This window comes from Lacticaseibacillus parakribbianus (assembly GCF_025490915.1).
In the GTDB taxonomy this organism is placed as follows: Bacteria; Bacillota; Bacilli; order Lactobacillales; family Lactobacillaceae; genus Lacticaseibacillus; species Lacticaseibacillus parakribbianus.
Genome location: NZ_JANQBA010000002.1, coordinates 1 through 57,671 on the forward strand (window position 1 = coordinate 1; position 57,671 = coordinate 57,671).

Genomic DNA, 57,671 nt, shown 5'->3' on the forward strand with positions numbered 1-57,671 from the left:
AGCACAACAAACCGTTCCGGAGGCCCGGAAGGTGTGCTGGCTCAGGCGGCGTAACCCGTTTTAGAGCCAAAGCACGACCGCCTGCTCAGGCGTGTGGATGTCACCGCACGGCGCAGTCCTGAGTTAGGAGGGTAAGACCCCAGCCCCGCGGCGCGTCCGCAGGTTCTGGGACGGCGGCACCGCGTGGCAGTTGCAGCTGCCAGCTGGTGCCGGACAGGTGCGGGACCTGGTTTTGGCCCCAGCGCGGCGCTGCAGCGTCGCGGTGGGACAGGAACCGAGCCACCCAACGCCTTGTAGATACCCACGTGACCACAATGCCCAGATCCGCCGCCGGGGTACTTCCCGCCGGCGGATTTGGTGCGTCCTTTTGGCCGTTGGCAACCGCGCGGCTAAAAAAATATTTATCCCGTGAAACTAAATGGGCAATTCTGGCCACTAACTGGGCGAAAGGAGGGTCGCACATGCCACTGAATGACCTTGAACTGAAGCTCGCCAGGCGAGCTGTGCGTGGCGACCGCACCGCCCTGCTGCAACTGCTGGACGGCCGTAGCGCCTACCTGTACCGCACCGCCTACCTGTACGTCGGCAACGAGCAAGACGCCTTGGAGGTGTTGCAGGAGGCGACGACACAGGCGGTGAGCGCCGTGCGTCAGTTGCGCGAGCCCCAACTGTTTTTCACCTGGTACACCCGCATCCTGATTCGCCAGGCCCAAAGCGTCTACGCGCTGCGGGCCAGCGAGGAACCCACGGCAGACGCCGGCGAGCCGCTGGCGGCGCCGCCCGTCAACACCACCGAGCACCTCGACCTGCTGGCCGCCTTCGCCCAACTGAAGGCGGAATACCGCCAAGCGCTGCAATTATTCTATTACCAAGACCTGCCGACACGAGAAATCGGGCGGCTCCTCAACGTCCCGGAGGCCACCATCAAGACGCGCTTGCGCCGCGGCCGCCTCGCACTGCGCAACATTTTAGGAGGAGATTACTTTGGATGAACAACGAGACCGTCAGCTGCTGCACGACGAGTTCGACCAGATTCCGGTGCCAGAGGCGCTGGTTCACGACGCCCTGGCGCAAGGGGTGAAAAAGGCGCCGCGCCAACACCGCGTTCGCAACGGGCTGCTTGCCGCAGCCGCCGCCTTGGCGCTGACCACCGCCGGTCTGGCCGCCTTCGTACCCCAAGTCGGCCAGGCCTTCGACAACGTCGGCTGGTTGGCCGCTTTTTACCTGCGCAACGGCAACGACGTGAACGCCACCGCCTTTCACGTCAACGGCGTGGCCAAGAGCCTCAACCAAACCGCAACCTCGCACGGCATCACGGTTCACTTGGTTGAAGCCTACTACGCCGGTAAAATCATCAGCGTCACCGGCGAAATCACCGGCATGACCGAGCGCCAGATTAACATGAACGGCGAGCACGAGCTGTCTTACTACGCCGCAAGCACGGCCAAGCAGCACTTCTTCAACGACACCTACGACTTCCAGGAAACCAAATCCGGCTACCGCTTCCGGCTGCTGTACCACGCCACCGCCAACACCGCGCCGACTTCAGTCACCCTGCCGATTCGCATCCAGGAGCTCGGCGGCGTCTTCGGCCGCTGGAATTTCGACCTGAAGATGAGCCAACCGGCACCGGTCGTGACCAAGCTGGCTGGCGCAACCTACGACTTCGGGGTGCCCGGTCTCACTGTGGCGCCTGTGGCCTTGATCAAGTACGCCCACGGCGCCGAGTTGCAGTACCGTGCCACTGGCGACTCGCGATACGAGCACGGTGAGACGGGCGAAATCGGCATCATGAGCATTCAAGACGCGCAGGGGCACTCGCTGATCGACATGAGCGACGGGATGACGCTTGGTGGCCCCGACGGCAGCCTCACCGATTTGGCCCTGACCAAGCTGCCGGTGCGGGGCCAAGCCTACCGCGTGCAGGTGGACTACTTCGTCAAGGGTGAAAAAAGCGCCCGTGAGGTGACCAAGTCCATCGTGCTGTGGCCGTAGAACACGCCACCCAAAAATCGCGCCGCCCGCTGACTGCGGGGGCGCGATTTTTGGGTGTTACTTTGCCCTGGGCCGGGGGTGCAGGATCTTGTGGTCCGTGAAGTACATCTCGCGCGGCTCGTGGATGAACAGCGGCACGGTTTCCTCCACCACGCTGCTGAACTCCAGGCCGTACCAGTCGGCGGGGCTGGTGGTGACGTTTTGCAGCCACAGGCGGCCGCCGATCAGGTAGCGGCGCCAGGCCGGGATGTTCTCGGTCGGCATCCCCTGCGGCCGCTCGCGGATGATGACGAACTTGAAGTCACCGACTTGACGGTCCTCAAGCGTCGTGTAGTGCGGCCGCTGCGGGTCGATCACCCCGGCCGTCAGCAGGTCGTTGACGATTTGGCGAATGTACAAGTTGACGTGCTGCGACGTCCGGAAGCCGAGGTACAGCTGCACCGAAATCACGTTGCGGGTGTGCATCATGTCGACGGTGTAGCGCATGTCGTAGGGCTTGTCCGTTTCGTTGACCGTGACGAACCAGTAGACGCTCGCGCGTTTGGGCTGCTTGTCCAAAATCGAGTACAGCGTGGTGCGTTTGAGTCGGTAGTCGGCCTTGACCTTGGTCATGTACACCAGGTTGGTGGTGAACAGCGGCTCGCGGTCGTCCTTGGACAGCGTGACCAGCTGCGAGACGTAATCGTTCAGGTGGACGTACTCGCTTTCGCCTTGGTAACGCTCGCGCGACTTGTTGCCGAAAAACCAGATGACCATCAACGCCAAAATCAGCAGCATGATGACCAGCGTGATGTAGCCGCCGTGCATGAACTTAACGAGGCTAGCGACCAGAAACATCGCCTCAAGTACCCCGAAGAAGCCGGTGACAAGCCCAGCGCGAAGCCGCCCGATGCGGCCCGACAGGTACTCGAACAACAAGAAGGTGGTCATCAGCATCGTGACGGTGATGGCCAGGCCGTAAGCGGCCTCCATCGCCTTAGAGGTGCGGAAGTACCAGACCACGCTCATCGTCACCAGGCACAAGAACCAGTTGACCCCGCCGATGTAGATCTGGCTTTTGGCCGTCGAGGGGTGGGTGATGTGCATCCGCGGCAGGAACTTCAGGCTGATTGCCTCGTGAACCAGCGTGTAGGAGCCGGTGATCAACGCCTGCGACGCGATGATCGCCGCGAAGGTCGCCAAGATAATGGCAAAAGGCCGCAGCTCGTGCGGTAGCATTTCGTAAAACGGGTTGATGGTGGTCAGATTCGCGTAGGCCGCGTCCTTGTAGTGGCTGATTAGCCACGCCCCTTGGCCGAAGTAGTTGAGCATCAGCATCACGTAGACGAACGGCCAGGTCAGGTAGATGTTGTACTTGCCGACGTGACCCATGTCCGAGTACAGCGCCTCGGCCCCGGTCGTCGCCAGGAAAATGCTACCGAGCAGGAAAAGCCCGACTTTGTTGGCCGGCGAGAACAGAATCGCCACGGCGTAACGCGGCGACAAGGCGCGAAGCACTTCGAGGTGGCCGCTCATGTGCGCCACCCCGGCGACCCCCAGAAACAGGAACCACACGAGCATCACCGGGCCAAAGGCGTTGCCCAGCTTGGCGGTGCCGAAGCGCTGAATCAAAAACAGCGCGAGCAGCACGGTGCTTGTGATCACCAGCACCACCAGCTGCGAGTCGGAGAACTGAAGCGGCCCGAAGTTTTGGCCCTTGAGTCCCTCCACCGCGCTGGTGACGGTGACCGCCGGCGTCAGCGTCCCGTCGGCCAACAGCGCGGCGCCACCGATCAGGGCCGGCACCGCCAACCACGCCCCGTGGTTGCGAACCAGCGCGTAAAGCGCAAAGATCCCGCCCTCACCGTTGTTGTCGGCTCGCATCGCGAGGATCACGTACTTGATGGTGGTCAAAAGCATCAGCGTCCAAAAAATCAAAGAGATCGCGCCGATGATGTACTCCGGCGTCAGCGCCGACACCTTGCCGGCGTCGGCGATCACGGCGTTCATCACGTACAGGGGCGAGGTCCCGATGTCCCCGTAGACGATGCCTAAGGTGACCAGCATCCCGATGGCGCTGATGTGTTTTTTCTTCGGTGACATAGTTTCCTCCTGTTGTTAACAAGACGTCATGATAGACGCTTGAACCGGGTGCGTCAAGCGGTCCCGGCCCCTTGTCAGGCCAGGGTGGGCGACCGGGCAGCGCGGCCGGCCACGCTTGCGCCGCCTTCGCCCCAACGCCAGGCCAGTGGTCCCCACACCGACCGCCGTGAAGCCAAAACGGCGGTCTCCCCAAGGGGGAGACCGTCGCCTCACTTCGCGTACTCGACCGTTCGCTTCTCGCGAATGACGGTCACCTTGATGTGGCCTGGGTACTCGAGCTCTTTTTCAATCCGGTTGCGGATGTCTCGCGCCAAGACCACCGACTCCTCGTCGGACAGGGCCTCGGGCTTGACGATCACCCGCACCTCACGCCCCGCCTGAATGGCGAAGCTGTGGTCGACGCCTTGGTAGCTGTTGGCGATGGCCTCGAGCTTCTCTAGGCGGTGCAGGTAGTTCTCCAGCGTCTCGGAACGGGCACCGGGCCGCGCCGCCGAAATGGCGTCGGCCGCGGCGACCAGCACCGCGATGACACTGGTTGGGGCCACGTCGCCGTGGTGCGACGCAATCGTGTTGACCACGATTTTCGGCTCCTTGTACTTGGTGGCCAGCTCGACCCCAATCTCCACGTGGGAGCCGTCGACTTCCCGGTCGATGGCCTTCCCGATGTCGTGCAGTAATCCTGCGCGTCTCGCCATGATCACGTCTTCGCCTAACTCGGCCGCCATCACCCCGGCCAGCTTGGCCACCTGAATCGAGTGATCCAGGACGTTTTGGCCGTAGCTGGTCCGGAAGTGCAGCCGGCCCAACTTCTTGATCAAATCCGGGTGCATGTTGTGAATGCCGACGTCAAAAATGGCCTGCTCCCCGATTTCGCGGATGCGCTCGTCCATTTCCTTGCGTGCCTTGTCGACCATTTCCTCAATCCGCGCCGGGTGGATGCGGCCGTCTTGAATCAGCTTCTCCAAGGCGATCCGCGCGATTTCCCGCCGGATCGGGTCGAAGCCAGACAAAACCACCGCTTCCGGCGTGTCATCGATAATCAAATCGATCCCCGTCAGCGTCTCCAACGTGCGAATGTTGCGCCCTTCCCGGCCGATGATTCGACCCTTCATGTCGTCATTCGGCAGGTTGACCACCGTGACCGTTGTTTCCGCCACGATGTCCGAGGCACTGCGCTGGATGGCGTCTGCGATCAGCGTCTTCGCCTCCCGGTCAGCCGTCTCCTTGGCCTCGTCTTCGCTTTCCTTGATCAGTTTTGCGCGTTCATGCGCAAGCTCAGTCTTTGTTTCGGTGAGGATTCGCTCTCGCGCCTGACTCTTGGTCATTTCGGCGATGCGCTCGAGCTCTGTGTGTTGCTGCGTGATCGCGGCTTCGATGTCCTTTTCCCGGGCATCCAGCCGCGTTTGCCGTTCGTTCAGGTTTCCCTCTCGGTCCGACAGGCTCTGTTCCTTGCGGTCAAGCGTGTCGTCGCGGCGATCCAGTGTCTCCTCGCGCTGCAAGAGGCGGTGTTCCGATTGTTGAACCTCGGAGCGTCGGTCCTTGAGCTCTTGTTCGACCTGGCTTTGGTAGCGGTGGGCTTCATCGCGTGCTTCAACCAGTTTTTCTTTCTTCAGGGTCGCGGCTTCTTTGTTGGCGGTCTCGAGGATCCCGGCCGCACTGGTGTGGGCCTGGTCGACCGCCTTGTTGTGACGGTTGGTTTGAATCTTGATCCCGAGGAGTACTCCCACGGCTAAGGCGATGACGGCGAGGATTAACGAGACCAGCATTTCTGCGCTCATCTTTTCACCTCCGCATCATCTCATCATGTGGTACCATGCATTGATGCTGTGTTATTTAGTTCATTATGACACTCTCTGATTGTAGCGGTTTGATGAACAAGTGTCAACTTGCGATGCGGTGTCAAGACGGCTGCGATTGGCCGGCCCCAGGCGCCAGCGCCTAGCAACACCGCCTCGCCGGGTTCGCCTGGGCCACCCTGGGCCACAAAAAAACGGCCAAGTCGGCCGTTATGGGTGGTGCTACTTGTCGTCTTCGGAGTAACCCTTGTCGTCGTCTTTGGCGGCGTCTTCGGTTTCTTCCTTCTTGGCTGCAGGCTTGGCTGCGGCCGGCTTGCCGGCATCGTTGATGGTGCGGATGGCCGAGCGGTTGAAGGTCAAAAAGACCCCGTCGACGTCGAGATCGACGGTTTGGTCGGCCTCGTTAATGCTGTCGACCACGGCGTGAAGGCCGCCGATGGTCACGACCTTGTCACCCTTCTTCATGGCGTTGAGCATTGCCTGACGCTTTTGCTGCTGCTTTTTTTGTGGCCGCATCATGCCGAAGTACATGAAGCCAAACATCAGCACCAGCACGATGATCATTGAAAAAGAACTTCTCAAATTAAGGCACCTCGTTTTCTGTTTTAGTTCACTCTACACTGTACCAAATTCAAGGCGGTTTAACCACCGCCTGCGGTCAGAAATTCCGTGCGTTAGGCTTGTTGTAGCCGTACTGCTCGAAGTAGTCGCGGCGAAAGTCCAGCAGCGAATCGCTGGCGATCGCGTCTCGCACCTGCTGCATCAGGTGCAACAGGAAGTACAGGTTGTGGTAAGACATCAGCCGCTCGCCCAGCGCCTCGTCGGCCTTGATCAGGTGGCGCAGGTAGGCCCGGGTGAAGTTCTTGCAGGTGTAGCAGTCGCAATCCGGGTCCAGCGGCGTGAAGTCACGGGCGTACTGGGCGTTTTTGACCACCAGGCGACCGTGGCTGGTCATCGCCGTCCCCTTGCGTGCGATGCGGGTCGGCAGGACGCAGTCGAACATGTCGATGCCGCGAATCACCCCGTCGATCAAGGCGTCGGGCGAGCCGACCCCCATCAGGTAGCGCGGCTTGGTGTCCGGCAGAAGCGGCACGGTGAAGTCCAGGACGTGGTTCATCTCCTCCTTGGACTCGCCGACGGACAGGCCGCCGATGGAATAACCCGGGAAATCCAGGCTGACCAGGTCACGGGCGCTTTGCTCGCGCAGGTCGCGGAAGCCGGCGCCTTGGACGATGCCGAACAGCCCCTGGCGAGCGGGGTTTTGATGCGCCTTCAGGCCGCGTTCCGCCCAGCGGCTGGTTCGCGCCACGCTTTTGGCCACGTACTCGTAGCTTTCAAAAAACGGCGGGCACTCGTCGAAGCTCATCATGATGTCCGGCCCCAGCGCGTTTTCGATGCCGATCGCCTTTTCCGGCGACAGGAACATCTTCGCCCCGTTCAGGTGGTTGCGAAAGTGAACCCCTTCCTCGGTGATGTTTCTCATGTGAGCCAGCGAGAAGACCTGAAAGCCGCCGGAGTCGGTCAAAATCCCCTTGTGCCAGTTCATGAACTGGTGCAACCCGCCGGCCGCTTGAACCAGGTCCTCGCCCGGCCGCAGCCACAGGTGGTAGGTGTTGGCCAAGATGATGGTGGCCCCCATCGCCTCCAGCTCGTTGGGCGCGATGGTCTTGACCGTCGCCTGGGTCCCCACCGGCATGAACATCGGCGTCGGGAAGGTGCCGTGCGGCGTGATCAGCTCGCCGAGCCTGGCACCGGTGTGCTTATCGACATGCAGCAGGCGGTACTTGATAGCAGGTTCCATGGGGCCTCCTTGGGGTTACTTGTGAATGAACATCGCGTCGCCGAAGCTGAAGAAGCGGTACCGCTCCTTGATGGCGTGTTCGTAGGCGTTCAAAATGTTCTCGCGGCCGGTGAACGACGCGACCAGCATCACCAGCGTCGACTTGGGCAGGTGGAAGTTCGTGATGAAGGTGTCGACGGCTCGCCACTGGTAGCCCGGCTTGATGAAAATGTCGGTCCAGCCGGAGTCGGCCTGCAGCTTCCCATCGAACTTGGTGCCGATGGTCTCAAGGGTGCGAATCGAGGTCGTACCGGTCGCGACGATGCGGCCGCCGTGAGCCCGGACGTCGTTGAGCGTGTCGGCCGCCTCCTGGGAGAAGCGGTAGAACTCGCTGTGCATCTTGTGGTCCTCGATGTTGGTCACCGACACCGGCCGGAACGTCCCGAGCCCGACGTGCAGCGTCAGGTAAACCAGCCGAACCCCCTTAGCCTGAGCCGCCGCCAGCAGCTCCTTGGTCCAGTGCAGCCCGGCGGTCGGCGCCGCGGCGGAGCCGACCTCCTTGGCGTAGACGGTCTGGTACATCTCGGGGTCGTCGAGCTTCTCCTTGATGTAAGGCGGCAGCGGCGTTTCGCCCAGCTGATCGAGAATCTCCATGAAGATGCCCTGGTAGTGGAACTCGATGATGCGACCACCGTGTTCCAGCTCGGACACGACGGTGGCGGTCAAAAGGCCGTCGCCAAAATCGATCACGGTCCCCACCGGCGCCTTTTTGGCCGGCTTCATCAGGGTCTCCCACTGATCGCCCGTCGTGTTGCGCAACAGCAGCACTTCCATGTGAGCCCCGGTGTCCGGCTTGACGCCGTACAGCCGCGCCGGCATCACGCGGGTGTCGTTCATCACCACGGCATCGCCCGGGTTCAGGTAATCCAAGATGTCGTAGAAGTGCTTGTCCTCAAGCGCCCCGGTTTCGGCGTTCATCACAAGCATGCGGCTGGCGTCGCGCTTCTCAAGCGGCGTCTGGGCAATCAGTTCCTGGGGCAGGTCGTAGTCGAAGTCTTCAGTCGTTAACATGTTTTCCTTCCAATCATTGAATGGGGTACGGTTGTTCGAGGTGGGCGAAGCCGGCCGGGGTGACCATGCGCCCCCGCGGCGTCCGCTTCAAAAAGCCGATCTGCAGCAAATACGGTTCGTACATTTCCTCGATGGTGGCCGTTTCCTCGCCGATGTTGGCGGCAATCGTGGCCAGCCCGACCGGACCGCCTTGGTAGTCGCGAATCATCATCATCAACAGCTTGCGGTCGATTGAATCCAGGCCCTTTTGATCGACCTGCAGCTGATCCAGCGCGTGGTCGACAATCGGCACGGACACCGCCTGCCCGGCGACGTCGGCGAAGTCGCGGATGCGCCGCAGCAGCCGGTTGGCGATCCGCGGGGTGCCGCGCGACCGCCGCGCGATTTCAAGCGCGGAGTCCGCCGGCAGCGTCAGGTTGAAGATGTCGGCCGACCGCAGCACGATCTGCTGTAGCTCCTCTGCGGTGTAATACGCCATGTGCTCGGTGATGCCGAAGCGGTCGCGCAACGGCGCCGACAGCATCCCCGCCCGGGTCGTCGCGCCGATCAGCGTGAACGGCGGCAGCGGAAAATGCACGGGATGGGCGGTCGGCCCCTGCCCGACCACGATATCGATGTAAAAGTCCTCCATCGCAGAGTACAGCATCTCCTCGACGATCTTGGGCAGCCGGTGAATCTCATCGATGAACAAGACGTCGCCGGGCTGCAGCTCATTGAGCAAGGCGACCAGGTCGCCGGGCTTTTCGATCGCCGGGCCGGAGGTGGTGCGAATCTGGACGCTCAGCTCGTTGGCGATCACCAGGGCCAGGGTGGTTTTGCCCAAGCCGGGTGGACCGTAAAGCAGGACGTGATCCAGCGCCTCCTCGCGCTTTTGGGCCGCCTTGATGTAGACGGCCAGCTGGTTTTTCACCGCGGTCTGGCCGATGTAGCCGGCCAGGCGGTGCGGCCGAAGCGTTCGCTCGACCACGTCCTCCGCTTCCTCAGACCCGGTGCCTACAATTCTTTCGTCGGCCACATTGGCCCTCCTTTCTAATCCCTCAGCTCAACAGGCGCAGCCCTTCGCGCAGGTAAGCGTCGGTGGTTTTGGCGCCGCTTTTGGCCAGCTTGGTCGTCAGCTTCGCCACGGTTTTGTCCGGGTAACCCAAAGCGACCAGGGCCGCCAAGGCGTCGTTCAGGGCCGGGTCGGCCACCGGCGCGACCGGGGTGAAGAGGTCGCCGACCGGGGCGGCCAGCTTGCCCTTGAGATCCAAAATGATCTGCTGGGCCGTCTTCTTGCCGATACCCGGAAACTTCGTCAGGTACGTGACGTCGCCGGCCGCCACCGCGCCGGCCAGGCCGTCGGTGCTGGCGTTGGCCAAAATGGCGAGGGCCGACTTGGGTCCGATGCCGGTGACCGTCAAAAGCTGGTTGAAGGTCTGCTTCTCGCCGGCGCTGACGAAGCCGTACAGCGCCTGGTCGTTATCCCGAATGATCTGTTGAACGTAGACGGTGGCCGCCGCCCCCTCCTGATAGGCGTAAGGGTTGGTCACCAACAGCCGGTAGCCGACGCCTTGCACCTCAAGCACCAAGAAGCTCGGCGTGATGGCCGCCACCACGCCCTTGAGGTATTCGTACATGAGTTGCCCCTTTCTGACTGTGCAGTACATGTGTTTGGTCCATTGTAGCACAGGCCAGGAATTGGCGAAACCGACCGCGGCCGTCGCCTGGGGCTCAGCTGCGGTGATGCTCGCTTTCGTGGCTGTCTTGGATGCGCTTGAACATTTTCTCCAGGTCGGTGTTGCTGAAGTGAACCAAGACCGGCCGGCCGTGGGGGCAGTTGAACGGATTTTCGACCTGCGCAAGTTTTTCAATCAGCGCCTTGGCCTGCGGGGCATCCAGGTGGTGGTTGGCCTTGATTGCGCGTTTGCAGCTGATCATGATCGCGGCCTTCTCGCGAAACTGCGCGACGGTGACCTTGCCGTCCTTGAGCACCCAATCGATCAGCTCGCGAATCGTCGCCTCCTCACGGCCGGCCTGCATCCACGTCGGGTGCTGCCGCACCTCGAAGGTGTTTTGGCCAAAATCCTCCAGGAACACCCCGACGCCTTCAAGCACCGCGCGGTGAGCCCGAATCGCCACCGCGTCGGACGCCGGGTAATCCAGCACCAAAGGCACCAAAAGCGCCTGCTCGGCCGCGGCGACCTCGCCGATCTTGACGCGGTAGTACTCGTAGTTCACCCGTTCCTGGGCGGCGTGTTGATCCAGCAGGTACAGCCCGTCTTCGGCCTCGGCCAACAGGTACGTACCGTGAACCTGCGCCAGGTAGCGCAGGTCCGGGAAGCGCTTGGCCGGCGGCGTGACCGGCTTCAAGGCGACCGGTGCGGCGTCTGCCTCAGTGGCAACCGGTGCCGCCGGCTGGCTCGCGTACCGCGCGTCCCACGCGGCCAGGGCCTGCGGGTCGTCGAAAATCGGGGTGGCCGAAAGCGCCGTGATGGCCAGGCCGAAGCGGTCGCCGGCCTGAGGCGTCGGCGCCGCAGCCGGCGCTTGCGGGTTGACGCTCCCCGGCCGGCTTGCGGCAGTCGCTGAAGGCCCGGCGCTTGCGGTAGCCGGTGCCGCCGCGGTCGCAGGCCCGGTCACGCGAGGCGCGACGTCAGCGAAGGGCAGCCCCGAGGCGGTCGCGCCGGGAGCCGCGGTGCCGGGCCGCACCGCTTGGTCGGTCGGCGCCGCGGCCGAGCCAAACCCGGTACCGGACCGCGAATCGGCGCCGGGCCGCGGCGCGGTGCGACCGGGTTCGCCGACCAGCTGGCCGGCCGACGCCGAGTTCAGCGCCATGGTCAGCTGCTCGAGGTTGACGCTTGAGTGCTTGGGCAGGTTGCCCAAGGCGTCTGGAATCAGGTTTTGCGCCCCCATTTGGCGCCGCACCGCCTGCTCCAGCAGCGCCGCCAGCTGGTCTTCCTTGCTCAGCCGCACCTCTTGCTTGGTCGGATGCACGTTGACGTCGACCAACAGCGGGTCCATCGTGACGTCGATCACCGCCACCGGGTAGCGGCCGACCATCAGCTTGGAGCCGTAGCCGGCGATCAACGCCTTGGTCAGCCGGTAGTTTTTGATGTAGCGCCCGTTGATCATCAGGCTCAGGTAGTTGCGGCTGGCCCGGGTGGTGTCGGGCATGCTGGTGAAGCCCTGAATCCGAAAGTCGGCGTCCTCGGCCGCAACCTGCATCATCCGCTTGGCAACGCTCACGCCGTAGATGCCGGCGATGGTCTGCTGCAGGTCGTTGTGACCGGCGGTTTTGAGCATCAGGTTCTGGCCGTTTTTGAGGGAAAACGCGACCTCCGGGTGACCCAGCGCCAGGCGGTTGACGATGTCGGCGATGCGCGACAGCTCGGTGGCCTGCGACTTGACGTACTTGAGCCGCGCCGGGGTGTTGTAGAACACATCGTGAACGGTCAGCTGGGTGCCGCGCCGCGCCGCCGTGGTGTGCTGGTCCAACAGCTCGCCGCCGCGCAGGTGGGCGGTCGTACCCAGGCCGTTGTCGGTGGCGGTCACCAGCGTCACGTCGGCGATGGCCGCGATGCTGGCCAGCGCCTCGCCGCGAAAACCCAGGCTGTGAACATTGAACAGGTCGCGGGTGGTCAGGATTTTGGACGTCGCGTGGCGCAAAAAGGCCGTCGGGACGTCGGCGGCCTCGATGCCGGCCCCGTTATCGATCACCTGAACCGTGGCCAGCCCGGCCTCTTCGATTAAGACATCGACCTGGGTGGCCCCGGCGTCGATGCTGTTTTCGACCAGCTCCTTGACGATGCTGGCCGGGCGTTCGATCACTTCCCCGGCCGCAATCTGGTTGGCCAGGGTTTCCGGTAACTCGTGAATTTTAGGCATCTGCGTCTCCTTTCACCGCCGGCGTCAACGAATCAGCGCCGTTTCTTCAGCTGCTTTTGCAGCTCGTACAACAGGTTCATCGCGTCCATCGGCGTCGCGGCCATCAGGTCGAACTTGCCGAGCTTCTTGAGAATCGGGTCGGCCTTTGGGACGACGGGTTCCGGCTCGAACAAGGACAGCTGCGCGTCGACCGGTTCGGTAGGTGCCACGGCGGCCGGCTCTGCAACCAGCGCCGCGGCCCCGGACTGCGGGTCAGCAGGCTGCGGCGCCGGGCTCGGCGTCGCACCGGCCGCGGTGCCGGTGCTTGGCGCGGTCGTGGTGCCGGCCGCTTCGGGCGAGGCGGTGGCGGCGCCGCCGCTGGCCGCCGGTGCGTTGGCGCCTTGGGCCTCCAGCTGGCTCAGGATGTGGTCGGCCCGGGTCAGCAGGCTGGCCGGCAGCCCGGCCAGCTTGGCGACGTGAATCCCGTAGGACTTGTCGGCCGGCCCCGGCAGCATTTTGTGCAGGAACACCAGGTTGCCGTGCTCCTCCACGGCGCCGACGTGAACGTTTTGAAGCCGGGCCAGGTGGTCGCCCAGGGCGGTCAGCTCGTGGTAATGGGTCGAAAACAGCGTCTTGGCGTGAACGTGGTCGTGCAGGTGCTCGATGATTGCCTGGGCCAGCGCCATGCCGTCGTAAGTCGCGGTGCCGCGGCCAATTTCGTCGAACAGCACCAGTGAGCTGGCCGTCGCGTGGCTCAGGGCCGCGTTGGCCTCCATCATTTCAACCATGAACGTGCTTTGACCGTTGGCCAGGTCGTCGGCGGCGCCGATGCGGGTGAAAATCTGATCGAACACCGGCAGGCTCGCCGAATCGGCCGGCACGAACGAGCCGGCCTGGGCCATGATCACGGTCAAGGCGAGCTGGCGCATGTAGGTGCTTTTCCCCGACATGTTGGGGCCGGTGATCAACAAGATGTCGGTGCCGTCTTGCATCACCACGTCGTTGGGAATGTACTGGGCCTCGCCCAGCACGTGCTCGACCACCGGGTGGCGGCCGCCGTGAATCGCCAGGTCGTGGCGGCCGGCGTGGATCTCCGGGCGAATGTAGTGGTCGTTTTCCGCCGCGACCGCGAAGCTTTGCAGCACGTCAAGCGCCGCGACCTGGGCCGCCAGCGCCTGCAGCCGGCCGATCTGGGCCTTGACCTGCTCGCGAATGTCTTGAAACAGGTCGTACTCCAGATCCGTCGCGTGGGCCTTGGCCCCCAGAATCAGGGTCTCCTTCTCCTTGAGCTCGGGCGTGGAAAAGCGCTCGACATTGGTCAGCGTCTGGGTGCGTTCGTAACGGCCGGCCGGCACCTTGGCCAAGTTGCCCTTGGTCACCTCGATGTAGTAGCCGAACACGTTGTTGAAGCGGATGCGCAGATTGTGGATGCCGGTGGCCTCGCGTTCCTGGGCCTCAAGTTCGGCGATCCACTGCTTGGCGTTGGTCATCGCGTCGCGGTAGTCGTCGAGCTTTTGGTTGTAGCCGGCCAGGATGACGCCACCTTCCGTGACGGCGATCGGCGGCTCCGGCTCGATGGCGCGGCGAATCAGGTTGGCGACGTCTTGCACCGGATCCAAGGCGGCCAGCAGGGGCTTGAAGCTGCCGTCGTCCAGCGCCTGCAAAATGCTTTGAAGCGCCGGTACCTGGTCCAGCGAGGTCTGCAGCTGAATCAAGTCGCGCCCGTTGACCGTGCCGTAAGCCACCCGGCCGGCCAACCGCTCCAGGTCGTACACCTTAGTCAGCCGCTCCTGCAGCTCGCTGCGTTCGAAGTAGTGATCCAGCAGGTCCTGCACCTGGTCTTGGCGCGTCTTGATCTGCGCCAGGTCCAGCAGCGGCCGGTCCAGCCACTGCTTGAGCAGGCGGCCGCCCATCGCCGTTTTGGTGCGGTCGAGCACGTCCAGCAAGGTGTCGCCTTTGCGGCCGGTGCGGCTGTTTTTGAGGATGTCCAGGTTCACCCGGGCGTCTTGATCCATCTCGAGAAAGGCGGAGGGCTGGTAGGCCACCGCCTTTTGAATGTGGTCCAGGCTGCGCTTTTGGGTGGTCAACAGGTAGTTCATCAGCATGGCGACGACCTGCACCTGCAGCTCGTCGGTCAGGTCCTGGCTGACGTAGCTGGCCTCGGCCAACACCACGGCGTCGGTCGGGCTGAGCAGCCGCCCGGCCCCCAGCAGCTTGGCGTCGGCCTCACTGAGCTTGGTCGGCACCACCACCTCGCGGCTGTTCAGGGCGGCCAGCTCGTTTTGAAGCGTGAAGCGGTTGGCCAGCGTGGTCACCTTGAGCTCGCCGGTGGTCAGATCCGCGTAGGCCAGCCCGTACTTGCCGGCGGCCGGCACCACCGCGGCCAGGTAATTGTTGGCCTTGGCGGCACCCGGTTTAATGTCCATCTTGGTGCCCGGGGTGACCAGCTGGATCACCTCGCGTTTGACCATGCCCACGGCCTTCTTCGGGTCCTCCATCTGCTCGCAGATGGCGACCTTGTAGCCCTGATCCACGAGGATGTCGACGTAGCTTTGCGCCGCGTGGTGCGGCACCCCGCACATCGGAATCGGGTCGGTCGCCGACTTGTTGCGAGCCGTCAGCGTCAGCTCCAAAAGCTGCGAGCCGCGGATGGCGTCATCGTAGAAGAGTTCGTAAAAATCCCCGATGCGGTAGAACAAAAAGGCGTCCGGATACTGGTCCTTGATCGCCTGGTACTGCTGCATCATGGGCGTGTCTTGCGTTTTTTGCGGCATGGTCTAGCTCCTATTCTTGTGCTAGGACAATTCTAACATGATTTGACTCGCACCGGACCGCGGGTTTGAACGCCGCGGCTCCCGCCGGCCCGACCGCGGCGCCCCAGTCGGAGGCGGTGGTGCGGCCGACCCAGATTCTGGTTCCCAGGTTCGCCCTCGCACCGGCCAACCCCGGCAACGCCAAAGCGACCCGGGCGCAAGCTGGGCTTGGCTCGGGTCGCTTCGGTGAAGGCGCAGAGGCTAGCGCTTCAGGTGGTAGCTGTAAGTGGCGATGATGACATTCTCGCGGCTGGCGAACGCGGCGCGAAGGCGGAACGTCGTCTGGTTGTGCAGAATGTTTTGCCACGGTTTCTTCGGGATGAACTGCGGAATCAACACGGTGGTCGTGAAGTTGCGCTTGGCGGCGTTTCTGGCCACGATGTCGACGAAGCGAATGGTCGGCGCCTCAACCGAGCGGTACGAGGAGTGAACGTCGACGAAGCGAACATCCGGGAAGTCCTGCTTGAACTCGGCCTGCGTCTCCTGCTCCTTGTTGGGGTTTTCGTCCATCGACACGTGCATCGCGATGACGTAATCGCCGATGGTCTGCGCGTAGTTCAGCGCCCCGCGGGTCACCCGCGTCACGTTGCCGACCAGCACGATCACCGTGGAGCCGGCGTAGTCGTGCAGCTCAATGTCTTGCGGCAAGCGCAACTGCATCGCGACTTCCTGGTAGTGGCCGTGGATTTTCCAAAAGACGAAGACCAAGGCCGGCATGATGATGAAAAACGGCCAGATGTCCGGCAGCCGGTAGACGAACAGGATCACCAGGATGGCAAAGGAGATCAAGGCGCCGGAGAAGTTGGCAATGCTCTTGCCCAGCCAACCTTTTTCCGTCGTGTGGCGCTGCCACCAGTGACGAATCATCCCGGTCTGCGACAGCGTGAACGGAATGAACACGCCGACGGCATACAGCGGAATCAGCCGCTCGGTGGAGCCCTGGAACATGGTGATCAACAGCCCGGAGCCGATTGCCAGCGTCAAGATCCCGTTGGAGTAGCCCAGCCGGTCGCCGCGGTCCATGTACATGTGCGGCATGTACTTGTCCTTGGCCATGTTGTAGGCCAAAACCGGGAACGCGGAGAAGCCAGTGTTGGCGGCGACGGCCAAGATCAGGGCCGTCGAGAACTGAATCACGTAGTACATCACGCCGGTGCCGCCGAAGGTCGCCTTGGCCACTTGGGACAAAACGGTCACCTTGGCCTCGGGCACGATACCGTACCAGTAGTTCAAAAAGGTGATGCCGGCAAAGAAGAAGCCGAGGATCGTGGCCATGATGGCCAGGGTGCTGGCCGCATTGTGTTCGCGCGGCTTCTTGAAGAACGGCACGGCGTTAGAAATCGCCTCGACCCCGGTCAACGAGCTCGACCCGCTGGAAAAGGCGCGGAAGATCAAGGCCGCGGAGATGCCCGGCACGACGCCGCCGACCACCGCGGTGGCCTTGTAAGGAATCGCACCGGTCGCAATCTGGAACAGCCCCCAGACGATCATCGCGGTGATCGCCACAACGAACAGGTAAACCGGGATCATCAGGAAGTTCGCGGATTCGCTCAGGCCCCGCAGGTTCATCGCGGTCAGCAAGATGATGATCACCAAGGCGATGGCGACCTGGTGGCCGTACAGCGCCGGAATCGCCGAGGTAATCGCCTCGGCCCCCGCCGACGTCGACACCGCCACGGTCAGCATGTAGTCGATGAGCAGGCTCCCGCCGGCGGCCAGGCCGGCGTTTTGGCCCAGGTTCTCGGAGGCGACCAGGTAGGCCCCACCGCCGCTTGGGTAGGCGTGGATGATCTGCCGGTAAGACAGCGTCAAAGACAGCAGCAAGATCAGCACGAACGCGGCGATTGGCAGCGAGTACCAGATGGCCGCCGCCGACAGCGTGGTCAGGACCAGAACGATCTGCTCGGTCCCGTAAGCGACACTGGACAGCGCGTCGCTGGACAGCATGGCCAACGCTTTGAATTTTCCAAGCTTTTGTCCGCCTTCTTCAGAAGACTTCAAAGGCTTCCCCACCAAAAGGCGCTTGATATGATTCATTCGAATGCTCCATTCAAGATTGATCGGTTCGCCAAAGCAAACTCAGTTAGTTTAACGCGCAATTCACCGCAATACTATCAAAACTTTAACATTCCGTAAAGCGCGGCCGGGTCAACCAACCAAAAAAGCGACCGCCGCAGCTTGCAGCAGGTCGTCGCATGGTCCCGGTTAGGCCACCGGGTGTTCGATAATCACAAGGTCCTTGACCCGAATCTTGTGGTGCAGGTCCGATTCAATCTGGTTTTTGGCCGCGTGGTTGATGGTCAGCTCGGCGGCATCGACGTTCGGGAATAGCTTCGCGACGACAAAATCGATCTCTTCTTGCTTGATGTTGCGCTTCTCGTGGGTCATCACGACATCGTCTTTGGCAAAGCCTTCGATGTAATGCACGTGAACCGATCCCAGGGTGTAAAGGCGAAAGGCCTTGACGGTGCTTTTGCCGTACAGGTAGCGCATGGTGTAGGGCAGCATCTTGTGCAGGCTGAGGTTCAGCCGGATCGGGTTGGCGATCAGTTTCATGGTCATCACTCCTTTAGCTAAGTGTACCACGTTTGCCCCGCCCCAATAAATTCCGCCGGCCGATTTTTTTCGGTCCGGCCAGCCACCGACCAGGCGCTGTCAGGTGGCAGGACCCCGGCCAACCGCACTAGGCCGGCGGCGCCTGCAACAGCGGCGCGAAGCAGGCCGCGATGGCCGCCTGCTGGGCAGGCTCAAGCAAAGGCGCCAGCTGCGGCCAGAAGCTGTATTCGTAATAGTCCTGGGTAAAGTCCTTGCCTTCAATCTTGCGAAACACCAGCGTCAACAGCGCGTTGACCCGCGCCGCCTGGGCGGCCGGGCTGGCGGCCAGCACCGCGTGGCGGACGGCCTGCAGCTCGTTCATCTCCCGCGTGTCCACCTCATCACCTCCATCGAATGTCTTAATGACATTCTACCGAGGCTCCGATTAAAAATCAATGTGAATCGTCTAATTTCTTTTATCTACCCAGGCCTTTTTGGCCGCCGCCAGCTGGTGAATCTCACCGGCAGTCAGCGGACTGCCCCACGGCAGCGGCGTCGCGAGCAGCTCTCGCTCCGGGGCGTCGACGCCGACGTTCAGGTTGGTCGCAATCGGCACCATACTGTGGTGGATGTGGCCGTGCAGGTTCAGCGTCTGCTTGGTGATGCCCAGTATCATCGGGTAATGCGACAGGATGAACTGGGTGTGGTCGTCCTTGAGAATCGTGCCGACGCGGTGAAAGCTGAATTTTGGCTGGTCGTGCCAGCCCGGGTCATGCGCCGCCAGGAACTTGAACAGCGCCTGGTAGTCGTGGTTGCCCTTGATGAACACGATGCGTCCGGGCAAGTCCTGCAACAGCGCCAGCACCCGGGCGTTGGTCGGCACGTGTTCGGGGTTCATCGCGATGTCGCCGAGGTGGTAGACCACGTCGTTGTCGTCGACGCGAGCGGCCCAAGCGTCAAGCATCGCCGCGTTCATCGCCGCAACGCTTGGGAATGGCCGCGGCGCAAAGTCGTTGTTGCCCAGCAAGTCGGCGTGGTCAAAATGGGTATCCGCAATGAAAAAGTTCAAGATGGGCGTCCTCCTTTGGCGCGGGTCAACACGACCCACATGGTGATCGGCACCGTCAGCGTGACGGCGATCACCGCAAACAGCACCTGAATCAGCTCCCCGGCAAAAATCTGGTTGTTCAGGATTTCCCAAAACGGGTAGTGCAGCTGGGCGAACCAGACGAACAGGCCGGCAAAACCGCCGAAGAAGCCGAAGAACAACGTGTTCAGCCCGGTGCCGATGATCGCCCCGGCCATGCGCCGGCGAGCGGCGAGCGTCGCCGCCGCCCCGAGCTCGGTCATGCCGGCGGCAACCGCCACCGCCGCCTCGGCGATCGCCCCCAGGGTGCTGAGCAGCCCGGTGGCGATTAGAAGGCTCTGGAAGCTGATGCCGATGTACAAGGAAAAGCCTTCAAGCTCCTCTGAATCCTCCTGGCCAAAGCCGGCGGTGTGGCTGAGGATGACCGCGGTGACCACCACCGCCAGCACCAACCCCATCACGGCAAGCGACGCGACGAAGGCGGCGCCTGCGACCGAAGCGTCCTTGGTCGACAGGAAAATCACCGCGGCCAGCACGAACAGGCCGGCCACCACCGCAACGGCGATTGGGTTGAACCCCCCGGCCATCAGCACGACGGCCAGAATCATCACCACCGCGTTGATCACAAGCGCCAGGAAGTTGGCCAGCCCCTGCTTGCCACCGACCAACAGCAAAAGCCCCAAAAGCGCCAGGCCCAAGGCCGTGATCGTGCTCATGCGACCACCTCCTTAGGCGCCGCCCAGGCCGCCAGTGCGGCGGTCAAAGGCACCGCCAGCACGATGCCAAAGGCCGACACCAGCGACTGCGCAAAGCCCAGCCCCATCACCCAGATCACCGTCTGGCTGATCGAATTGCCGTTGCGCAGCCACAGCACGCTTTCGGTGAAGGTGTCGGCGATGAAAATCATGAACAGCACCGCGATCAGCGGCCCCATGATGTTGCGGCCGATCGCCATGCCGGCGCGAAACCGCGCCGCGCCACCGGCCGCAAGCTCCGACACCGCAGCGGTGATGTCCGTGCATTCGTCGAACACCGCCCCCAAGGCGCCGATGATGATCTGAACGTAAAACAGCAGCTGCGGCGCCTGCGTCACGTACTTCACCGACTCCAGGTGCAGGTTCTTGTAGCCGGTCAGCGTGAAGATCAGGTACCCCAGCGCGACCCCGGCGGCGGTGGCGCCGATGGTCGCCAGTCCGGCGACGGCGGCCTGGCGGTTGAAGCCGACGACCAGCACCGTGGTCACCGCGGTGAACAGCACCGCCAGGCCGGTGAACAGCCACCAGGCCAGCGTCTGGTGGTTTTGAATCTCCACGTGAAGCGCCACCAACAACAGCCCGACGTTGGCCAGGATGCTGACCGCCGACAGCACAAAGCGCCGCCGCATCACCAAGATCAGCAGCGCCACGGCGAAGCCGAACAAGCCGATGATCACGCCGTCGCGCTTGCGGTCGTGCAGCTGATAGCCGCCGCTGGTGCGGCTGACGAAGACCTGGCTGCCTTGACTCAGGCGGCTGTCCATCGCCCCGGAGTAGGAGTAGACGTTGGTGAAGTGAATCAGCTCGCCCCGCCGCGCGGTGTTGAGCAGCCTGGCGGACACCTTTTGCGTGGTCAGCCGGTCATTATTTCCCAGGTTATCTTTTTGCGGCGCGGTGTGGGACACGCGAACCGCGGTCACCTGGGCGATCGGCTGGCGGTACAGGCCGGCGTCCAGCCGCGCCAGGCCGAACCCCAGCGCAAACACCAGCACCGGCAGCAGGTAGCGCCACTTACGCCACATGGTTTTCCTTCATAATCTGGTTGTAGGCCGCAAGAACCGGCCCCTCGGGCTTGGCCCAGACGTCCCACTGCTTGACGTCGACCGGCGGGAACTGGTAGTGGGTGTTGACGTACTGCTCGTAAACCCGCACCGAGGTGGAGTGGGGAATGTTCAGCTGCACGATTCGCACCTGCTGGATCAGCCCGTTCAAGGCGGCGCGTTCGGCACGGCCGTTCATCATGATGTTGCCCAACTCGGCGTACTTGGTGCCGTCGTTGAGCGTGATTTCCTGAATCAGATCGAAGGTTTCGAACTTCTGCTTGTCTGCCATTGTACCCTCCAGCGATTGCGTTGACTTGGGCCGCTGCGGCATTTGTGGTATGGTCGAGGCACCACCGAGGAGGACCTATGCGAAACGCAATCTTGTTGTCATTAATTGGAATTTATCTGTGCTGCACCGCCTTCACCGTGGTCGGCCACCGCGGCGATCCGACCAAGGCCCCCGAAGAGACGCTGCAAAGCGACGATCTGGCCCTGGCCAGCGGCGCCGACGCGGTGGAGCTTGACGTGCAGGAAAGCGCAGACGGGGTGCTGGTGGTGCAGCACGACCCGACGATCATGCGCATGACCGGGGCTGACCTGGCGATTGCCACCACGCCTTTCGCCACGCTTCACGCCTATCATACCAAAAATGGCGAGCCCGTTCACAGCCTTGATGAAGTCTTAACCCATTACCAACACCGCCCGGGCCGCCTGTTGATTGAGACCAAGATTGAGCCGGGCATCCCCCACCCCCACCTGGAGGCCAAGATTGCCGCGGCGCTGGCTCGCACCCACATGACCGACCGGGTGATGTTCCACTCCTTTTCCAAAAAAAGCCTGAAGCGCCTGCAAAAGCTGCTGCCGCAGGTGCCACGCCTCCTGATTGTCGGGTCGCTGCACCGCATCACCTTCGCCGTCTTCAAGTACGCCTCGGGTATCGACGTCGCCGCCGACCTGGTGACCCCGGACATGGTCAAGTCGCTTCACGCGATGCACCAGCTGGTGTACGTCTGGGACGAGATGAACGAGACCACCGCCAAGTGGCGCTGGCTGGCCAACCTGAACCTCGACGGCGTGGTCACCAACTACCCGCAGGTCGCAAGCACCTACGCGAGACTGCGGCGCAAGGCCAGCCGGCGCAGCGTCGACGCGCGACTGATCAACACCACCACCGCGGCCTTGCCGATCTACGAGAACCCCTACACCCAGGCCGCCACGGGCCACACGCTGGCCAGCGGCCAGGGCTTTGCCACCAAGGCAGAGGTGCGCTCCAACGGGGTGTGGTACGCCCAGCTGAGCCAAAACCGCTACGTGCCAACCGCGGGGCTGACCAAGGCGCCGGCCGCCGGCTGGGCCACCGCCTTGCTCAACCGCCGCGTGAGGGCTATGCCCCGCGGCCTGCGCCTCTGGCTACACAACGGTCCAAGCGTCGCCAGCGGTCGCAGCGGCTTTTTGTCCCGCAACGCAAGCGCCAAGATCTTGGCCGTGGTGCGACGCCACGGCCACACCTGGGTCCAGCTCACCGCCGGCTGGGTGCGGCTGCAGCGGCTGGGCATGGCCCAGGCGCTGGTGCCGCGACCGCTCAACTGCGGCGCCTTGCCCGAGGCCCCGCAGCGCCTGTGGTTTCACGGGCCGCTCCTGGATACGGCGCTGTGGTCAACCGCCCCGTGACGGCGGCATTGTTCGCACCGCGAATACCGGGTACAATGGAAGTGGCGATAACGCCGGCTATCAGCCGGCTATCAATAGAAAGCAGGGATAAGATGACGATCGATTGGCAAAAAGAAGCCGAGAACTACCGAGACGACTTACTGCAAGACCTCACCACGCTGCTGCGCATCGACTCCGCACGAGACGTTGCCCACGGTACCCAAGACGAGCCGCTGGGCCCGGGCCCGGCCAAGGCGCTTCGCGCGATGCTGGCCTTGGCCGAGCGCGACGGGTTCAAGACCCTGAACGTCGACAACGTGGCCGGCCGCATCGAGTACGGCGATGGCGACGAGATTTTCGGGCTGTTCGGCCACATGGACGTGGTGCCGGCCGGCCCCGGCTGGGACACCGACCCCTTCGAACCGGTGATCAAGGACGGCAAGCTCTTCGCCCGCGGCTCATCCGATGACAAGGGGCCAAGCATCGCGGCCTACTACGCACTGCGCTTGATTCGCGACCTCAAGCTGCCGGTCAACAAGAAGATCCACTTCATCATCGGCACCGACGAGGAATCCGAGTGGGTCGGCCTCAACCGCTACCTGGAAAGCCAGCCGGCCCCGGATTTTGGCTTCTCACCGGACGCGGAGTTCCCGATTATCAACGGTGAAAAGGGCATCGCGACCTTCAAGGTGACCTTCAAGCCGGTGGCCGCGCATTCCGCCGCCCTCACCCTGACCAGCTTCACCGCCGGCATTCGCACCAACATGGTGCCCCAAACCGCCACGGCAACATTGACCGGTGACGTCCCGGCCGCACTGCGCGAGGCGCTGACCACCTTCGGCCCGGCCAACGGCGTGACCGTGGCCAGCCAAGACACCGCAAGCGGCCTGACCATCACGCTGACCGGCAAGGGCGCCCACGCCCAGGAGCCGCGCGGTGGCGTCAACGCCGCGACCTACCTGGCGGTGCTGCTCGCGCCGTTTGGGTTTGATCCCGCCGGCAAGCAGTACCTCACGGCCATCGCGGACCTGATGCACGACGACTCCCGCGGCCACAAACTGGGCATCGCCTACACCGACAAGCTGATGGGCGATCTGACGGCCAGCCCCGACCTCTTCAGCTTCGGCCAGGACGCGGAACAGTCCGTCATGATCAACGTGCGTTACCCGCAAGGCACCGACGCCGAGGCGATTCGCGACCGGATCGAAACCACCATCGGCCCAGACCGAGTCGACGTGGCCATCGACGGCCACGCCCAGGGGCCGCACTACGTCTCAGGCGACGACCCGCTGGTGCAAACGCTGCTTGACACCTTCCACGACCACACCGGCCTGCCGGCTCACGAGCAGGTGATCGGCGGTGGCACGTACGGCCGCATCATCACACGCGGCGTCGCGTTCGGCGCCCAGATGCCCGACCAAGAAAACGTGATGCACCAGGCCAACGAGTACATGCCGGTGGCCGACATCATCCGCGCCGTCGCCATCTACGCCGACGCGATCGCGCGGTTGGTCAAGTAACCGCACCACAGTTCACGGTTTCGAGGACCCGGGCCAAGCGCCTGGGTCTTTTGACCTGTAAGGAGGACCATGCTTGACGTCGCACTGATTCAAGACCGCACCAGCGGCTGGCCGGGGCTGACCATTCAGGCCGCGGCCACGCGCGATTCCACGCAACTGGCGGCCACGCGCGAGCTGGCGACCACGGCGCTACCCTTCGTCGTGCTGGCGGAGGCCCAAACCGCCGGGATCGGCCGCACGGGCCACACCTTCAGCTCGCCGGCCGCAGCCGGGCTGTACCTCAGTCTGGCCTTCGCCCCGCCGGCCGCCCTGCCGCTGGCGCTGGTCACCCCGGCGGCCGGGGTCGCCCTGCAAGAGGCGATTGCGGCGGAGCTGGACGTGACCACGCAGATCAAGTGGGTCAACGACCTGCTTTGGCACGAGCGCAAGGTGGCCGGCATCCTGGCCACCGCGGTGCCGTCTCCCACCGGCGGCGCCTTGCGCGTCATCTTGGGCGTCGGCGTCAACCTGCGGCCCCGGCCGGCGGTGCCACTGGCCGCGATGGCGCTTCCCATCGGGTGGCTGCAAGACGCCAAGGCACCGGATTGCCGCGCCAGCTTGGCCGCCGCCTTCCTCAGCCGCCTGGCGGCCCGGCTGGCGGCGCCGGCCGGCATCATGCCGGCCTACCGGCAACACGCCGCCTGGCTGGGGGCAACCGTCACGCTGACCGGTGCCGGACCGGTGCAGACCGGCACCATCGCCGGCTTCGCCAACGACGGCAGCCTGCAGCTGGCCACGACAAAGGGGCTGGTGACCGCGGCCACCGGCTCAATTCGCCGGCGGTGACGCCGGACCCGCGACGTAGGCAAAACCCGACCCAGACGTGACCGCGCCGGCTCACGGCCGCGGTGGCCGATCAACGGGCGGCCACCGCAACGCGGTGACCACCAGGATGGGCTCACGTCGCCACCGTCACTCCCCCACCCGCCGCTGCCAAAAAGCCTCGCCTTGTCGCGACCAACCATCTCGGTTGACCGGCGCTTCAGGCGAGGCTTTTTACTTGGTGCGGTGGACCACCGCCGGCAGGTCGGCCAAGCGGTTCAGGGTATACACCGGGCGAATGGCGGAGCGGTTGGGAACGAAGTGCGGGTTGAACCACACCGAGTCCAGATGCGCGTTTTGGCCCCCTTGTATGTCCGAGGTCAGCGAATCGCCGATGATCAGCGTGGTCGCCGGGTCGAAGGCAGGAATCTTGGCCGCGACGTAATCAAAAAAGGTTGTGGTCGGCTTGGGAGCCCCGATCGCATCGGAGACGAACAGCGCGGCGAAGCGGTCGCGGATGCCGGCCTTGGTCAGCCGGGCCTGCTGCACCGGCGCGATGCCGTTGGACACGATGTAGCAACGGGCGGTCTTCAGCTGGTCCAAAACCGCCTCAACCCCCGGCAACAAAATCGCCTGCTGGTCCAAAAGCGCGTGGTAGGTGTGCTCGGCCTCGATGCCGTCGAGCGCCAGGCCGTGCTTTTCAAACAGCGCGGTGAAGCGGGTGGTGAAGATCTGCTCGCGGGGAATCTGGCCGGCCTCGTACTGCCGCCAAAGGCTCGCGTTCAGCTTCAGGTAATCGGCCTCAAGCGCCGCCGTGTCGGTCAGCTTGTAGCTAGCGAAGGTCTGGCGCAGGCTCGCCAGCTCGCCGGCCTTGAAGTCCAGCAGTGTGTCGTCAACATCGAATAGTAGCGTTTGGTACATGGGAGCCTCCATTGCGTCTTTTCAGACCAGCGTAGCACAAACGCGGCGGCTTCGCACATCCGCAAGCAGGCCACCGGGTTTTGGGTTATAATAACTGATATTGTGCGACCAACACGAAGGTGGGAACGACTTGAAAACCGGATTCAAACATCAATGGGCACATTTTCGCGGCGACGCGGCGCCCAAACCCAAGAAGGCGCGGCCCGAGCCGCTGCCGAAGTTATCGAAAACAACCTGGCCCCTGTACGTGGACGTGACCCTGCAAACCCTGCGTTCGCTTCTTTACTACGCGATCGGCACCCTGATTGTCTTGGGGGCGCTGGGCGTCGGCGTCCTCGGCGGCTACTTCGCCGAGATCATCAACGAAACCAAGGTCCCGTCCAAGGCGGTGATGACCCGCACCCTGGACAACGTGGACAAGGCGACGTCCCTGTACTTCGCCCACAATGTCTCATTCGGCCACATGAAAAACGACCTGTTGCGCGAAACCGTCGACCTCGATGGCATCTCGCCTTGGCTCCAAAAGGCGCTGGTCGCCACCGAGGATGAGGACTTCTACGACAACCCCGGCGTCGTGCCCAAGGCGCTGGTTCGCGCGGTGTTCTCCGATCTGACCGGCCTGGGTAGCCAAACCGGCGGGTCGACTTTGACCCAGCAGGTCGTCAAGCTGCAGTTTCTGAGCTCGGAGACCACGTTCAAGCGCAAGGCCGTCGAAATCATGTACGCCCTGCGGCTGAACCACTACTACCCCAAGCAAAAAATCCTGGAGACGTACCTGAACATCGTCACCCTGGGCCGCAACAACAAGGGCCAAAACATCGCCGGGGTGCAGACGGCGGCCAAGGGGCTGTTCGGCAAGGGCGCCAAGGACCTCAACCTCGCCCAGGCCGCCTACATCGCCGGCCTGCCACAAAGCCCGTCGGTTTACACGCCCTACACCATCACCGGCGCCTTGAAGCCCAAGGCCGAGCTTGACATCGGCCTCAACCGCCAAAAAACCGTGCTGTTTCGCATGTACCGCGCCGGCACGATCACCAGCAAGCAGTACCAGGAGGCCAAGGCCTACGATCTGAAGGCCGACTTCCTGCCCCGCGCCGAGGCCACCAGCGCCTCGCAGAAGTACAGCTACGTCTACGAAATGGTGACCAGCGAGGCCACCACGGTGTTGGCCCAGCAGCTGGCCAAAAAGGATGGGCACACCGCCGCCGAACTGAAGCAAAACACGGCGCTGGCCAACCAGTACCAAACCGACGCCAAATCGCTTTTGGCCACCAAGGGCTACGCGATTCACTCGACTATCAACAAGGCGGCCTACGACGGGATGCAAACCGTCGTCGCCGAGAACAAGGGGGCGCTGGGGCAGACCTACACCACCACCAGCACCGACTCGATCACCGGCAAGACCACCGTCTCCTCGGAACCGGTTCAAACCGGCGCCGTCCTGATGAACAACAGCACCGGCGCGATCGTCAGCTTCGTCGGCGGTACGTCCGGTCAGGTCAACCACATCAACACCAAGCGCTCGCCCGGCAGCTCGATCAAACCGACGCTGGTGTACGGCCCGGCGATCGAAAACAAGATCATCGGCTCCGGCACCATGCTGGCCGATTTCCCGCATGATTTTGGCGGCTACTCCGTCACCGACTACGGCGGCGTGGTCCAAAACAAGTTCGTCAGCGCCACCACCGCACTGAAGTTTTCCTATAATATTCCCACCGTGCAGCTCTACTCAAGGCTGCGCCAAAGCGTCGACGTGAAGTCCTACATGGTCAAGAACGGCATCGACACGCTGACCAAAAACGACTACAGCCAGCTGGGCCTGGCCTTGGGCGGGACCGACTACGGCGTGACCGTGCGGCAGGCCGCCGGCGCCTTTGCCACCTTCGAGCGCGGCGGCACCCACGTCACCCCGTACGTGATCGACAAAATCGTCGACCCGCTGGGCAACGTCGTCTACCAGCACAAGACCAAGCCCAACCGCGTCTTCTCCCCGGCCACCAGCTACATCATGCAGCAGATGCTCCACGAGGTCGTGGCCTCCGGGACCGCGTCGACCGTGCCTTACCTGGTCAACTTCGACACGTCCAACCTGATTGGGAAAACCGGGACCTCCAACGACTACAAGGACGTCTGGTTCCTGGCCTCGACGCCGGGCATGACCATGGCCAGCTGGATGGGCTACGACAACAACGCCGGCGCCAACCACACGCTGAGCTCCGAGGGCTCCGTTGTCAACCAGCGCCTTTGGGCCAAGCTGGTCAACGCCGCCTACCGGGTGATGCCGGACCGCTTCGACCTCACCCGCCAGATGCAGCGGCCAAGCGGCGTCAAGTCGGTCGCCGTCAACGCCGAGACCGGGCAAAAGGCCGGCAGCGTCCTGTACAACGGCAGCACGTATAACGTCGGCGGCGAGACGCTGACCAGCCTGTACAACAACTGGACGCCGACCACCACCCAGGCGAAGTTCGCCATCGGCGGCACCGACAGCAACTACGCCCTGTTTTGGGAGCACTTCATCGGCATGAGCAACGGCTACGGCGTCAAGTCAGACGGCAAGGACGAGCCCAAGACCGCGGCCGAAATGCGCCAGGCGCAAAGCAGCACCACAAGCAGCGCCGACAACACCGGCGACGCGACGGCCGGCAACGACACCAGCGGCGACGAGACGACCACGGACGCGGCGACCGCCGACGCTGAAACCGCGACGCAGGCGGAACAGGCGAGCGGTGACACCGGTGCGGCGACCGAGAGCGGTGGCGCCGGCACTGAGTCCGCGCAATCCGAACAGTGATGAACACTCAAACGCCCCTGACCAGCGACTGGCTGATCAGGGGCGTTTTGGCGCCGTGCCACCGCGTGAGCGTCAAAGTTGACGGCCAAAATGGCAAGGTTTACACTAACTTCAGATGATTATCTTAGGACGGGGCGGCGGCTTTGATCACAGCCGCAGCACGGCCACCGTCTATGGGGAACGGTCCGGGACATAAGCATTCCCAGTACCCCACTCATGCCATGCCGAACCAGGCAACAACGCCGACGTTTTCGCGCAACGGTCCCCTCCGATTGGGACCGACCACCAGGGTGTGGACCACCACCCACCGGCCGCGTTTTGTCCCGCCTACTCGCACTGCGAGGTAGCTGCGGCGGGGCATTGACCGGTGGCTTGTACCACTTGTTTCAAGCGGCATCGCGACTGGCACCAGAACTGGCTTGCGACCGCCGCGTCACCGCATCAACCAGCAAGAACACCGAGGCCGCCGCGTGTTCCCCCCGCGGTGGCTTCGGCGCGTCCGGCGCAGCCTGTGCCGGACTTTTTTGCGGCGGCGGACGCAAACAGGGCCCTTGCTTGCGCAAGGGCCCTGCTGGTCTCACGGTCAGGCCGCGGTGTGCGGTTCAGCCGCGCTGATGACGATGTGACCGTCTTTCAAGTCGGCGACCAGGTCGGTGGCGTCCTGGTGATCCAGGTAGTAATCCGTGACCGTGTCGCGGATGTTGGCCTCGATCACGCGGCGCAGCGGCCGCGCCCCCATCGCCTCGTCGTAGCCTTGGGTGATCAGCCACTCACGCGCCTGCTTGTTGACCGTCAGCGTCAGGCCCTTTTTGGCCAAAGTGCGGTTGACGTCATCGAGCATCAGGCCGACGATCTTGTCCAGGTCCGCTCGGGTCAGGTGGCTGAATTCCACGATGCCGTTGAAGCGGTTGAGGAACTCCGGGCGGAAGTACGGCGCCAGGCGCGTCATCAGGTCGCGGTCCTTGGCCTGGTCACCGGACAGCGCGGTGTCCCCGAAGCCGGCGTTGGAGGTCGCGATGATCACGGTGTTCTTGAAGTTGACCACGTTGCCCTGGCCATCGGTCAGCCGCCCGTCGTCCAGCACCTGCAACAGCAGGGTCAGCACTTGCGGGTCGGCCTTTTCGATTTCATCGAGCAGGACAATCGCGTAAGGGTCGCGGCGAACCCGCTCGGTCAGCGTGTTGCCGTTGTCCGAATAGCCGACGTAACCGGCGGTGGTGCCGATCAGCTTGGAAACCGCGGTGCGGTCGCTGTACTCGGACATGTCGAGGCGAATGATCGCGTTCTTGTCGCCAAAGAGATCCAAGGCCAGCTGCTTGGCCAGCTCGGTTTTACCCACGCCAGTCGGGCCGACGAACAAGAAGCTCCCGATCGGGCGACTGCCTTCGTCAAAGCCGGCGCGGTTCCGGCGAATCGCCCGGGCGACCATGTCGACCGCCTCGTCTTGACCGATCACCTTGCCCTTGAGCCGGGTGCCGATGGTCTTGAGCCGCTCAATGTCGCTGGCACCCATCTGCGCCACCGGAATGCCGGTCAGCCGCTCGACGGACTGGGCGACGTCGTCCGGCGTCGCCACCACCGGCTTGGCGGTGGCGTCAGGCGCCGCCAGCTGTGCCTGGACGGCCTCAAGCTCGGTCTTGAGCTTTGCGGCCTGCTCGAAGTCCTCGGCCTTGGCCGCCTGGTCCTTTTGGGCCGTGAGGTCGGCCTGGCGCTTCTCCAGCGCCACCTTGTCGACCACCGGGTGCTTGGCCGCCAGATGCGCCGCGGTCATGTCCAGCAGGTCAATCGCCTTGTCGGGCAACGTCCGCTGCGGCAGGTACTGCACGGAATAATCCACGCAGGCCTGCAGCACGTCATCCGGCAGTTGCACGTGGTGGTGTTGTTCGTAGAGCTTGCGGATGCCTTTCAAAATGGTGACCGTGTCCTTGGCGCTTGGCTCAAGCACCGTCACGGCGTTGAACCGCCGCGCCAAGGCGCTGTCTTTCATGATCGTGTTGCGATACTCGTCTTGGGTCGTGGCGCCGATGACCGTCAGCTCGCCGCGCGACAACGCCGGCTTGATGATGTCGGCCAGGCCCTTGCCGCCGCTTTCCTCGCCGCCGGTCGCACCGGCCCCGAGGATTTGGTGAATCTCATCGAAGAACAAGATGACGTTGCCGGCCTTTTGAACCGCCTTGATCAGGTCCTGAATGTTTTGCTCGAAGCTGCCGCGGTACTGGGTGCCGGCCTCGAGGTTGGCCAAGTCGATCGAGTAGATCTGCTTGTCCTTGACCGCCGCCGGCACGTTGCCTTGCACGATCGCCTGGGCGAGCCCTTCGACCACGGCGGTTTTGCCGACACCGGCATCCCCGACCAAAAGCGGGTTGTTCTTGGTGCGGCGACTCAGGATCTCGGCGGTTTCTTGAATTTCCTTGTCGCGGCCGATCACCGGATCGAGCGTCTTGGCCTTGGCCTCCGCCGTCAGGTTGCGCCCGAGCTTCTCGAGAATGCCGCCTGCGGGCTTGGCCTGGGCGCCGGCGTCTTGGACCGGAATCGCCCCGCTGGCCTGGCCCTGCTGAAGCTTCGCCACCTCTTCTGGGGTCAGCTCGTGGCCGTTGACCACGTAGCGGCGGTTTTGACCGTCGCCCATGCGCCGCAGCACATCACTGAAAAAGTCGTCCATGTCGTTGTTAAAAAACGGATCGTTGAAACTTGCCATCATGATTCCCCCTTGTCGCCGGTAAGCCCGGTCGCTACTTGTCGTCCCCTCCATTAAACGCGGGTGACGCCTGGTGCCGCAAGCCATCTGCTCACGGCGCGGTGCAAGCAAAAAGACATCCCGATGCGCGATGCCTTCAACGTGTTCGATTCTGCTGGGTGACGCCTTCTTGTTTACATAAATCATGATACCACGTCGTTAGCACTCTGTCAACGAGAGTGCTAATTGCTGCCAAAATAAACAGCCGCGCGGCCAATTGGCCAGCGCGCCCTGCTAGGTGAATGGGCGTTGCGGTCACGCCTCGCGGTCTTGGGCCAGCGCGTAGAGCACCCCGGCCAGTTCGCCGAACAGGTCGCTTGCGGCGTTCATGTTCCAGCGAAAGCGAACTTGCGGCTTGGTGGCCGCCAGGTCGAGCGGCAAAGACGAGGCCTGAATCACCAAGTCGGCCGTCTCGTAGTGGTCGTGCAGCAGCTCGACGAAGGGTTGCTGCTGCATGAAAATGATCAGGTCGGCAAACCCCAGCATCGTCGGCTCGAGCATCAGCGCCACCAACACCTTGTGCCGCGGCCGGGCGAAGCGCTGCACCGGCAGCAGGTTGGCGTACAGCGCCTGGGCGACGGCGGCCAGGTCGTGATCGCCCAGCCAGGTCAAGCGCTGCTGAATCGCCACGGCCTCCACCGTCTGGTGAACCAGCGTCTCAAGCCTCGGATCGGCCACCCCCCGGGCCACGCGTTGGTTGAAGGCGTAGGCGACGCTTGCGCCGAGGTCCAGCCCGAACGTCGCGACGCTGGTCACCACCGCCAACAAGTCGGCTTGAATCATCGCCAGCTGCGCGGCACTCAAGTGATCGGGATCCAGCACGGCGTCGGGCAGCTTGCGCATGAAGTGGTCGACGAACTGGTAGAGATCGGCGCTGTAGCGGCGGAAGGTCGCGATGGTCGCCGCCACGTCCGGATCCTCGGCCACCGCATACAGCGGCAGCAGGAAGTTGAGCTGATACATGTGCTGCGACTCGTTGAACTGCGCGATGCGGCTGAGGCCGGCCTGATCGGCAAACAGGTTGGGCACCGGGTAGCTCAGCGGGGCACTGGGCTTGTCGACCACGTGCCCGTGGCTCAGCCTGGCGGCGGTGACGGCGTTGTAGTAGGCCAGCACCTCGCGGATGACCGGGCTTTGGTAGTCGCGCTCGAAGGCCGCCCCGATGGCGGTCACCTGCTGAAGCGCCGTGTCGCGAGTGGTCGCCGCAAAGGGCCAGGCCGCCCCGTCGGTCGCCAACCAAAAGGCGGCGGTCAGAAAAATCCGGATCCGCGCCTCGTCGCCGCTCAGGTGCATTTTCTCGTACACGATCCGCACCCCCAGCTGCTTGGCCATGTCCCGCAGCGGCCGCAGGTAGCGCAGGCAGGTCACCCGCGACGCGTCGCTGGCGGCTACGAAGGCCTCAAAATGCGGCAGGTCCTCGGCCAGCACGTGGCGCAGGAACTGGTACGGCACCCCCTGGGCAACCAGCGCCATGCGCAGCTCGCCGTCGGGCAGTGCAAACAGCGTCGCGGTGTCGGCCTCGGGGGTCTTGGCCAGCGCCCGCAGCTGCTCCAGCAGCTGGTTGTAGGTGTAGTACAACGTCCCGTAGTTCTTGCCCGTCAGGTTGGCCACGCGGCGCAAGTTGACCTCTTCGATGACGCGCGGCGTGCCGGCCAGCTGCTCCCGAACGCGGGTCGCCACCGGCAGCTCGGTGCGTTTGAGGTGCTGAATGGTGCGATACAGGCTGAGCTTCTCCCAGGCGCTTTTTTGCAAGAACAGGTCGACGGACTCTTTCACAAGGCTTCCTCCAGATTGCGCAGTGGCGCAGACTAATCGCTTTCATTATACCGAATGAAGCCGCGAGCCGACAAGTCAATTGTTGTTTAATGTCGGCGGCTCGGTTGAAAAAGTTGATCAAAGCGCGGCCTTATCGCAACGCGTCTCGTGCCGCCCCCGACCGCCGCGTTATTTGATTAGGGCCTATCCAATTCGGTACCAAAAAACCGCCGGGTGGCATTCCCGACGGTTCACAGGCTGATTCGATTGTACTAGCTCAAAAGCACCGCGTCGTCGCTCAGCTCCGCGCCGCTTTGGGCCTTGAACAGGCGCATCAGGTCGGCGACGGTCAGGCCCTCCTTTTCGGGGCCCTTGAGATCCACGGCGATTTGGCCGTGGTCGAGCATGATCAGGCGGTTGCCGTAGCGCAGCGCGTCTTGCATGTTGTGGGTGATCATCAGCGTGGTGATGTGCTGCGCGGCGACCAGCTGCTCGGTCAGCGCCATCACCGTCGCGCTGGTCTGCGGATCAAGCGCCGCGGTGTGTTCGTCCAACAGCAGCAGCTCCGGTGCCTGCAGCGTCGCCATCAAAAGCGTCACCGCCTGGCGCTGACCGCCGGACAGCAGGCCGATTTCGGCGGTCAGCCGGTCCTCCAGCCCCAGGCCCAGGCTGGCGAGTTTTTGCCGGAACAAGTCGCGGTCGCGCCGCTTGACGCCGCCGGCCCAGAAATTGCGCCACTGACCGCGCTTGAGGGCCAAGGACAGGTTCTCCTCGACGGTCAGCCGCGGGGCCGTGCCGGCCTTGGGATCTTGAAAGACCCGGGCGATCAGCTTGGCGCGTTTGGCCACGCCTTGGTAGGTGACGTCCTTGCCGGCGATGCGCACCTGGCCGTGGGTGACGGGAATGGAGCCGGCCACCGAGTTGAGGAGCGTCGACTTGCCGGCCCCGTTGCCGCCGATGATCGCGACGAAATCGCCGGGGTCAAGCGTCAGGTCGATGCCCTTCAGCGCGTGGTTCTCGTTGACCGTTCCCTTTTCGAAGTACTGGTGCAGCTGCTTGACTTCTAAGGCTTTCATGCTAATCCTCCTTGGCCATCCGGGCCTTGTTTTCGCGCCGTTCGCGCCACTGCACCAGGCCCTTTTGGACCAGCGGCAGGGCCAGGAACACGGCCAGCATCAGGGCGTAGAACAGGCGCAAGGCGTTCGGGTCGACGCCCATGTCGAGCACCCAGGCGATGATCAGGCGGTAGATGACGGCGCCGACGATGATGGTGACCAGCCGGGCCCCGAAGCTGAGGTTACGCACCAGGATCTCGGCGATGATGATGGCGGCCAGCGCGATCACCAAGGTGCCGATCCCCATTGAGATATCCGCGTAGCCGTTGGTCTGGGCCATCAGGCTGCCGCTCAGCGCGATCAAGGCGTTGGACACCATGTAGACGATGATCTTCATCGTGTCGTTGTTGATGCCGTTGGCCGCACTCATCGCCTGGTTGTCCCCCACCGCCCGGGCGGCCAGGCCCATTTCGGTGTTGAAGAAGTAGACCAAGGCCACAATCACGATGGCGACCACCACGGCCCCCACCAGAATCGTGTCCCAAGTGCTGTCGCCGAGGTCAACCAGGGAGAAGGCCGTCTTGACGTTGGCGAGCAGCGACACGTTGGCCCGCCCCATGACGAACAGGTTGACGGAGTACAGCCCGGTCATGGTCAAAATCCCGGTCAACAGGTCTGGAATCTTGAACTTGGTGTGCAAGATGCCGGACACCAGGCCGGCCAAGGCGCCGCCACCGGCGCCGAGCAGCGTGGCGGCGATCGGGCCGACCCCCGACACCAACGCATGGGCGGTGATGGCGGCCCCCAGCGGGAAGCTCCCTTCGGCGGTCATGTCGGCGATGTCCAGAATGCGAAACGTCAGGTAAACGCCGATGGCCATGACGGACCACAGCAGGCCTTGCGAAACACTTGAGATCAAAATATCCATTGTGCCTTGTCCTCCAATAATGGGCCGGCGCAGTGCTGCACCGGGTGAGTAGCGTTGTGTGTGGTACGAATGCGACCCAGTCGCCGTCTCAGCGCTGAAAGCCGCAACCTTACTTGGCGGCGTCGGCCGCGTCTTGAGCGGTGATGCCGAACGCCTTCATCATCTTCTCGTTTTTAATCACGGTGACCTTGGCCGGCGCCTCGACGGCCAGCTGCTTGACCTTTTGGCCGCGCAGGATCTTCACGGCCAGCCGCCCGGTTTGCCGCCCCAGCTCCTTGTAATCGATGCCGATGTTGGCGACGCCGCCGTCTTCAACCATAGTCGAGGCCGCCGGCACTACCGGCACCTTTTTGGCCAAGGACACCTTGCCGACCGTGGCCATCGCCGCGGCGACGGTGTTGTCCGTCGGCGCGTAGATCACGTCGCTTGAGCCGGCCAGGGACTCCATCGCCTGCTGCACGTCGTTGGTCGAGGCGACGGTTCGCTTGGTCACCTTGAGCCCCAGCTGCTTTGCGGCCTTCTCGGCGGCCTGGACCTGGACGATCGAGTTTTGCTCGGCGGCGTTGTAGATCATGCCGACCGTCTTGGCCTTGGGGAAGAGCTTGTGCATGTAGCTGACCTGGGCGGGGATGTCGACCAGGTCGACGACGCCGGTGACGTTCTTGTCCGGGGCCTTGAGGTCATCGACCAGCCCGGCCGCCTTGGGGTCGGTGACGGCGGTGAAGACCATCGGCGTCTGGTTGTCTTCCTTGAGCAGCGCCTGGGCCGCCGGGGTGGCAATCGCCAAGTTGACGTCGTTGTCATCCTTGGCCAAGCGTTCGCTCATCGTCTTCAAGTTGGCCTGGTCGCCTTGCGCGTTGACGTAATCGATCTGGACCTTCTTGCCCTTGTAGCCAGCCTTGGCCAGCGCCTGGGTGAAGCCCTGCCGCGCGTCGGTCAAGGCGGTTTGGTCGATCAGCTGCAGCACCCCGATACGCACGGTGCCGTCGTCGGCCTGGGCCTTCTTGCCGCAAGCGGCGAGGGTCAACAGCATCGCGGCGGCTGCCACGCCGGTCAAAACTTTGGTCATCTTCATGATATTTCTTCCTCCTGAGTTGTCTGACTGACAAAAAACGGCCAGCCACGGGGACACAATTCCACGTGGCTGGCCATCGATTTTTTCCGGAAAAAGAAAGGCCACATGGATTGTGTTAATCCATGTGGCGGTTGATTGCACATTTAACTGCGCCGGCCTCATGGATGTGAACCGCGGTTCACATCCATTGGGGATGCGGACCGCTATCCGAAGAAAAAGCCGGCGAAAAAGGCGCGATTCAGTTGTGTTGGCATTGCTTGGTTCATGGTCAACACTCCTTTGACATTACCAGTTGTTCTGGTATGTTTACGAGAATACACTCATAATTTTCTCATGTCAAGGTCAAATCTTTCGCACGGTGCTTCGGATCAGGAGAAACGGGATTCAGGGTTACTTGGCGGCCGCCTCGACCTGCGCTTGGGTCAGGTTGAACAGCTGCATCCGGTGCTTGTTGGTGACCAAAGACGTCTTGGCCGGAGCCTCAACGGCGAGGTCCTTCACCTTCTTGCCCTTGATGATCTTGATGGCCAGCTTGGCCGCCTGCCGCCCGAGGTCCTCGTAGTTGATGCCCTGCGTCGCCACGCCGCCGGTTTTGATCATCGTCGCGTCGGCGTTGACCACCGGCACCTTGGCCGCCTCGGAGACCTTGCCGATGGTCGGCATCGCCGCCGCGGCCACGTTGTCGGTTGGGATGTAAATCGCGTCGGCCTGCTTGGCCAGCGCCTCTGCGGCCTGCTGCACGTCGTTGGTCGTCGCCGCGGTCTTGACCACCGCCTTGAGCCCCAGCTTCTTCAGCTCCTTTTTGGCCTGGGCAATCTGGACCACCGAGTTCTCCTCGGCGGCGTTGTAGAGCAGCCCGATGCGCTTGGCCTGCGGGAACAGCTTGTGGGTGAAATCGATTTGGCCGGCGACATCCACGGCGTCGGTGACGCCGGTCGCGTTCAGGTCCGGCGCGTCAACGTCTGAGACCAACCCCGCGGCCTTGGGGTCGGTGACGGCGGTGAAGAGCATCGGCGTCTTGGCGTCCTCTTTTTGCAGCGCCTGGGCCGCCGGGGTCGCAATCGCCAGGTTCAAGACGTTGCCGTCCTTGGCCAGCTGCTGGCTCATCGATTTCAGGTTGGCCTGATCGCCTTGCGCGTTGACGTAATCGATCTGCACCTTCTTGCCCTTGTAGCCGGCGGCGGCGAGCTCCTCGGTGAAGCCCTTCCGCGCGGCGTTCAAGGCGCTTTGGTCGATCAGCTGCAGGATGCCAATCTTGACGGTGTTCTTGTCTGCGGCCTGCTTCTTGCCGCAGGCGGCAAGGCTCAAGACGGCGGCGACGGTGGCGAGACTCAGTGCGATTTTCTTCAGCTTCATGATAAAACTCCTCTTCTTTGCCCAAAATAAAACGGCCACGGGATGAACACTCCCCGTGACCGCAGACTTTTCCGGAAAAGAAAGGGCCACCTGGAGAGTATTCGCTCATCCACGTGGCCATCGCTTGCATGTTGAAATGCTACGACCATATGGATGCAAACCTGCGCGCGGTTTGCATCCCCAGACACAAACCGCTATCCGTAATAGCCGTAGTAATACGCGTTATTCAGTTGTGTTGGAATTAATCTTGTCATCATCAACACTCCTTGAACTGGTATGGTGAGAACAATACGCGCATTAGAAAAAAATGTCAACCCTTAGCGAAAAACTAATTTGGCCGCCGCGGTGACTGGCACCAGCTGCGCCGGCCGCTAGTCGCTCGCCAGTGGCCGCCGCCTAGCCTGCCGCCGCGCCTCAGCGGTCGCGGTAAACCTCGGTGAAATCCTGGCCGTTTCGCGTCACCAGCTTGGTCACCGTCGCGTTTTGCAGGATGCGCTGCTGACGCGCCGCACTCAGCGGCCGGTTCATCAGCGCGTTCAGCAACAACAGGAACACGATGCCGTGTCCCACCACCAAGATGCGCCCGGTCGGATGCGCCGCAAAGGCCGTGGCGATCACCGTTTGGGTGCGGTGGCGAACGCTTGCGTAGCGCTCGGCGTGAATGCGGTCGGCGACCGTCTCGTCGAAGGCCAGCGGGTCGTGGAAGTAAGTGGCGATGTCTTGGGGGGCGGCGATGTCTTCGCCGGTGCGGCCGTCCCAATCACCGAGCACCATCTCCCGCAGCGCCGCCACCGGCTGCACCGGCGTCGTCAAGGCAAAGGCGTTGGCCGCCATGATCAAGTCGGTCGTGGCCAGCGCCCGCGGCATGCTGGAGGTCAAAACCTGCGTGAAGCGGTGCTGAGCCAGCCTGGCCCCAACCGCCTGGGCCCCGGCGACCCCGGCGGCCGTCAGCGGCCCGTCGGACAGGCCGCCGTTGAACTGATGCGCCTGATTGACTGTGGTTTCCCCGTGCCGCACCAAGTAAAATTCCGTCATGTCGCTGTCCTTTCGAGCCGCCGTCGCAAGGCGTGGCTCAGTTTCTTGTCTGCGCAGTCGTACCGGCCGCCATCACACCGGCCGCTCGTCGCCGCGGCCGAAGTACTGGTGGCCCGGCAAGAGCCGGCCCCCGAGCAGTTCGCTGACCGTCACGAAGCGATAGCCCTGGCCGCGAAGCGTTCGAATCACGTTAGGCAGCGCCTGGGCGGTGGCCGGCTGAATGTCGTGCATCAGCACGATGCCGCCGGCGTAGGCCGTCGACCGAATGCGGTTCAAAATGGCGCCGGCGTTTTTGGACTCCCAGTCCTGCGAGTCGGTGGTCCACTGAATCGCCGGCAGGTCCTCGGCGGCGGCCAGCTGCTTGCCGATCGCCCCGTACGGCGGCCTAAGCAGCGTCGGCAGGGTGCCGAAGGTGTGGTAGTAGGTCTGGGTCATTTTGCCGTAAACCTGATCCAGCCCGGCCGTCACGCTCAGGCCCGGCAGGTACTGGTGGTCGTAGGTGTGAATGCCGATTTCGTTGCCGCTTTCGGCCACCGCCTTGGCCGCCTGTGGGTAGTCGTGAATGCCCGATCCCAGCATGAAAAACGTCGCCTTGGCGCCGGCCTGATGAAGCGCCGCGAGAATCTGCGGCGTCAGCGTCGGGTTGGGACCGTCATCGAAGGTCAACGCGATCACCTTGCCCGGCTGCTCCTTGGCGCGACCACCCTTCATGAACTGGGCGATGCGCGTCAGCGGCACCGCGGCCACCGGCCGGCTTTGGGCATCCAAAATGGTCAGGGTTGTGGGCGTCAGCGTGAAGTTTTGCGCGTTGAGGTCGGCCAACAGGGGCTGGGTCAACACCGCCGCAAGCGCCGCGTCGCTCAGCTTCTTGTTGTCGGCCAGCACCTGTCTGGCCTGGTAGTTGATCGCACGACGCGCCGGGTCGGTGTCGACCAGCTGGTGCAGCGTCGCCGGCTGGCCGGTGGCCATGGTCACCGTCGCCAGGCCCGTGGCCTTTTTCGCCACCGCGGCGAGCCGGTGGGCCACCACCCCGTAGCCCTGACCGGCCACGTCGAGGCTGGCCAGGCCGTACGGCACCCCACGCAGGGTCACCGTCACCACCGCGGTTTTGGTCGTCGCGCCTTTGGGCAGCGCCGCCAACGTCTTCGCGGCGGCCTGCACCACCGCCGGCGCCGGTTTCTCAATTCCGTCCGGCATCAGGTAGACCACCTTGCCGGCCTTGGTCTGGCGCGTCACCACGCTGCCGCGATGCGCCTTTTTGGCCGCCGCGACCGCCGCGTTCAACTGCCGCGGCGCCTTGGCGTTGCGCTGCTCACGCCACAGCCAAAAGCCGCCGGTCGCCGCGACCGCCGCCACCAAAACTGTCACAATGCCAATCACCCAACCCATGTGACGCCGCCGTCGCTGGTACTTTAACTGTCTCATTCACTTCTCCGTTCCGGGCCCGGGCCCTAAGCTTCTCCACCTTTAGTATACAGGAATTGGTCGGCGCAAACATAACGTTGCTGTAAGACCTGATTAGGATTCAATGAGACCGACGCTGCCGGCCGCTGGCCGCACAAAAACGGCCGTCCCCGCAGGGCCGACCGTTGATAAAATCACAAGGATTCGCTTAGGCGCGTTTTTGGTACGTGCCGTTTTGCGTGTTGATGATCAGCTTCTCACCGTTTTGGATGAAGTCCGGCACGTTGACCACCAGGCCGGTTTCAAGCGTCGCCGGCTTGCCGCCGCCGGTCACGGAGCCGCCCTTGATGGAAGGTTGGGTCTCGGTGACGGTCAGCTCAACGGTGGTCGGCAGCGTGATGCCGATCACTTCGCTGCCGTAGAACTCGATGTTGACCTGGGTGTTTTCAAGCAGGTACTTGAGCTCCTCTTCGATGCTTTCGGTCGGCAGCTCGTACTGCTCATAAGTCGCCAGGTCCATGAAGTAGGCCAAGGTGTCTTGGGTGTAAAGGTACTGAGCCGGCTTGTCTTCGAGCACGGCCAGCTCGATTTTTTCACTCGGCCGCTTGGTGGTCTGAACGGTGCTGCCGGCGCGAACGTCGTACAGCTTGAGCTGCATCAGGGTGTTGCCCTTGCCCGGCTTGTGGTGGTTGGATTCAAGCACCTTGATCAGCTTACCGTCTTCAACGAATGTCATCCCTGCACGTAAATCAACTGCTTCGGTCATTGGAATACTCCTTATTGTGTGTGTGAGCCGCACGGGCTCGGTCATGCCCGACAACGGGCGAACAATTGTGGCTACCGCCGAATCGCTGATGCCGGTGGCGGCAGCGGCATGACCAGCGCATGGCCAAGCGCGGAAAAGAAAATAAACATGCGGGTCAGCTCCTTAGTGCCTATCGGCGAACGTCCTTTGCTCATTCTACCGTAAAGCTCGGAGCTTGACTAGGGGCAGAGGGCGCAGCGGCGCGTTTAGCGGAACGCCTAGCGTGGGGCTGGTGCTTGGGGCCGGCCCTTGGCCCCACCATCAGTCCCTGCGTTGCCATCGGTATGGCGGCTTTGGCAGTGATGGTTGCGCAAACAAATGATTATTTTTTCGGCTAGACGCACGGTGTCTACGCAAAGGGTAAAATAAACTTAGCAGAAGTTTACTCTTATTGACGTGTCTTACGGATCAGGGGGAATGATTGATGGCGAACAGTGCCTACCGTCAGGTCTACATTTTACTGCACCTGGTTCGTCACGTGCCGCTGAACAAGCAGCAGCTCAGCAAACACTTTGCGGTGACGGAGCGCTCGATCCAGCGTGATATCAGCCAGCTCAACGCCTTATTCGACCACGAGGAGGTCGCCTTTGAGGTTCAGTACAACCAGCGAACCCACGCCTTTGAGCTTCAGTCCGGTGCCAGCGAGCTGAACTCCGCGCAGCTGGTGGTTTTGATCAAAATCCTGCTGGCCAGTCGCGCCTTGAACGCGGAAGAGGCCAAGGCCTTGATCGCCAACCTGCTTCAGACGGCGCTGCCAAGCGAACGGCGCGTGATCAACCGCGTGATTCAAAACGAGGTGTTCAACTACCTGCCGCTGCACCACAACCAGCCGCTGACCGGCCTGATTTGGCAGTTCAGCCTGATCATCACCCGCGGCCAGACCGTGCTGCTCAGCTACCGCTCACGCAACGGCAAGGAATCAAGCGTTCTGGTCGCACCCAAGGCGATTTTTTTCTCCGACCACTACTTCTACCTGATCGCTGTCGACCAGGAACGCGGCCTCGAGCGGTTCTACCGCTTCGACCGGATTCAAGACTACCGGCTGCGCTCGGAAGACGGGCAGGCCAACGGCTACACCAGCCGCTACCCGGAAGGCGAGCTGCGGCGCTACTTGCCGATCATGGCGGGGGGACCGCGGGTGACGGTGACCTTCGACTTCTGGGGGCGCCCGGACGCGGCGCTTGATTGGCTGCCCACCGCGAGCATCATCACCCAAGACGCGCCGCACCACAAGGTCACGATTCAGGCCACGGTGTACACCGAGGCCTTCAAAATGTGGTTGCTCAGCCAGGGCAACATGGCCAAGCTGCTGACGCCGCCGAGCCTTGTCGCCGAGCTGACCCGCACGGTCGGCGAGATGAACGACCTCTACCACGACACGCTGGCGGGCGACCCGCACTTCGAAATCTGACGGCGGCGAGGCGACGCGGAACCCATTGGGGCGAGGGTCCGCGTGGCCGGTGCAACAGGACGCGATTGCCGCCCGTTGACCCGAGGATGCACAAAGACCATAGACGCACCGGTCACCCGGTGCGTTTTTTGTGGCGATGAATTGAAAGCGATTGCTTAAATTTGCGGAAAGCGGTGCCATTTTTGGCGGGGAAGTGGTAAGCTTAGGGTTCTATCTCCCGATCGAAAGGACTTGACCAGATGAGAATCGCCGCTTTCGGCGTTCGCCCGTCGGAACGCCCCTACTTCGCCAAGTGGGCCGCCCAAACAGGCGACGCGCTTGACCTGCACCCCGAGCTTCTCACAACCGAGACGGTTGGCTGGGCCCAAGGCGCCCAGGCCGTCACCTGTTTTCAAACCGTGCCTTACGTCCCCGGCGTCTTTGCGGGGCTGAAGGCGCAAGGCATCACGACCCTAGCGCTGCGCAACACCGGCACCGACAATGTGGACTTCGCCGCGGCTGCCCAGCACGGCGTCGCCATCACCAATGTGCCGGCCTACTCCCCGGCCGCCATCGCCGAGTTCGCCATCGCCGACATGCTGTACCTGCTGCGCCACACCGGATTGGTGCAACAAGACCTGCAGGCCGACCGCTACCAGCAGGCAACCACCCACCTCGGTCGCGAGCTCAACAGCTGCACCGTCGGCGTCGTCGGCACCGGTCGCATCGGCCGCAAGCTGATCGGCCTGCTCAACGGTTTTGGCGCTAAGGTGCTGACCCATGACACCCACGACGCCCAACTGCCCGGGCTCACCCACACGCCGGTGCCGCTTTCGCAGCTGCTGGCCCAAAGCGACATCGTGAGCCTGCACGTGCCGGGCACCGCCGCCAACCACCACCTGATCGATGCGGCGGCGCTTGCGACCATGCGCCCCGGCGCGATTTTGATCAACACCGGTCGGCCCAACCTGGTCGACACTAAGGCGCTGGTGGCGGCCTTGGCCAGCGGCCAACTCGGTGGCGCCGGCATCGACACCTACGAGAACGAGACGCAAGACCTGCTGGCGCTAAGCCACCGCGGCCACTTCCGCGACCCGCAGTGGCAGGCCCTGTTGGCCCAGCCGAACGTCTTGCTGTCGCCCCACATCGCCTATTACACCCAGACCGCCGTGCAAAGCATGGTGGACACCGCGCTGGCTTGCCTCCACGAGCTGGCCGACCGCGGAACCAGCGCCCTGCTGGTGAGCGGCGATTAAGCGCAAAAAACCGTGCGGAAAAATGAGTCCGCACGGTTTTTTCGTCGATGCACTAGTGCCGCGTCAGCGTCACCACGTCAAGGTCGGCGGCCACCAGCCGGTACTGGGTCAGCACGGCCACCACGGCGGCCGCCCCCCAGCCCCGCAGCAGGACATAGCGCCACAGGGGCCCGACGCCGCTTTGGGCCAGCAGCTGGCCGACGTTCGCCTCAGTGCAGCTTGCCGCCGCTGGACCCTGCACCCCTACCAACACGGCGAGTTCCGGCACGGCCTGGGCATCGACCAAAAGGCGCGGCGCCTGAGCGGCCACGGCTGCGATCACGGCCTCGCGACTGGCCACCAGCGTCTGTGTCTGTGTCATTCGACTCCCCCCTTTGGTCACGCAACGATTCATTACGCTTATGGTACCAAAAGTGAGTCGTGAACCCATCGGTCTTAGGATTGAGTTGCGCCACCGTCGGCCCCTGGATGGGCGGCATACCAGGCGGTCAACCGCTCCTGGTTGACCGTGTCGTAGGTGTGAATGCGCCCCGTCGTCAGCTGATCCAGGTACAGTTCGAGGTAAGGCAGGTTGACCTGCCTGGCCAGCGCCGCCTCCTGCGCGATGTCGTAGTCAACCTTGCGCAGCGTCAGTTGGTCGATCATCCCGTCGGCGACTGTGAGCAGCGCGTATTGGGCCCGGTGATCGAAGGGGTGGTGCGGCCAGTTGAACACCGGCATGCCCACGGTGCCGGGATTGAGCACCAACTGCTCGCGGCTGGTGTAGCGAATAATCTGGTGGTGGGTGTGGCCGTACAGCGCCACGTCGGCCGCATCCGGCACCAGCGCGTCAAAATTGGCCTGCGAACCGGCTGGCACCAGCGCCTGCCCGTCGTTTTTGCCCGGCTGGTTGTGCGTCAGGCTGAAGGTCAACCCACCCAGCTGGGCCGTTGCCTGCATCGGCAGCGCCGGCAGGACGGCGAGCTCTGCCGCATTCAGCCGGGCCGCGATGTGGCGAGCCAACCCCGTGAAGTAGCGGTGCTTGGCGGTGTCTTGGTAATGAGCGGTCAGCCCCTTGAGAAAAATATCCTCCCAGTTGCCTCGTACGGCGTATCGCACGTGGTGCTGCGCCAGTAGCGCAAACAGTCCGGCAGCGCCGGGCCCCGGCAACAAGAGGTCCCCCAACAACCAGATTTGCGTTGCGCCTTGCGCTTTGGCGTCTTGCAGCACCGCGGCAAGCGCCGTCTGGTTGCCATGCACATCCGAAATCACCGCCAATGTCGTCATGTTCGTCCTCCTATCTCACCGCGACCCGAACCGGAGCACCGCCCCACTACGCTCTGGGTACCAAAAAGCCACCGTCGGCTTCGCCGCGGTGGCCACTGCGTGTACGCGCTTAGTCTTTTGAATCTTCGTCTGCGGCTGGTTCAGCCGCGTCAACCGGAGTGTCCGGCTCGTCTGCGGCCTGCATCTCCGGCCCCTCGGCGTCGGCCACCGGGGCATCCGCCTGGTCCTTGGCCTGGGCGAAGGCGCTCTTGCCGTCCAGCACGATGTCGTCGAAGTCATCGTTGCCACCGACTTCCGGCACCGCCGTCAGCTGGTCCTTCAAAGAGGCCGTTGCCTGGTCGTAGTTGGCCACCGCATCCTCGGGCTTTTGGGCCTTGGCCTTCAGGTCAGCCACCAGGGCCGTGGCGGAATCGCGCCACTCGGCCGTCGCATCCTTGGCGTAATCGTAGTAATCCGCCGCCCGGTCGGCCAAGTCATCCTTGGTCGTCGCGAACTTCTTCTTCAAATCCGAACTGGTCTGCGGGGTCAGCAGGTAGGTGGCGGCCAGCGAGCTGGCGGCGCCAAGCACAAACCCTAACAAAAAGTGACTCTTCTTTGACATGTGGAACCCTCCTTATTGGTGACTAATCCTTCTTGGACTCTTTTTTCTTCAGCATCGACATCGCCATCTTGCCAACCTTGGCGGCGGCGGTGACCTTCGCGGTGTTTTGGACGCCCCCTGCGACTTTTTCGGTCAGGTTGCGCGTGGCCGAGTTCAGGTCGGACACAGATTCGCCGAGCTCGCCGATCGCGGTGAACACCGGATCGACCGCGGCCACCTTGCCGTTCACGTCGTTGAGCAGCGTGTTGGATTTCGTTAGCAATGCTTCGACTTCATTGGTCAGCGGCTTGATTTCCCCGTTGACCGTGGCGAGCGTCTGGTTGACCTCTGCCACCGTATTTTTGATTTCCTTGGTGACCGCCGACAGCCGGATTGCGACGATCGCGATGGCCAGCGCGATGACCAGCAACGCAACGGCCGCAATCACGCCGGCAACTTCTGCTCCTGACATGCAACACCCTCCTCACTGGCTTTAAGCCCGATACCCTAAGAATATCATCATTACTATACCGCCGCAAACGCTTGCGGGATTTTCCCAAGATTTCCTTTGGTCAGTGGCCGTCAACTGCCCGGTTTGGTACACTAAGGAAAGATTGGAGCGATTAATTGTGATTTTTCTAGCTCAGGCCAAAGACCTCACGCAGCAGACCAACCTCTTCCTGCGCTATGTTCAAAACATCAACTGGGACGGCGTCTTAGACCGCGTCGTGTCCGTGGTGGTTCAGCTGGTGCTGTTCACCCTGCTGTTTTGGCTGATCAACAGCCTCGGCAAGCGACTGGTCAACCGCGGCTTCGCCACCTACAAGGACCGCAGTCGGCTGACCCCGACGCGCGTTGACACCATGCACACGCTGACGCGCAACGCCTTCTCGTACCTGGTGCTGTTCTTCTACCTATATGCCGTCTTATCCACCCTCGGCGTTCCCGTCGGCACCTTGATCGCCGGCGCCGGCGTGGTCGGCATCGCCTTGGGCCTGGGGGCACAGGGCTTCGTGTCCGACGTGGTGACCGGCATTTTCATCATCCTCGAGGGCCAGTTCGACGTCGGCGATTCCGTCACGCTCGGCGCGATTTCGGGCAAAGTGACCAGCGTCGGGCTGCGAACCACCATCGTGCAAAGCTTCAACGGCACAATCAACTACATCCCCAACCGCAACATCAGCATTGTCTCTAACCTGTCGCGAAGCAACATGCAGGCCTTAGTCAGGCTGCCGATGCGGCCGGACACCGACTTTGCCAAGGTCGACGCGGTGATCGATGCGGTCAACCGCAAACTGGTGCCGACCCACAAGGAAATCAAGAGCGGCCCGGATGTCTTGGGGCTGACCGACAACGGCGACGGCACCTTCTCCTACCAAGTCCTGATGTTCGTCCAAAACGGGCAGCAACTGGCGGTTCAGCGCGACTTTTTGGCCGCCTACAGCCAGGCCTTAACCGACGCCGGCATTGTGCTGCCGACCGCGACGGTGCCACACCCGCAGCAGTAGCACCTACCGCACCGGGGCCAGCGGCCGCGCCACCCCTGAATTCGCCGTGGCACCGTGGCATCAGGCCGCTGTCCCCGGCGCGGTGAACCACCCGCTTTTTTGTCGCCCTTCCCTCGCCAACCCCCGTGAAAGGACAACTATGCGTAACCTGATCAAAGGTGCCTTCATCGGCATCGCCCTGGTGATTCCCGGTCTCTCCGGCAGCATTTTTGCCGTCGTGGTCGGTTTGTACGACCGCCTGCTCGCCGCCCTCAACCACTTCCGCGAGGACCCGCGGCGCCACCTGCGATTGCTCATACCGGTGGGGCTGGGGGCGGCCTTGGGCATTCTCCTATCGACCAAGGCCATCCTCGCCGCCACCGCGGCGTGGCCGCTTCTGGCCTACGCCTTCTTCACCGGGCTGGTGCTGGGCATCGCGCCGTTCGTGTGGCGCAAGTGCCGGCAGGTCGCCTTTGCGCCCTGGCACCCGCTGCTTGCGGTCGCCGGCTTTGCGGTGATCTACGGGCTGGCGCGGCTGGGCGAAGGCGACGCGACGACCCTGATTGCGATTCCCACGCTACGCGGCGCCGGGGACTTCTTCACGATGCTTTGGGCCGGCGCCTTTTCGGTGGCGCTGATGGCCATTCCCGGCATTTCCGGGTCGATCATGCTGATGGTGATCGACCAGTACGGCACCGTCTACAACGCGGTTGGGCAGCTGGGGACTGCGGCTCGCGCCGCGGTCGCCGGCGACTGGGCAGGCTTTGGCCAGGCCGCCGCCAGCGTCGCGCTGCTTTTGCCCTTTGCCCTCGGCGCCGCCGTCGGCCTGCTGGCGGTGGCGCGGCTGATGGCCTGGCTGCTCGCCCGGTTCGAGGCGCTGGTCTACTGGGCGGTATCGGGCATCGTCTGCGCCGCCGTCGTGATTCTGGTGCAAACCGGCATTGCCCCGGCCTGGCCGCCCTACTGGCTGGCCGCCGCGCTTCAGTGCGGCGTGGCCGGGGCCTTGGGCATCGTCGCCACCATGTTTTTGGACCGGCCGGACGCGTGACGATCAGACCAAAACAGCGACCCCCTGACGCGCAAGTCGGCGTTGGCGGGTCGCTGTTTTGGTATTTGGTGAAGTTGATTGTCTCTGGGGCAGCTGATCAGGGCTTGGCAACCGGTTGCTCAAGCGGGGTCACCGCGTATTGCTTGTCGATGTTGTGGCCAATGTAGTTGATGCCCTTCATGACTTCGCGGCGCGTCACGATGCCGGTGAAGGTGCCATCGGCCTGGACCACCGGTAGGAACGGGCTATCGACCAGCAGGTGCAGCACGTTTTCCACATCGTACGGGTCCTCAACGGTCACCAGGTCGGTTTCCATTACGTCCCGGACGCATAGGCGGTCCAGCGGGTCGATGTTCAGGTCATCGAGGCCGAGCATCGTGTTGGTGATCATGGGCAAAGACAACAGCCCCTTCAGGTGGTCGTCGTGGTCCAAAACCGGAATCTTGGCGTAACGCACCTTGGTCAGAACCAAAAACGCGTGGCGCAGCGAGTTGTCCTCGTTCACGCTGGCCACCACCTCGCCGGGGATCATGAAGTGCTGGCGATTCTCTATCATCATGTGATCGATCACTTTGTTGATCATTTGCACACTCCTCTTTGTGGGTACCCCCTTATTTTACCGGAATTGACCGGGCGATGCACCCGTGAGCAAAAAGCTTTACGTCTTCGTTAATCTTGCCTATAATTCCATAAATTGGTAGAATATGTGCATTACGGATTTTCAGAAAGTCCGGGTAAAGGGAGAGACGAAATGACATACGATTTAGGAGTTCGGCTGATTGCTGAATTCATGGGCACCGCGATCATGGTTGCCCTGGGCAACGGATCCGTGGCCAACGTGGACCTGAAAGGGACGAAGGGGAACGGCTCCGACTGGATGCTGATTGCCGTGGGTTACGGCGCCGGGGTCATGATCCCCGCGATGATCATCGGCGGCATCTCGGGCAACCACATCAACCCCGCCTTCACCATCGGCCTGGCGGTGGCCGGCATGTTCCCGTGGCAAGAAGTGTTGCCGTACCTGGTCGTCCAGTTCCTGGGCGCGATGTTCGGTCAGCTGTGGGTGGTCGCCGCCTACAAGCCGCATTACGACCTGACCACCAACACCCAGCACATCCTGGGGACCTTCAGCACCATCAACGCCACGAAGAGCAAGCTCAACGGCTTCATCAACGAATTCATCGGTTCCTTCATTCTCTTCTTCGGGGCACTGGGCATCACCAAGGCGCCGTTTTTCCAAGACAACCTCGGCACCGCCCACATGGCGCTGGGCTTTCTGGTCGCCACGCTGGTTGCCAGCTTCGGCGGCCCGACCGGCCCGGCCCTGAACCCGGCGCGTGACCTCGGTCCCCGCCTGTTGCACCAGCTGCTGCCGCTGCGCCACAAGGGCAGCTCGGACTGGGGCTACGCCTGGGTGCCAGTGGTGGCGCCGATCGCCGCGGCCATCACCGCCATCCTGCTGTACAAGACCGTGTTCATGAAGTAGCCGGCCACGCCGAGCGAACGTCTCACTCGGCCAAATCAAAAGCGCCGTCACCTCGCAGCAACTGCGAAGGTGGCGGCGCCTTTTTTCTGGTGGCTCAGCGCTGGCGCGTGAAGCGCCGCTGAAGGCCCGGGGCCGGCTGGCCGTCGCGCAAGTAATAAGTGACCGTGAAGGCCGCTTCGGTCACGTCAATCACGGCGTAGGTGCCGCGCAGGCTGGCGAACTGGCCGCGGGGCTGGGAGATGCTGCCGGGGTTGACCAGCAGGATGCCGTCGTGAACCTCGCAGCCCAGTTGGTGGGTGTGACCGAACAACGCCACCTGGGCCTTGGCCGCCTGGGCGGCCTCAATCAGCTGACCGAGGCCGAAGTTGACGCCGAAGCGGTGGCCGTGGGTCTCAAACACGGTGAGACCCTGAATCGTCGCGCTCACCGTCAGCGGAAAGTCCGGATCAAAATCCATGTTGCCGGCCACGGCGCGGAACGTGTCAAACAGCGGATCGGCCGCCGCAAGCTCCGAGTCGCCGGCGTAAAAATAACCGGCGGCACCGGGCTGCTGGCGCAAAATCGCCTCGAGAATCGCGCGATCCCCGTGGGTGTCGCTCACTACGACTAGTTTCACAGCGACCTCCTCAGTCCTGGTACCAGGAACGCCATTTTTGCTCCAAGGCTCGCATCGCGTTGCCGCGGTGGCTGATCGCATTCTTCTCAGCCGCCGTCAGCTCCGCCATGGTTTTGCCTAGGTCCGGCAGCAAGAAGTACGGATCGTAGCCAAAACCGTTCGCGCCGCGCGGCACCCCGGTGATCAACCCGGCCACAGATCCCGTCACCACCAGGTCCTCCGCCGGCCGGTTGGGCTTGGCGAACACCAAGGTGGCGTAGAAGGTGGCGGTGCGATCTGCCGGCGCGACATCGGCCAGCTCGGCAATCAGCTTCGCGTTGTTGGCCGCGTCGTTGTGGCCGCGCCCGGCGAACCGGGCCGAGAACACGCCGGGCCGGCCGTCCAGCGCATCGACCGCAAGCCCGGAATCGTCGGCGAGCACCGGCAGCTCAAGCGCCTTGGCGTAGCCGTCGGCCTTCAGCCGCGCGTTCTCCTCGAAGGTCGCGCCACTTTCGGCGACCTCCGGGACCTCCGGAAAATCGCGCAGGCTCAGGACCTTAATGCCGTCTTGGGCGAACATCGCGGCCAACTCCTTGACCTTGCCGGCGTTGTTGGAGGCCACCACGACGGTGCGGGTCGGCTCCTGTTTGGGGCCGGTGGTGGCAAGCTGGTCGATGGCCACATGCGTCGCCTTGACCGTCATGTTCAGCCAGTTGCCGGCGATCACGTCGAACAGATCGGCGTTGCCGGTGGTGTAAAAATCACGCTGCGGCGCCGCGGTCGGGGCGTCGTTGGCGATGTCGAAGTAATCCAGCAGCGTGGACACCTCGCTGACGGTTTCGGCACCGGAGTCGATCAACGTCACGCCGTCGCCCATCACGTTTTGAATCAGCGGCCGCAGCAGCGGGTAGTGGGTGCAGCCGAGCACCAAGGTGTCGAGGCCGAGGTGCAGCAGCGGCTGCAGCGTCTCGGCCACCACGCGCTTGGCCGTCGGGGTGGTCATTTCGTTGCTTTCCACCAGCGGCACGAACTTCGGGGCGGCGAGCTCCGTCACCTTCAGCCCCTCCGCCTTGGCGTGGATGGTGTCGGCGTAGGCGTGGCTGGCCACGGTGCCTTCCGTGCCGATGACGCCGATGTGGGCCTTTTGAGTCGCCTTGATCGCCGCCCGAGAGCCCGGGACGATCACGCCGATGACCGGGATGTTCAGCTTGGCCTTGAGATCCGGCAGGGCCGCGGCGGTCGCCGTGTTGCAGGCCACGACCAGCATCTTGATGTCTTGGTCGAGCAGGAAGTTGACCATCTGCCAGGTGAACTCACGCACCTGTGCCGCCGGCCGCGGCCCGTAAGGCAGGCGAGCCTGATCGCCGAGGAACACGACGCCTTCGTTGGGCAGCTGCCGCAGCGCCTCCTTGACCACGGTCAGGCCGCCGACGCCTGAGTCGATAAAACCGATTGGTTGCGTCTTCATAGCAAACGCCTCTTTCGTTTAGTCTGAACCTTCATTGTGGGCGCTTCCGCCGCCAAAATCAAGTGGGGCCGGCCGGGCTTCGGTGCTGATTTTTGCCGCGGATTCCAGTATACTAGGAGTAACGTTCACGAGGAGGCCGTCATGGCAAAAGCAAGTTATCAAGATCTACTCACCCTTCCAGCAACCGGGCCGCTGTTCGGCCAGCTGGCCATTCGCGACCTGTTGCTGCCAGATCTGCTAGGGGTCGAAACCTCCAACATCCTGTACTGGGCCGGCCGCGCCTTGGCGGCCAAGCTGCCGGTCGCCGAACCGGACATCCCCGCCTTGTTCGAGAAGGTCGGTCTCGGCACCCTGACGCCCGAGGCGGCCAAACGCGCCGAGCGGTCGTACCTGCTGGCCGGCGCCGTGGTGGAGACGCGCATCCAAAACTTCGACGACCCCGATTTTCGCCTGGAGGCCGGCTTCTTGGCCCAGAGCCTGCAGCAAGTGCTGGGCGTCGTGGTCGAGGCCAACCCAACGATCGACCGGCGCAAGAAAACCGTCACCCTGACCGTCGTGCTGGACCCCAAGACCGAACAGCCGACCGCCGATAAGCCCATCGCGTTGTAGTCGCACCACGCAATCGCACCACGCAAAAACCCGCCGCTTCCCGGCCAGCCATGACGACTGAACCGGAGAGCGACGGGTTTTTGGTGCTAGTTGGTGTACTTGTTGAGGACTTCTTCGAGCTGGTCCTTGGTGTGGTAGCCGACGATCTTTTCAACCGGCTTGCCGTCCTTTTTGACCAGCAGCGTCGGAATCGCCATGATACCGAAGCTCGACGGGGTGTCCGGGTTCGCGTCGACGTCCATCTTCACGAACTTCACGTCCTTGCGGCTTTCGGCCAGGGATTCGATCACCGGGCTTTGCATCTTGCAGGGGCCACACCAGGTTGCCCAAAAGTCGGTCAGCGTCACGCCGGTGGCAGTTTCTGTCTCAAAGTTCTGGTCGGTTACAACTTGTACCATCACGATCACTCCTTATGCTATGCTTACTTTTCGTAACTAACCATAGCATACCGCACCGCCGAGCCAAAAGCAAGCGTTCCCCTATTCGGTTAACACCCGATACCACAGGCTGTGAGCCCGGGTCACCGCCTGCCAATCGTCGTCGTGAGCAAAGGTCATCACCCGCGCCGCGGCCGAAAACAATCCGGGTCATTAACCGCACAATAAATTAGGGGGTTGCCCAAAGCGTGACAGGTTGCGGCGGCTGAGTCCGTCACACCGGCACCGGACTCAGCCGCGCCGTTGACCAGAAAAAAGGGCACAAAAAGCGCCAGCGGCTGAGCTGGCGCTTGGGTGCTTCACTTGAACTCGACAATCGTGGCGCCGGAGCCGCCGGCGTTTTGCGGGGCGAAGCCGAACTTCTTGACCTGCCGGTTGCGGCGTAGGTACTGGGTCACGCCGTTGCGAATCGCGCCGGTGCCCAGGCCGTGAATGATGGTGACCTGCTGGTAATTGGCCAAAAGCGCCGAGTCGATGTAGCTATCGAGGTTGGCCATCGCCTCATCGTAGCGTTGGCCCCGCAGGTCCAAGGTGGTGCTCGGGCCGGTCATGCCGCCGCCCTTGACGCCGGCGATGCGGCGCTTGGGCTCGGGCTCCGGGTCGTCTCTGACCTTCTCGATGTCGCTGGTGGCGATGCGCATGCGCATGATCCCGATCTGAACGTCCCAGTGCTTGGCGTCGACCTGCTCCAACAAGTCGCCGGTTTGACCGTAGCTCAGGACGCGAACGCGGTCGCCGGCGGCTAGCGCCTGCTTGCGCTTCTCGCGGCGCAGGACGCGGTTGGGCTGCTTTTTCTCCTGGTGCAGGTGCGACAGCTCGCTTTTGGCCTCGATCAACTGGTTCTCCTTGACGGTGCCGGGATTGGTCAGCTGCATCTGGCGCAGGTTCTTGATGATCTTATCCGCCTTCTCCTGGGCCTTGTCGACAATCGCGTTGGCCTGGTCCTTGGCGGCGTTGAGCTGCCGCTCCCGCTCGTTGAAGAACTCGGTGTAGGCGCCTTGGAGGTCCCGGTGGAGCTTTTCGGCCTCGTCCAGCTCGTGGCGTGTGGCCTTGTACTCGGTTTCGGCGGCCTTGCGCTGGCTTTCCAGATCGGCAATCATGTTGTTCAGGTCGTGGGAGTCGTCGGCGATCAACAGCTTGGCGCGGTCGACAATGGTCGCGTCAAGCCCCAGGCGAAGCGAGATGTCAAAGGCGTTACTGCGCCCCGGCACCCCGATCAAAAGCTTGTAGGTCGGCTGCAGCGTCGCCACGTCGAACTCCATGGAGGCGTTGATCGTGTTGGGCGTATTGTAGCCATACAGCTTGAGTTCCGGGTAGTGGGTGGTGGCGACGACATCCGCGCCGATCACGCCGACCTCATCGAGAATGGCGATGGCCAGGGCCGCGCCTTCCTGCGGGTCGGTACCGGCGCCCAGCTCATCGAACAGCACCAAGGCGTCCGAATCCAGGTGGTCGAGAATCGTGATGATGTTGCTCATGTGAGCCGAGAACGTGCTGAGGTTTTGCTCGATGGACTGCTCGTCGCCGATGTCGGCAAACACGTCAGAGAACACGCCAATCTGGCTGTTGGCCGCGGCTGGAATGAACAGGCCGGACTGGCCCATCAGCTGCAAAAGCCCCAGGGTTTTGAGCGTGATGGTTTTACCACCGGTATTCGGGCCGGTGACCACAATCGCCTGGTAGTCCTCACCCAGGGTGATGCGGTTGGGCACGACCTTGTGCGGGTCGAGCAAGGGGTGCCGCGCCGCCAGCAGGTCGACGTGGTTCTCGCGCGACACGGTCGGCTCGGTGGCCTTGATCAGCCGCGCGTACTTGGCCTTGGCGTTGATGAAGTCCAGGTGGCCGATCACGTCGGCGTTGGCGGCCAGCGCCGTCGCGTTGGGCGCGACTTCATCGGACAGCTCGGCTAACACGCGCTCGATTTCGGTGGCCTCGGCGATCTGCGCCTCGCGCAGCCGGTTGTTCATCTCGACGATCGCCTGGGGTTCGATGAACAGGGTCTGACCGCTGGCGCTTTGGTCATGCACGACGCCGCCGAACTGGCCGCGGTACTGGGCCAGCACCGGAATCACGTAGCGGTCGTCGCGAATGGTGACGATCGGGTCCGACAGGTACTTGGCCGACGCGCCGCGGGTGTAGTTCTCCATCCGCGAGCGGATGTCGCCTTCCAGGCGCTTGATCGACTGGCGGATGCGACCGAGCTCCGGGCTGGCCTCATCGGTCAGGTTGCCCTCCTCATCCACCGCGGTGGTCAGGCGCCGCTCCAGCTGCGGCAGCGTGGTCAGGGCCTGCTGCAGGTCGTACACCACCCGCAGGTCGACGTTATCGGCCAGGTCGGTCAAGAAGCGGTCGACGGTGCTGACGGTTCGCAGCACCCGCGAAAGTGCCGCAAGCTCCGTGCCGTTGAGCACCGAGCCGATGCGAACGCGCTTGAGCGATGGGCCGATGTTGCCCAGCGTGGGAATCGGAATGCCACCCTTGAGGCGCAGAATCGTGGCGCCATCGGCGGTTTCGTCAAGCCCCGCCTGAACGGCGTCGGCGTCGGCCGTCGGGAGCAGCGCCGAGACGCGCTGCTGGCCGGCCGCCGTGGCGACCTCCTGACTCAGCGCCGCCGTGACGCGGTCGTACGCCAGGGTTTGCAGTATTTTAGAATTCATATCGGGAATTTCCTTTCACAGTTCCGAGCAGTCAAAAGGCGAGGTCACCCTCGCCTTGGCCGCACATTCAGTTTTAGCCGACCACCCACAGCTTGGTGAACAGGTTGGTCAACCCCAGGGAGTAACGCACCATGGACTTGCCCAAAAGCGAGTGTTCAAGCATGTCCTGCAGGCCGCCGATCGGCACCAGCGCCACCAGGTACAGCAGCAAGAAGATGAAGAGGTAGCCCATCGCCAGGTTAAGGAACCCGCCAGCCAGCCAATCGAGGTGGGTGTCAAGCGTCCGGTACTTGAGGTCGTGCAGCCACAGCGCAACAAAGCGCGTGACCAGCCACCCCAAGGCCAGCAGCGTGACGAAGGCGACGCCGCGGTAGAACGCGTCGTCCAGCGTCAGCCCCACTTGGTTATCAAAGAACACAAAGCGGCTTTGCTCCGTCGCCGAGGGGTACGGAATCAAAAGCGTGATTTTGGCGGCCAGCCCCTTGTACCAGGCCGCGGCCAAAAGCAGGGACAGCACGTAGCCGGCCACATGCACCAGCTGCAACAGCAGCCCCCGCCGGGCCCCGGCGTAAAAGAAATACGCCAGCGCCAGGATAATCAAAAAACTCAGCATAATTACTCCTGCGTGTCCTGCTGCGCCTGCGCTTGGATCTTGACCGCGTCGGACAACGCGTTGAAGGCCAACAGAATAGCAGCATCCTCTGAACTGAGCGTTGGCGCCAGCGTCTTGATCTGGTCCAGCCGCTCGTTGAGCATGGCCGTGACCGCCTCAAAATGTGCCGCGCTGCCGGGCCCGACGATTGTGTAAGGTTTGCCATTGATTACGGCCTTGAACCGTCTTTTTTGTTCTTGCAACCGACACCGCTCCTTTTCGTATACTGATTTATTCTACCATGAATGCCACAACCGCGCTACCGCCCTGCCAACGCGACGCCACGCCAAAAGCCGCCGCAGTATCACCACTGCGGCGGCCGCGCCGAAGCCACCACGCGTTCGCACACGCGGCGGCCTCGGTCAACTTCTTGATGCGTTGCGCTAATCGGCGTTGCCACGAGGCGGCAAAGGCTTCTCAAGGCGACGCAAGAACTGGCCCCCTGTCAGCGACTCGCCGCAGCTACCTCGACACGAGTAGGCAAGCCGCTGTGCGGCAGGAAGATGGTGGTCCACACCCTGGTGGTCGGTCCCAATCGGAGGGGACCGTTGCGCGAAAACGTCGGCGTTGTTGCCTGGTACGGCATGGCATGGGTGGGGGTACTGGGAATGCTTATGTCCCGGACCTTCCCCCTAAGCAACAGAAGTGCAAGCGCTGCGGCCGCGGCGCTTTCTTTGCCCGTTGACAATCATCTGATTATAATGTAAGCCCTGCCACGGCTGCCGTCAACTTTTAAGCTCACGTCGTGGAATCACAAAACCCCGGTCGCCAGTGGCGGCCGGGGCATGTGAAAGGTTGGTGAAACTTAGATGCGAACGGATGGATCGGAGTCGGTGCCTTCGTATTCATCAAGCACAATCTGCTTCATGTCTGCGATCAAAGGCTCTACCGGGTTGGTGACCGTGCAGTTATCCTCGTAAGCCAGCTCGGCAAGGCGATCAACGCTTGCCAAAACGTCTTCCTTGGAGATGCCCTGGTCCTTCAGGCTCAGCTTGACGCCGACGCGGTGAGCCAGGTCGATGATGGCCTGAACGTAGGCCTCAACCAGCTCTTCAGTGGTGTTGCCCTTCAGGCCCAAAGCCCGCGCGATGTCGGCGTAGTCTTCAGCGGCCTGGAAGTAGCTGTACTTCGCCCAGATGGCCCGCTTCTTCGGGGTCTTGGCGTTGTAGCGGATGACGTGCGGCATCGTGATGGCGATGCAACGCCCGTGAGGCAGGTGGAAGGTCTGGCCGAGCTTGTGGGCGATACTGTGGTTGATGCCCAGCAAGGCGTTGGCGAAGGCCATCCCGGCGATCGTGGAGGCGTCGTGCATCTTGGCCTTGGCGTCGAGGTCACCGTTGTAGCTGTTTTCGAGGTTGGCGAAAACAGACTTGATGGCTTGCATCGACAGGCCCTTGGTGTAGTCCGTGGCCATCGTAGAGACGTAGCTTTCGGTGGCGTGGCAGAGCACATCCAGCCCGGTGTCGGCGACAACCTTCGGCGGCACGGTTTCGATGAACTGGCTGTCAACCAACGCAACGTCTGGGGTCAGCGCGTAGTCGGCCAGTGGGTACTTGATGCCGGTGTCGGAGTCCGTGATGACCGCAAACGGGGTCACTTCGGAGCCGGTACCGGACGTGGTCGGGATGCAGACCAGCTTGGACTTGGTCGGCTTCGGGAACTTGTAGGTCCGCTTGCGGATGTCCAGGAACTTCTGCTTGGCGCCGAAGAAGTCGCCGTCGCCATCGTAGAACAGCCAGATGCCCTTGGCCGCGTCCATGACGGAGCCGCCGCCGATCGCAACGATTGCGTCGGGCTTGAAGGACTTGGCAATTTCCGTGCCTTTGTAAACGGTGTTGGAGGAAGGATCCGGTTCAACATCGACGAAGGTCTGGATCTGCACGTCGTTGGTGCGTTGGTTCAGCACGTCCTCAACGATCTTGACGTAGCCGAGCTTTTCCATCCCGCGGTCGCCGACAATCAAAACGCGGTCCAGGCCGTCCATCTTTTCGAGGTAACGGACCGAGTTACGCTCGAAGTAGATCTTGGGGGGGAGCTTCACCCACTGCATGTTGTTGCGGCGCTTGGTGAGGGTCTTCACGTTCAACAGGTCGATGGTGCCGACGTTGTG

General features: G+C 62.9%; 50 protein-coding genes (1 of these 50 running past the window's edge). 12 read left to right on the forward strand and 38 right to left on the reverse strand.

What is annotated here, in order from left to right; genetic code table 11:
- The first annotated feature begins 461 nt into the window (after positions 1-461).
- Positions 462-992 carry an RNA polymerase sigma factor gene (locus NUH19_RS02085; RefSeq protein ID WP_262314907.1) on the forward strand — a complete coding sequence of 177 codons (531 nt, stop codon included), beginning with the start codon at positions 462-464 and terminating at the stop codon, positions 990-992.
- Positions 985-1,995, forward strand: a complete 1,011-nt coding sequence (locus NUH19_RS02090) for a DUF4179 domain-containing protein (protein WP_262314908.1) — start codon at positions 985-987, stop codon at positions 1,993-1,995. Before NUH19_RS02085 ends, NUH19_RS02090 begins: the two co-directional genes overlap by 8 nt.
- Before the next feature lie 57 nt (positions 1,996-2,052).
- On the opposite strand, the gene NUH19_RS02095 is transcribed toward NUH19_RS02090, so the two are convergent.
- The 16 genes from NUH19_RS02095 to NUH19_RS02170 all read right to left on the reverse strand — a co-directional run bounded on the left by NUH19_RS02095 (position 2,053) and on the right by NUH19_RS02170 (position 21,086).
- Positions 2,053-4,077, reverse strand: a complete 2,025-nt coding sequence (locus NUH19_RS02095; protein WP_262314909.1) for a KUP/HAK/KT family potassium transporter — start codon at positions 4,075-4,077, stop codon at positions 2,053-2,055.
- Positions 4,078-4,286: 209 nt separating this feature from the next.
- Positions 4,287-5,855 (reverse strand): ribonuclease Y, encoded by a 1,569-nt coding sequence (rny, locus tag NUH19_RS02100; protein WP_262314910.1) that lies wholly within the window; start codon positions 5,853-5,855, stop codon positions 4,287-4,289.
- A gap of 240 nt (positions 5,856-6,095) precedes the next feature.
- Complete coding sequence (gene yajC, locus NUH19_RS02105) at positions 6,096-6,437, reverse strand: preprotein translocase subunit YajC (RefSeq protein WP_262314911.1); 342 nt, start codon at positions 6,435-6,437, stop codon at positions 6,096-6,098.
- A gap of 94 nt (positions 6,438-6,531) precedes the next feature.
- Positions 6,532-7,674, reverse strand: coding sequence for a tRNA guanosine(34) transglycosylase Tgt (gene tgt / locus NUH19_RS02110; protein WP_262314912.1), 1,143 nt, complete (start codon positions 7,672-7,674; stop codon positions 6,532-6,534).
- A gap of 15 nt (positions 7,675-7,689) precedes the next feature.
- The gene (queA, locus tag NUH19_RS02115; RefSeq protein WP_262314913.1) at positions 7,690-8,724 is read right to left on the reverse strand and encodes a tRNA preQ1(34) S-adenosylmethionine ribosyltransferase-isomerase QueA; all 1,035 of its coding nucleotides are present in this window, start codon (positions 8,722-8,724) and stop codon (positions 7,690-7,692) included.
- Between the two features lie 13 nt (positions 8,725-8,737).
- Complete coding sequence (gene ruvB / locus NUH19_RS02120; RefSeq protein ID WP_262314914.1) at positions 8,738-9,739, reverse strand: Holliday junction branch migration DNA helicase RuvB; 1,002 nt, start codon at positions 9,737-9,739, stop codon at positions 8,738-8,740.
- A gap of 22 nt (positions 9,740-9,761) precedes the next feature.
- Entirely contained in the window at positions 9,762-10,340 is a 579-nt protein-coding gene (ruvA, locus tag NUH19_RS02125; RefSeq protein WP_262314915.1) for a Holliday junction branch migration protein RuvA, read from the reverse strand.
- Between the two features lie 94 nt (positions 10,341-10,434).
- A complete protein-coding gene (mutL, locus tag NUH19_RS02130; RefSeq protein WP_262314916.1) occupies positions 10,435-12,585 on the reverse strand; it encodes a DNA mismatch repair endonuclease MutL in 2,151 nt (716 codons plus the stop codon).
- A 32-nt stretch (positions 12,586-12,617) separates the two neighbouring features.
- The gene (mutS, locus tag NUH19_RS02135; RefSeq protein ID WP_262314917.1) at positions 12,618-15,338 is read right to left on the reverse strand and encodes a DNA mismatch repair protein MutS; all 2,721 of its coding nucleotides are present in this window, start codon (positions 15,336-15,338) and stop codon (positions 12,618-12,620) included.
- 240 nt (positions 15,339-15,578) lie between these two features.
- On the reverse strand, positions 15,579-17,414 hold the full coding sequence (locus NUH19_RS02140; protein ID WP_262314918.1) for an APC family permease: 1,836 nt from the start codon (positions 17,412-17,414) through the stop codon (positions 15,579-15,581).
- A 168-nt stretch (positions 17,415-17,582) separates the two neighbouring features.
- Positions 17,583-17,933 carry a DUF1827 family protein gene (locus NUH19_RS02145; RefSeq protein WP_262314919.1) on the reverse strand — a complete coding sequence of 117 codons (351 nt, stop codon included), beginning with the start codon at positions 17,931-17,933 and terminating at the stop codon, positions 17,583-17,585.
- A 127-nt stretch (positions 17,934-18,060) separates the two neighbouring features.
- Positions 18,061-18,309: a hypothetical protein gene (locus NUH19_RS02150; protein ID WP_262314920.1), complete on the reverse strand. Its 249-nt coding sequence runs from the start codon at positions 18,307-18,309 to the stop codon at positions 18,061-18,063.
- Positions 18,310-18,378: 69 nt separating this feature from the next.
- A complete protein-coding gene (locus tag NUH19_RS02155) occupies positions 18,379-18,981 on the reverse strand; it encodes a metallophosphoesterase (RefSeq protein WP_262314921.1) in 603 nt (200 codons plus the stop codon).
- Positions 18,978-19,715, reverse strand: a complete 738-nt coding sequence (locus NUH19_RS02160) for a YibE/F family protein (RefSeq protein WP_262314922.1) — start codon at positions 19,713-19,715, stop codon at positions 18,978-18,980. The genes NUH19_RS02155 and NUH19_RS02160 overlap by 4 nt, the downstream gene beginning before the upstream one ends.
- Positions 19,712-20,776, reverse strand: a complete 1,065-nt coding sequence (locus NUH19_RS02165; RefSeq protein WP_262314923.1) for a YibE/F family protein — start codon at positions 20,774-20,776, stop codon at positions 19,712-19,714. The genes NUH19_RS02160 and NUH19_RS02165 overlap by 4 nt, the downstream gene beginning before the upstream one ends.
- Positions 20,766-21,086 (reverse strand): hypothetical protein, encoded by a 321-nt coding sequence (locus NUH19_RS02170; RefSeq protein WP_262314924.1) that lies wholly within the window; start codon positions 21,084-21,086, stop codon positions 20,766-20,768. Before NUH19_RS02170 ends, NUH19_RS02165 begins: the two co-directional genes overlap by 11 nt.
- Before the next feature lie 77 nt (positions 21,087-21,163).
- On the opposite strand from NUH19_RS02170, the gene NUH19_RS02175 reads away from it, so the two are divergent.
- The 3 genes from NUH19_RS02175 (at position 21,164) to NUH19_RS02185 (ending at position 24,792) form a co-directional block, all read left to right on the forward strand.
- Positions 21,164-22,468: a glycerophosphodiester phosphodiesterase gene (locus tag NUH19_RS02175; RefSeq protein ID WP_262314925.1), complete on the forward strand. Its 1,305-nt coding sequence runs from the start codon at positions 21,164-21,166 to the stop codon at positions 22,466-22,468.
- 92 nt (positions 22,469-22,560) lie between these two features.
- Positions 22,561-23,967: a dipeptidase PepV gene (gene pepV / locus NUH19_RS02180; RefSeq protein ID WP_262314926.1), complete on the forward strand. Its 1,407-nt coding sequence runs from the start codon at positions 22,561-22,563 to the stop codon at positions 23,965-23,967.
- A gap of 69 nt (positions 23,968-24,036) precedes the next feature.
- Positions 24,037-24,792 (forward strand): biotin--[acetyl-CoA-carboxylase] ligase, encoded by a 756-nt coding sequence (locus NUH19_RS02185; RefSeq protein WP_262314927.1) that lies wholly within the window; start codon positions 24,037-24,039, stop codon positions 24,790-24,792.
- 210 nt (positions 24,793-25,002) lie between these two features.
- On the opposite strand, the gene NUH19_RS02190 is transcribed toward NUH19_RS02185, so the two are convergent.
- Positions 25,003-25,689 carry a YjjG family noncanonical pyrimidine nucleotidase gene (locus NUH19_RS02190; protein ID WP_262314928.1) on the reverse strand — a complete coding sequence of 229 codons (687 nt, stop codon included), beginning with the start codon at positions 25,687-25,689 and terminating at the stop codon, positions 25,003-25,005.
- Positions 25,690-25,819: 130 nt separating this feature from the next.
- Between NUH19_RS02190 and NUH19_RS02195 the strand changes: the two genes are divergently transcribed.
- Positions 25,820-28,480 carry a transglycosylase domain-containing protein gene (locus tag NUH19_RS02195; RefSeq protein WP_262314929.1) on the forward strand — a complete coding sequence of 887 codons (2,661 nt, stop codon included), beginning with the start codon at positions 25,820-25,822 and terminating at the stop codon, positions 28,478-28,480.
- A gap of 583 nt (positions 28,481-29,063) precedes the next feature.
- On the opposite strand, the gene NUH19_RS02200 is transcribed toward NUH19_RS02195, so the two are convergent.
- From NUH19_RS02200 to efp, 9 genes are all read right to left on the reverse strand, one after another.
- A complete protein-coding gene (locus tag NUH19_RS02200) occupies positions 29,064-31,178 on the reverse strand; it encodes an AAA family ATPase (protein WP_262314930.1) in 2,115 nt (704 codons plus the stop codon).
- Between the two features lie 294 nt (positions 31,179-31,472).
- Positions 31,473-32,993, reverse strand: a complete 1,521-nt coding sequence (locus NUH19_RS02205; protein WP_262314931.1) for a helix-turn-helix domain-containing protein — start codon at positions 32,991-32,993, stop codon at positions 31,473-31,475.
- 251 nt (positions 32,994-33,244) lie between these two features.
- On the reverse strand, positions 33,245-34,048 hold the full coding sequence (locus tag NUH19_RS02210; RefSeq protein WP_262314932.1) for an ABC transporter ATP-binding protein: 804 nt from the start codon (positions 34,046-34,048) through the stop codon (positions 33,245-33,247).
- A gap of 1 nt (position 34,049) precedes the next feature.
- Complete coding sequence (locus NUH19_RS02215; protein ID WP_262314933.1) at positions 34,050-34,955, reverse strand: ABC transporter permease; 906 nt, start codon at positions 34,953-34,955, stop codon at positions 34,050-34,052.
- 109 nt (positions 34,956-35,064) lie between these two features.
- Positions 35,065-36,030: an ABC transporter substrate-binding protein gene (locus tag NUH19_RS02220; RefSeq protein WP_262314934.1), complete on the reverse strand. Its 966-nt coding sequence runs from the start codon at positions 36,028-36,030 to the stop codon at positions 35,065-35,067.
- Positions 36,031-36,420: 390 nt separating this feature from the next.
- A complete protein-coding gene (locus NUH19_RS02225; RefSeq protein ID WP_262314935.1) occupies positions 36,421-37,386 on the reverse strand; it encodes an ABC transporter substrate-binding protein in 966 nt (321 codons plus the stop codon).
- Positions 37,387-37,800: 414 nt separating this feature from the next.
- Complete coding sequence (locus NUH19_RS02230; protein ID WP_262314936.1) at positions 37,801-38,421, reverse strand: histidine phosphatase family protein; 621 nt, start codon at positions 38,419-38,421, stop codon at positions 37,801-37,803.
- Between the two features lie 72 nt (positions 38,422-38,493).
- Positions 38,494-39,846 (reverse strand): polysaccharide deacetylase family protein, encoded by a 1,353-nt coding sequence (locus NUH19_RS02235; protein ID WP_262314937.1) that lies wholly within the window; start codon positions 39,844-39,846, stop codon positions 38,494-38,496.
- A gap of 187 nt (positions 39,847-40,033) precedes the next feature.
- The gene (gene efp, locus NUH19_RS02240) at positions 40,034-40,591 is read right to left on the reverse strand and encodes an elongation factor P (protein WP_262314938.1); all 558 of its coding nucleotides are present in this window, start codon (positions 40,589-40,591) and stop codon (positions 40,034-40,036) included.
- A gap of 463 nt (positions 40,592-41,054) precedes the next feature.
- Here efp and NUH19_RS02245 point away from each other — a divergent pair, with 463 nt between their 5' ends.
- Positions 41,055-42,041 carry a helix-turn-helix transcriptional regulator gene (locus tag NUH19_RS02245; protein ID WP_262314939.1) on the forward strand — a complete coding sequence of 329 codons (987 nt, stop codon included), beginning with the start codon at positions 41,055-41,057 and terminating at the stop codon, positions 42,039-42,041.
- Between the two features lie 239 nt (positions 42,042-42,280).
- Positions 42,281-43,276 carry an NAD(P)-dependent oxidoreductase gene (locus NUH19_RS02250; RefSeq protein WP_262314940.1) on the forward strand — a complete coding sequence of 332 codons (996 nt, stop codon included), beginning with the start codon at positions 42,281-42,283 and terminating at the stop codon, positions 43,274-43,276.
- Positions 43,277-43,328: 52 nt separating this feature from the next.
- On the opposite strand, the gene NUH19_RS02255 is transcribed toward NUH19_RS02250, so the two are convergent.
- The 4 genes from NUH19_RS02255 to NUH19_RS02270 all read right to left on the reverse strand — a co-directional run bounded on the left by NUH19_RS02255 (position 43,329) and on the right by NUH19_RS02270 (position 45,594).
- Positions 43,329-43,637 carry a hypothetical protein gene (locus tag NUH19_RS02255; RefSeq protein ID WP_262314941.1) on the reverse strand — a complete coding sequence of 103 codons (309 nt, stop codon included), beginning with the start codon at positions 43,635-43,637 and terminating at the stop codon, positions 43,329-43,331.
- A 74-nt stretch (positions 43,638-43,711) separates the two neighbouring features.
- The gene (locus NUH19_RS02260; RefSeq protein ID WP_262314942.1) at positions 43,712-44,542 is read right to left on the reverse strand and encodes a metallophosphoesterase family protein; all 831 of its coding nucleotides are present in this window, start codon (positions 44,540-44,542) and stop codon (positions 43,712-43,714) included.
- Between the two features lie 109 nt (positions 44,543-44,651).
- Positions 44,652-45,143, reverse strand: coding sequence for a YtxH domain-containing protein (locus NUH19_RS02265; protein ID WP_262314943.1), 492 nt, complete (start codon positions 45,141-45,143; stop codon positions 44,652-44,654).
- A 22-nt stretch (positions 45,144-45,165) separates the two neighbouring features.
- Positions 45,166-45,594: a DUF948 domain-containing protein gene (locus tag NUH19_RS02270; protein ID WP_262314944.1), complete on the reverse strand. Its 429-nt coding sequence runs from the start codon at positions 45,592-45,594 to the stop codon at positions 45,166-45,168.
- A gap of 154 nt (positions 45,595-45,748) precedes the next feature.
- Here NUH19_RS02270 and NUH19_RS02275 point away from each other — a divergent pair, with 154 nt between their 5' ends.
- Positions 45,749-46,630: a mechanosensitive ion channel family protein gene (locus NUH19_RS02275; protein WP_420844665.1), complete on the forward strand. Its 882-nt coding sequence runs from the start codon at positions 45,749-45,751 to the stop codon at positions 46,628-46,630.
- A 139-nt stretch (positions 46,631-46,769) separates the two neighbouring features.
- Positions 46,770-47,657, forward strand: a complete 888-nt coding sequence (locus NUH19_RS02280) for a DUF368 domain-containing protein (protein WP_262314946.1) — start codon at positions 46,770-46,772, stop codon at positions 47,655-47,657.
- 97 nt (positions 47,658-47,754) lie between these two features.
- Here the strand turns inward: NUH19_RS02280 and cbpB are convergent, their stop codons facing one another.
- Positions 47,755-48,240, reverse strand: a complete 486-nt coding sequence (gene cbpB / locus NUH19_RS02285) for a cyclic-di-AMP-binding protein CbpB (protein WP_262314947.1) — start codon at positions 48,238-48,240, stop codon at positions 47,755-47,757.
- A 168-nt stretch (positions 48,241-48,408) separates the two neighbouring features.
- Between cbpB and NUH19_RS02290 the strand changes: the two genes are divergently transcribed.
- Positions 48,409-49,143 carry an MIP/aquaporin family protein gene (locus tag NUH19_RS02290; protein WP_262314948.1) on the forward strand — a complete coding sequence of 245 codons (735 nt, stop codon included), beginning with the start codon at positions 48,409-48,411 and terminating at the stop codon, positions 49,141-49,143.
- Positions 49,144-49,237: 94 nt separating this feature from the next.
- Here the strand turns inward: NUH19_RS02290 and NUH19_RS02295 are convergent, their stop codons facing one another.
- Positions 49,238-49,759, reverse strand: coding sequence for a metallophosphoesterase (locus tag NUH19_RS02295; RefSeq protein WP_262314949.1), 522 nt, complete (start codon positions 49,757-49,759; stop codon positions 49,238-49,240).
- A gap of 10 nt (positions 49,760-49,769) precedes the next feature.
- Positions 49,770-51,206, reverse strand: coding sequence for a glutamate racemase (gene racE, locus NUH19_RS02300; protein WP_262314950.1), 1,437 nt, complete (start codon positions 51,204-51,206; stop codon positions 49,770-49,772).
- Positions 51,207-51,347: 141 nt separating this feature from the next.
- Between racE and NUH19_RS02305 the strand changes: the two genes are divergently transcribed.
- Positions 51,348-51,815 carry a YslB family protein gene (locus NUH19_RS02305; protein ID WP_262314951.1) on the forward strand — a complete coding sequence of 156 codons (468 nt, stop codon included), beginning with the start codon at positions 51,348-51,350 and terminating at the stop codon, positions 51,813-51,815.
- A gap of 86 nt (positions 51,816-51,901) precedes the next feature.
- On the opposite strand, the gene trxA is transcribed toward NUH19_RS02305, so the two are convergent.
- The 5 genes from trxA to adhE all read right to left on the reverse strand — a co-directional run.
- Positions 51,902-52,213, reverse strand: coding sequence for a thioredoxin (gene trxA / locus NUH19_RS02310; RefSeq protein ID WP_262314952.1), 312 nt, complete (start codon positions 52,211-52,213; stop codon positions 51,902-51,904).
- Positions 52,214-52,551: 338 nt separating this feature from the next.
- Entirely contained in the window at positions 52,552-54,909 is a 2,358-nt protein-coding gene (locus NUH19_RS02315) for an endonuclease MutS2 (protein ID WP_262314953.1), read from the reverse strand.
- Between the two features lie 73 nt (positions 54,910-54,982).
- The gene (locus tag NUH19_RS02320) at positions 54,983-55,522 is read right to left on the reverse strand and encodes a CvpA family protein (protein WP_262314954.1); all 540 of its coding nucleotides are present in this window, start codon (positions 55,520-55,522) and stop codon (positions 54,983-54,985) included.
- 2 nt (positions 55,523-55,524) lie between these two features.
- Positions 55,525-55,764 (reverse strand): cell division protein ZapA, encoded by a 240-nt coding sequence (locus tag NUH19_RS02325; protein WP_262314955.1) that lies wholly within the window; start codon positions 55,762-55,764, stop codon positions 55,525-55,527.
- Positions 55,765-56,366: 602 nt separating this feature from the next.
- On the reverse strand, positions 56,367-57,671 hold the 3' portion of the coding sequence (gene adhE / locus NUH19_RS02330; protein ID WP_262314956.1) for a bifunctional acetaldehyde-CoA/alcohol dehydrogenase. The gene runs 1,311 nt beyond the window's last position; only the last 1,305 of its 2,616 coding nucleotides appear in the window; its start codon lies off the right edge, out of view; its stop codon occupies positions 56,367-56,369.

Excerpts from the sequence above, each read along its gene's own strand:
- NUH19_RS02095 (WP_262314909.1), bottom strand. The coding sequence starts at position 4,077 with ATGTCACCGAAGAAAAAACACATCAGCGCCATCGGGATGCTGGTCACC.
- NUH19_RS02260 (WP_262314942.1), bottom strand. The coding sequence starts at position 44,542 with ATGACGACATTGGCGGTGATTTCGGATGTGCATGGCAACCAGACGGCG.
- tgt (WP_262314912.1), bottom strand. The coding sequence starts at position 7,674 with ATGGAACCTGCTATCAAGTACCGCCTGCTGCATGTCGATAAGCACACC.
- pepV (WP_262314926.1), top strand. The coding sequence starts at position 22,561 with ATGACGATCGATTGGCAAAAAGAAGCCGAGAACTACCGAGACGACTTA.
- NUH19_RS02200 (WP_262314930.1), bottom strand. The coding sequence starts at position 31,178 with ATGGCAAGTTTCAACGATCCGTTTTTTAACAACGACATGGACGACTTT.
- NUH19_RS02185 (WP_262314927.1), top strand. The coding sequence starts at position 24,037 with ATGCTTGACGTCGCACTGATTCAAGACCGCACCAGCGGCTGGCCGGGG.
- queA (WP_262314913.1), bottom strand. The coding sequence starts at position 8,724 with ATGTTAACGACTGAAGACTTCGACTACGACCTGCCCCAGGAACTGATT.
- cbpB (WP_262314947.1), bottom strand. The coding sequence starts at position 48,240 with ATGATCAACAAAGTGATCGATCACATGATGATAGAGAATCGCCAGCAC.
- NUH19_RS02225 (WP_262314935.1), bottom strand. The coding sequence starts at position 37,386 with ATGAAGCTGAAGAAAATCGCACTGAGTCTCGCCACCGTCGCCGCCGTC.
- yajC (WP_262314911.1), bottom strand. The coding sequence starts at position 6,437 with ATGATCATCGTGCTGGTGCTGATGTTTGGCTTCATGTACTTCGGCATG.
- NUH19_RS02250 (WP_262314940.1), top strand. The coding sequence starts at position 42,281 with ATGAGAATCGCCGCTTTCGGCGTTCGCCCGTCGGAACGCCCCTACTTC.
- NUH19_RS02320 (WP_262314954.1), bottom strand. The coding sequence starts at position 55,522 with ATGCTGAGTTTTTTGATTATCCTGGCGCTGGCGTATTTCTTTTACGCC.
- NUH19_RS02085 (WP_262314907.1), top strand. The coding sequence starts at position 462 with ATGCCACTGAATGACCTTGAACTGAAGCTCGCCAGGCGAGCTGTGCGT.
- NUH19_RS02280 (WP_262314946.1), top strand. The coding sequence starts at position 46,770 with ATGCGTAACCTGATCAAAGGTGCCTTCATCGGCATCGCCCTGGTGATT.
- NUH19_RS02215 (WP_262314933.1), bottom strand. The coding sequence starts at position 34,955 with ATGGATATTTTGATCTCAAGTGTTTCGCAAGGCCTGCTGTGGTCCGTC.
- NUH19_RS02170 (WP_262314924.1), bottom strand. The coding sequence starts at position 21,086 with ATGGCAGACAAGCAGAAGTTCGAAACCTTCGATCTGATTCAGGAAATC.
- efp (WP_262314938.1), bottom strand. The coding sequence starts at position 40,591 with ATGACCGAAGCAGTTGATTTACGTGCAGGGATGACATTCGTTGAAGAC.
- NUH19_RS02315 (WP_262314953.1), bottom strand. The coding sequence starts at position 54,909 with ATGAATTCTAAAATACTGCAAACCCTGGCGTACGACCGCGTCACGGCG.
- NUH19_RS02165 (WP_262314923.1), bottom strand. The coding sequence starts at position 20,776 with ATGTGGCGTAAGTGGCGCTACCTGCTGCCGGTGCTGGTGTTTGCGCTG.
- NUH19_RS02305 (WP_262314951.1), top strand. The coding sequence starts at position 51,348 with ATGGCAAAAGCAAGTTATCAAGATCTACTCACCCTTCCAGCAACCGGG.
- NUH19_RS02270 (WP_262314944.1), bottom strand. The coding sequence starts at position 45,594 with ATGTCAGGAGCAGAAGTTGCCGGCGTGATTGCGGCCGTTGCGTTGCTG.
- NUH19_RS02220 (WP_262314934.1), bottom strand. The coding sequence starts at position 36,030 with ATGAAGATGACCAAAGTTTTGACCGGCGTGGCAGCCGCCGCGATGCTG.
- NUH19_RS02140 (WP_262314918.1), bottom strand. The coding sequence starts at position 17,414 with ATGAATCATATCAAGCGCCTTTTGGTGGGGAAGCCTTTGAAGTCTTCT.
- trxA (WP_262314952.1), bottom strand. The coding sequence starts at position 52,213 with ATGGTACAAGTTGTAACCGACCAGAACTTTGAGACAGAAACTGCCACC.
- racE (WP_262314950.1), bottom strand. The coding sequence starts at position 51,206 with ATGAAGACGCAACCAATCGGTTTTATCGACTCAGGCGTCGGCGGCCTG.
- NUH19_RS02230 (WP_262314936.1), bottom strand. The coding sequence starts at position 38,421 with ATGACGGAATTTTACTTGGTGCGGCACGGGGAAACCACAGTCAATCAG.
- NUH19_RS02145 (WP_262314919.1), bottom strand. The coding sequence starts at position 17,933 with ATGAAACTGATCGCCAACCCGATCCGGCTGAACCTCAGCCTGCACAAG.
- mutS (WP_262314917.1), bottom strand. The coding sequence starts at position 15,338 with ATGCCGCAAAAAACGCAAGACACGCCCATGATGCAGCAGTACCAGGCG.
- NUH19_RS02265 (WP_262314943.1), bottom strand. The coding sequence starts at position 45,143 with ATGTCAAAGAAGAGTCACTTTTTGTTAGGGTTTGTGCTTGGCGCCGCC.
- rny (WP_262314910.1), bottom strand. The coding sequence starts at position 5,855 with ATGAGCGCAGAAATGCTGGTCTCGTTAATCCTCGCCGTCATCGCCTTA.
- NUH19_RS02160 (WP_262314922.1), bottom strand. The coding sequence starts at position 19,715 with ATGAGCACGATCACGGCCTTGGGCCTGGCGCTTTTGGGGCTTTTGCTG.
- NUH19_RS02245 (WP_262314939.1), top strand. The coding sequence starts at position 41,055 with ATGGCGAACAGTGCCTACCGTCAGGTCTACATTTTACTGCACCTGGTT.
- ruvA (WP_262314915.1), bottom strand. The coding sequence starts at position 10,340 with ATGTACGAATACCTCAAGGGCGTGGTGGCGGCCATCACGCCGAGCTTC.
- NUH19_RS02290 (WP_262314948.1), top strand. The coding sequence starts at position 48,409 with ATGACATACGATTTAGGAGTTCGGCTGATTGCTGAATTCATGGGCACC.
- NUH19_RS02210 (WP_262314932.1), bottom strand. The coding sequence starts at position 34,048 with ATGAAAGCCTTAGAAGTCAAGCAGCTGCACCAGTACTTCGAAAAGGGA.
- mutL (WP_262314916.1), bottom strand. The coding sequence starts at position 12,585 with ATGCCTAAAATTCACGAGTTACCGGAAACCCTGGCCAACCAGATTGCG.
- NUH19_RS02255 (WP_262314941.1), bottom strand. The coding sequence starts at position 43,637 with ATGACACAGACACAGACGCTGGTGGCCAGTCGCGAGGCCGTGATCGCA.
- NUH19_RS02235 (WP_262314937.1), bottom strand. The coding sequence starts at position 39,846 with ATGAGACAGTTAAAGTACCAGCGACGGCGGCGTCACATGGGTTGGGTG.
- NUH19_RS02175 (WP_262314925.1), top strand. The coding sequence starts at position 21,164 with ATGCGAAACGCAATCTTGTTGTCATTAATTGGAATTTATCTGTGCTGC.
- NUH19_RS02190 (WP_262314928.1), bottom strand. The coding sequence starts at position 25,689 with ATGTACCAAACGCTACTATTCGATGTTGACGACACACTGCTGGACTTC.